This is a genomic window from Levilactobacillus wangkuiensis, assembly GCF_016861605.1.
Taxonomy (GTDB): Bacteria; Bacillota; Bacilli; order Lactobacillales; family Lactobacillaceae; genus Levilactobacillus; species Levilactobacillus wangkuiensis.
This window is the reverse complement of sequence record NZ_BOLM01000003.1, coordinates 173,014-230,684: the sequence shown is the minus strand read 5'-3', so window position 1 is coordinate 230,684 and position 57,671 is coordinate 173,014. Positions and strand designations below refer to the sequence as shown.

Sequence of the window (57,671 nt, the reverse complement as noted above, 5' to 3'; positions counted from 1 at the left end):
CTTGCTAAAACAACCATTTAGCTATAGCTAAGCCGGCTGTTTCGGGGATAGCGTTTAACAATCTATACATATACGGAGGAGATTTATGATGAAGTTCGGTAAGCAAGTTCTCGGCGTCTTAGCAGTTACGGTAGGGGCCGTTGCCATGGTTGGTGGCACCACGACCGCCCAAGCTAAGAAGAAGACGACCACGAAGCCCGTTACCATCTACTTGACCCGTCACGGGGAAACGACTGGGAACGTGATGGGCCGGGTTCAAGGTTGGAGCGACTTTCCACTGACCAAGAACGGGACCAAGGTGGCTAACGACCTCGGCCGTGGCTTGAAGGGCAAGACTTTCAAGGCTGCCTACGCTGGGAACCTGACGCGGCAACAAGTTACCGCTAAGCACGTTCTGAGTTACTCCGGCAACAAGAAGGTCAAAGTCAACGTTTCTAAGTACCTGCGTGAAGGCGGCTACGGTAGCTTTGAAGGCGACAGCATTGCGACTGACAACGCCTTGATTGCCGGTGTTTACGGCTTCAAGAACGGTGACGAAATGATGGCTAAGCAAGGTAAGAACTACTGGACGAAACTCCAAGACGCTTACTTCAAACTGGACAAAAAGAACAGTCAGAAGACTAAATTGGTTAAGTCTGACCGTGCTGAAAGTTCTAAGCAAGTTGAAAAGCGGATGGCCAAGGAAATGTTGACGATCGCCAAGAACACCAAGAAACGTGGCGGTGGGAACGTGTTGGTCGTTAGTTCTGGGATGTCCATCAACGAATACCTTTCAACCATGACCAAGAAGTACAAGGGAACGCCATTGAAGAACGTTTCCGTTACCAAATTAGTTTACAAGAACGGTAAGCTCAGTGTATCTGGGAATATCGGTTCCATGTACTACGCTAACAAGGGCGCTAAGCTCGCTAAATAGTTTTTTGAAGGCAGGTGCGGAGAAATCCGACCTGTTTTTTGTTTGGCAAGTGGTGGGAATAATGGGGAGTTGCGGTGGGGTGCTGGCCGCTAAAACGGGTATAATCAAGGTATTCTAACCACGGAGGTGAGCCAGCATGCCAGTCTTTTACCACTTAGTTACGCGCCAAGCCGTCCATGAGCGCCAAGTCTTTGATTTTTCACAGGGCCAGACCAATTGGCAAGCCAAATTTTTCCTGGAACACGGCGAACAGCTGCCCTTGGACCGCCTGTTGAAGACGCCACGGCTGACGTTAACACCGACCCAGACCACCCAGTTGCGGCGGGACCGTGATCGACAGGCTCACGCACTACGGGAAAGCCTGTTGGAACTGGTCCGCTTGCGAGATCACCCGACGTATCCGTCACGACTCCGTTGCTTATTTGTCGCCAGTAGCTACCAGCAGGCGTTGACCTGGCGCGACCTCTTTGAAAAGGAGGGGCGTCAGGTGCTGCAGCTGGTGCAGGTCACGACCGACGGACCAACCTTCGCGGGGGATGCGACGCTGTTGCCAGCCACGGACGGTGCGGCCATTAGTACAAAACTAACGGCTGCGGCCAGGTACTGGAACACCCCAGCGACGGGGGAACGGTTGGGTGAGGTCTTGCTGGGTGGTCGCATCGTGGTGACCCGGATCGTTCGAACATTTTGAGTGTTATTAGGAAGTCAGTAGAAGTTAAGGCTGACTTTTGTTTTATTTTATAACCAATTTATTGCGGATTTATTATAAACATTATTGAGGGCAATGCTTTGCAAACGCCTTTTCAGTTCTTTAGAATGGGAGGAGTTAAGAGCTAACTGCTTCGCCAAAAACTAGCAGACAGGGGAATTGGAGATATGAAAAGAAGCTGGCAACAAGTGAGACGATTCATTTTAGTGGGCCTCGTCGCCCTCTTTGTCGGAAATGTTGTGATGGCAACAATCGTACAGGCATCAACCTGGCACAAGGGGACGCCAAAAGTCCTTCGAGGATTGTACCAGTCAACGGCACCCAGACAAAATTCAGCCTCCGGATTTCCACCAGTCATTGAGCTGGATGGCAAGACATTTTCACTGGGCGTGTCGAATAATCCTGTGCAGTTGGTAAAAAGAGTCAAGTACTATAAAGCCCATGGGGTTTACTATTTCAAAGGCCATATGGAACATCAAGGATGGGTCAAGGCCCGAAATGTCCGGTTTGCCTTGAAGAAAACGGGGAAGCAGATTCACTTTGTCTCGGGGAAACACTTCTTCTACCAGTATTCCGGTGAGAAGTTCAAGCAGACCACGCATGTGACGGGTTACCGCAATTAATCGGGAGAAGAGCGGTATACTGGAAGCAATTAAACTTCTGGAGGAAAATACCCATGACACTGACCATCACCCCTGCACAACCGCAGGACTTATCGCAAATCATGCCCATTGAAAACGCCGGCTTCTCACCGGCCGAGGCGGCCACCGAAGCCAGCATGGCCGAACGAATTCGGCTGATTGCTGACACCTTCTTGGTTGCCAGAGAGGGCCCAGACGTCCTTGGCTACGTGGTTGGTCCGGCCTTTGATCAGCGCTATTTGACCGACGAACTCTTTGAGAAATCAACGCCCAACAATACCACTGATGCTTACCAGACCGTGCTAAGCTTGGCCGTCAGTCCAGCCCATCAAAAAGAGGGCCTCGGTAGCCAATTACTGACTGCCTTAGCCCAAGTGGCTCGCCAACAGCATCGACAGGCGATTACGCTGACCTGTCTGGAACGGTTGGTGCCCTTCTATGAACGCAATGGTTACGTGAACGAAGGCGTCTCGGCCTCAGCCCATGCCGGGGAAACCTGGTACAACCTCGTGTTGCCCTTAACTGATTAATTTCAAGCCCATGGTAGCGGCTAGAATGACCGTTACCCAGAGAAGTTTGCGCCAGTCCTTGGATTCGTGGAAGAATAGCATCCCGGTAATTACGCCGCCGGCTGCTCCGATACCAGTCCACACGGCATAGGCGGTGCCCATCGGCAGGGTCTTTAAGGCCAATTCGAGGCCACCAAAACTGAGGGTGAACGCTAGAATCATGAGCGCCCAAAGTCCCCATCTTTTGGCGTGTAAGGCCCAGTTCATGAAGGTCACGCCCAGCATTTCGCTGAGACCCGCAAAGATTAAATAGAGCCAAGCCATAATTATTTCGCTCCTTTCGTGGTGACTTGTAGGCCACCGATACCAATTAACAAGAGAATGATTAGGCCAACTTTGGCTGGACTGACGGCTTCACCAAACGCTAAGATGCCGATGCTGGTCGTTCCCAGCGTGCCCAGACCGACAAAGACCGCGTAGGCGGTACCAGCGGGGATGTGCCGACTCGCTCGAATCAAGAAATAAAAGCTCAGATAGACGGCAATGCCGGTTACTAGCCATTCCCAGGGGGTCGTGGCGTGTTTAAACCCGACGACCCAACTGACTTCAAAAATTGCGCCTAAAACGACGGTTAACCAATGTTTCCACATAAATATGTCCTCCTTCTACAGAAAAAGCCTGCGAAACCTTGTCAGTTTTGGCAAGATCTCCCAGGCTTTTTCCCTTCCGTGTCTGTGGTAGTTACCACAGGTTCTCTCTCGGACCAGACCCAACGGATTGGCGGAACCCTAGAGAACAAAAGTATTCAGTTTTGCTTGGCGCGGTTAAACGGGTTGTCTTGCGCCTCCGGGTCGGCAAAAATTGCGTCGCAACGCGGTGACGTTCGTTCCCGGCGGCGGACTCAAGGTGCCCTGCTATGGGGCCGGTTCCAGCCTGTGAGGCGGGCTGGGACCTCGACTTTGAGCCAAAGAGCGGTCTCAAAGGTCGTCCCGTGATCTAAGCAGAGAAAGTCACTCAGCTAAGATCACCGACACAGCTGGGCACCTTGGCCCGCCTCTGGTCACTGAGACTGACCGGGTTAACGCATTTCGCCAACCCGGCGGTCGACACTGGTTTAACCTGCAAGCAACGCTTTATCTTTTGGTTTTTATCACCAGCAGATTGTTGCGAGCACCAAGCTGATTCGATAGCGCCAGTTTAGCACGGATGGCTGACGGGGGTCAACTACTTAGAGACTGTGACGGGTTAAAAGAAAAATCGAATGTTTCTTACGAAATATAAAACTATTTCTAACGAAACTATTGCAATAAAGCGTTTCCATTTGTATACTATAGTTGTTGTGAAAATAATCACACATAGGTGGTCACGATTCCGCTTTTTATTTGGGGACAGTGACTTGGCACTAGAATGGATACAGTTAGGAGCGATTTTTGATGACACAAATGTTTGGGAGTCCCGCTTCATATGTACAAGGCAAGGATGTTTTGTTCGACAGTGTTCAGTACTTAGAAAAATTAGGCCGCAAGCCAATTTTGATGGCCGATACCGCAGTTTATAAAATTGTGGGTGACCAGTTCAAAGACTACTTAAGTGATAATAAATTTGACGTTCACAAGGTTATTTTCCATGGTGAAGCTTCACCGGAAGAAATCGACCGGATTACCGGAATCGCATCTGAATTCGGCGCCGATGTCATCATTGGTTTAGGTGGCGGGAAGACCTTGGATTCAGCCAAGGCCATCGCTGACAACCTCAAAGTGCCAGTGGCTATCTTACCTTCACTGGCCTCAACCGATGCACCTTGCTCACGGTTGTCCGTTATTTACAACGAAGATGGTTCCTTCAAGGCTTACCGGTTCTATGACAAGAACCCCGACCTGGTCTTGATTGATACGCGTTTGGTTGCCGGCGCACCAGCTCGTCTGTTAGCTTCTGGGATCGCCGATGCGTTAGCGACTAACGTTGAAGCCCAAGCGGTTGCCAAGGGTGACAACGACACCATGTTGGGTGCTAAGCAGACCTTGGTCGGCAACGCAATTGCCCAAAAATGTGAAGACACGCTGTTCAAGTACGGCCGGTTGGCGTTAGCCGCTGTGAAGCAACACGCCGTAACCAGCGCTCTGAACAAAATTGTGGAAGCCAACACCTTGATGAGTGGGGTCGGTTTTGAAAGTGGTGGGTTGTCCGCTGCACACGCCATTCATGACGGGTTGACCGCGTTAGACGGCCCAATCCACGACCTGACCCACGGGGAAAAGGTTGCGTACGGCACCTTGACCCAGCTCTTCTTGGAAGGTCGGAGCGAAGAAGAATTCGACCGTTACCTGGACTTTGATCTATCCTTGGGTCTCCCAACGACCTTAGCAGACCTGAAGATTCCAGACGCCACCGACGAAGATCTACTTAAGGTCGGTGAACAAGCAACGGCCCCAGCAGACACCATGAGCCGCATGCCGTTTGAAGTAACGCCAGACGACGTCGCCCAAGCGATGCGCGGGGTGGATGCTTATAGTCGTGCTTACCAGGAAAGAAAGAGTGCGGAGTAAGAGTGCTACGAAGGGCGGTTAACTGGTGAGCATTAACGGCGCTAAGTGAATAACCCTGGTCTTGGGTTGCTTGCTTAGGGGTGTTAAGCGGAACCAGTTGCCCGATAGTGGCACGTTTCAAAAGCCGTTTAGGTTCTGAGCATTAGGGAGGAAAGGGCTTCTGTTTGGCCAAGCCAAGCAGGAGTCTTTTCCTGTCTAAGCGCAGGGACCTGGCTTACGGAGCACGTTTCGGCGGTCGCCAGGACCAGGATATGTCCGCGAAGAACTAGTCCAACGGGTTTAATCAAAGTCGATTCAAAGAGAATCCCCGGTTCTGGGTTGTTAAGCGGAACCAGCTACGTGGCAGTCTCTATAGAAGAAAAGCAAATCAGTCTAACCGAAGCGTCTCCCAGTCCCTGACCTCAAAAGTCAGGGACTTTTAGGCATGAAATAAAATGTAAGCGCCTCCAGAAAACGAACGATTCACCGATATTTTGTGCATAAGTGACAAATTTCACGAAAAATGAAATCGATTGTATTTCCGTCAGACCGTGATTTATTCGAATTTTCTGAAAATTTTAGTTGTGAAAAAGCCTTAAAATTGGTCGATGTGGTTGCTATACTGAAAACGATTTAAAAATGACTGTATCAGTCATCATAACTTAGTTAATACGGTGCCGCGGGTCACGGCCCCCGGCGATAATATGGAGGTAGCAAATATGCAACTCGGAAGTATTGAAGCAGGGGGAACCAAGTTTGTTTGTGCAATCGGTAACGAGGATTACCAAACGAAAGACAAGGTGCGGATCCCAACCACCACCCCGGAAGAAACCTTAAGCAAAACCATCGCTTACTTTAAGCAGTTTCCGGATTTGAAGGCCATTGCCGTTTCATCATTTGGCCCAATCGAACTGCGTCACAATTCACCTAAGTATGGTTATATCACCAACACGCCAAAGCCTGGCTGGGCCAACACCGATTTCATCGGCCGACTCAAGCAGGACTTGGATGTGCCCATGTACTGGACGACTGACGTCAACGGCTCCGCTTACGGCGAATACGTGATGTCCACGCTCTTCAATGAGAACGTGAACTCGTTGGTTTACTTCACGATTGGGACTGGTGTGGGCGCCGGTGCCATCATCAATGGCAACTTTGTCGGTAGCTTAGGCCACCCAGAAATGGGTCACGTTCGGCTGAAGCGCCACCCCGACGATTTGAATTTCGCCGGCATCTGCCCATTCCATGGCGATTGCTTGGAAGGCTTGGTCAGCGGGCCAACGTTCGACGCGCGGCTGGGGAAACCCGGTAAGGACGTGCCGTTGACTGACCACGTTTGGGACATCATGGCTTACTACGTTGCGCAAGCAGCCTTGCAGGTCACGTTGATGATGCGGCCTGACAAAATCGTCTTTGGTGGCGGGGTTGTCAGTGAAGCCTTCCTGGATAAGGTTCGCAACGAATTTGCTAAGTTATTGAATGACTACGTTGAAGTCGGCAAGCTCACGGATTACATCGTGATGCCCGTCGTCAAAAACAATGGTTCAGCCACGCTCGGCGATTTTGCGTTAGCACTCAACGAGTACAACAAGTAACACATAAGAGAGGGAGAAATTATTTATGAAAGCCTTAGTTTTAACTGGAACCAAAAAGATGGAGATCCAAGATTTACCCAAGCCAGAAGTTAAGCCCAACGAAGTCTTAGTTAACACTGCCTACGCAGGTATCTGTGGGACCGACCGCGCCCTGTACGCTGGTCTTCCAGGTTCAGCCGACGCCGTTCCCCCAATCGTGTTAGGTCACGAAAACTCCGGGATTGTTGCCGCTATCGGTAGTGACGTCACCAACGTTAAGGTTGGCGACCGTGTCACTGTTGACCCTAACATCTACTGTGGCCAATGTGAGTACTGCCGGACTGACCGTCCAGAACTGTGTGACAACCTGTCCGCCGTTGGGGTTACCCGCTATGGTGGTTTGGAAGAATCCTTCACGGCACCTTCATCCGTCGTTTACCCAATTCCTGACAACGTGTCCTTAAAGGCCGCTGCTACGACTGAACCCATTTCATGTGCCGTTCACGGGATGACTTTATTAGACGTTAAGCCATACCAAAAGGCATTGGTTATCGGCGATGGTTTCATGGGGCAATTATTCGTGCAATTATTACAAGCTTACGGCGTTCACCAAGTCGACTTTGCTGGGATCGTTGACGAAAAATTAGCTTTCAACAAGGAAAAATTTGGTGTGACCAACACCTTCAACACGACGCGTGACAGCATTCCCGCTGACTACGACGTGGTTATCGAAGCCGTTGGGTTACCACAAACGCAGGAACAAGCTGTTGAAGCAACTAAAAAGGGTGCGCAAGTCCTGATGTTTGGTGTGGGTAAGCCTAACCAGACCTTCTCGATGAACACTTACGAAGTTTACCAAAAGCAACTGAAGATCCAAGGGGCCTTCATCAACCCATACGCCTTCGAAGACGGGATCGCACTGTTATCCAGCGGCCAATTGGACGTTGAATCATTGATCAGCCACGAAGTTAGCTTGGAACAAGTTGAAGACGTCTTGAACGGTAAGGTTGCTGGTGTCAGCAAGGCTGTCGTTAAAGTTAGTGACTAGTAAAGGTAAGGGATTATTGTGAAAGTAGAAGAAGCAAGCGATTTGAATACGGGTGCCGACGTGACGGTAAGTAGCCAGCGGACGATTTCCATGTCCAAGGCCATCGCCTTCTTTGCACTGTCGCTGGTCATCAACTCGGCTGGTAACGTGTTAACGTTGGTCACGAGCGCCAAGATTCACCCGTCCTTCTTGGGGGCGGCCTATTGGTCCGCAGCCGAAGCCAACTTGGGAACGGCTTTTCACTGGAATCTGTTCTGGGCATTCCTCATCATGGGCTTCTTAACGGCCGTGTTGAATGCCATCCTGATTCATCATTGGGATTGGAAACGGATTGCCGGGAACATGATCTTCATGGTGCCATTCTCAGCGTTGATTCAAGTGTTTGAGGACTTCTTTGACGGCAAATATCCAGCGCTGTTCGCGGGGCTTCCTGATGCCCGGAGCACGGGGATGATTGTGTTGTACATCGCCCTGAACTTCTTAGGGGTGGCGTTCATTGCCGTTGCGATTTCCATTTACCAACGGGTCAACTTAGTGTTACATCCCGCCGATGACTTGATGCAGATTTTGCGGTTCCGCTATTTCAAAGGGAATGCCGCAAAGGCGATGTGGGCTTCCTACATTCCACCGACCATTATGGCCATCGTGGCATTGATCATTACGCGGCAGTTTACCAACTTTGGTCTGGGAACCATCTTTGCCTTCTTGGCACAGGGTGGGATTACCGGGATCGCTGATAAAGTGGTCTTCCCTAAGCTGAAACACCAGGCCGTTGACGTCGGACAAAAGATTGAATAGGAGCTAATTAAAAATGGCAGTTCAAGATTTTATTACTGGAATTCAACACGTGGGGATTCCCACGGCAGATTTAGACAAGACGATGGCTTTCTACGAATCATTAGGTTTCGAACGGGCCGGGTTATTTCCAAATGGGGAAAACCGGTGTGCCTTCATGCGGTTCGGCAACCTGACGATTGAAACGTGGGAAGGCGACCCAACCAACCCAGAAGCTGGCGCCATCAACCATATTTCCCTAAACACCACCGACGTCGACAAGGCTTTTGCCGCCGCCAAGGAACAGGGCTTAGACATGGTCAACGACGAAGTTCAATCCATCCCATCCTTCTGGGACAAGGGGATTCGGTTCTTTAACATTTTGGGGCCTAACCACGAGACAATTGAATTTTGTGAGATTTTGAAGTAGAGTGCGGAGAGAGGCGTTTAACTGGCGAGCATTAACGGCATTAAGTGAAGGCCCCCGGGTCTTGGGGACATTTGCTTAATGGTGTTAAGCGGAACCAGTTGCCTCTCGTAGCACGTTTCAGAGGCCGCCAGTTTCTGAAACAGGCAAGTGCAGAGCCGGTCAAAAGCATTGACGAAACATAGCCAGAGGGGCGTCACCCCAGGTTCAAAAGCATGAGGCACGCCCCAGACTAATCGCCAAGCACCGACTACCCCACCAAGTCTCTTTCAAAACAAGCAACTCTAAGAAATAAATTAATACAGAATTAGTCAAACTAACCAATTAAATCAATCCACAATCCGCAACTACCACAGGTGGTGACATACGCAGGATTGTTGGCGTTGGTAATTGAATCGGTTTAGCCGTCACAGCAGGGGAGAAACAACTAGGAGACCGCCTTTGGCTCCTAGCATGCCACCTGTCCCGGTGAGACGGATTCGCCTGCCAGGTCCCAGATGGAACGGACCAGAGCAAGTCCCTAGCACCAGATATCTCCTGGCAGAGTGCATCAAACAGTTAGCAATGCTCGCTGAAACTATTCGTGAACCAACTCAGAGCACCTCATCAAACTTGCGAAAATTCCCGGCCCGGCGCGTCAGCAAAGGGCCGCTAAGGTTCACGAATAATCAGCAAAAGCGGATGACCCCAGTCAGGGTGATCCGCTTTTTTCGTGGAAACTATTTTGGAAAATCTGAAATCCGGTATACTAGAGAAAAATCAACTAGGAGCTGACCAGTATGAATGACCCTAAAATTCCAGCAATCCTCGAATCACAACACTTCATGGCCGTGACTCGCGCGGAGGATAATTTACTCGCCCAGGTGAAGCTACAACAGGAAACGATTACCGACCAAAGTCTCGAACGGGTAATATTTGATCAGGCCACGTTGACCGGGATGACGCTAATGGCGGATACCATCAGTCGCCTAGAGCTGACTGACGTGGTCCTGAAAAATTGTGCGCTGGTAAACTGTGACTTGGCGGGTGCTAGCTTTTTTCGGACCACGTTTCAGAACTGTAAGCTGGTGGGCACGACCCTTGACCGGAGCATCCTAAAAGAGGTCACCTTTACCGACTGTGACCTCTCTCTGACGAACTTTAATGATACAAAATTAACGGATGTCGTCTGCCAACACAGCAAAATGACCGAGCTGAATTGTCTGGATAGCACCCTGAAAAAGGTCCAGATTCTAGACTGTGACCTGAACGAAACGGACTTCTCGGACACCAGCCTGAACAAGGTGGACCTGAGCACCTGTCAGTTCGACACGCTACGGGCAACCGAATTTGACCTGCATGGCTGTCGGCTCAACGAGACCCAGGCCGCTTACTTTGCCAGCCAGTTTCTGGGGATTCGCCTAGCGTGAAATAGTGGTGGCGGACAGCCGAATCTCTTTGGGTAAGAGGTCGGGGTCCTCAATCTTGGCGAGGAGCCGGTCGATAGCGGTCTGTCCCAGTTCGGCGATGGGTTGCTTGGCCGTGACGATGGGCTGTGGCAGAAAGTCAAACCAGTCCTGGTCATCGAAGCCCCCCAATTGGAGATGGGGCAGATTCAGGTCTGGGAGCTTGCGAAGTACCTCTTCCATGATGGTGTTGTCGCCAACGAATAAGCCGTCACATTTTTGATTAATTAATAATTGGCGGGTCATCTGTTGCACATTACTATTATCTTCGCGAGCGGTGGCCTCAATGGCGGCATCGGGTTCTTGACCGGCCGCGGTGAGGGCCCTTTGATAACCGGTCAACCGTTCACTAGCCGTGAAGGAGACCGCGCTATTAATAATGCCCACGCGTTGGGCGCCTTGTTGAATCAGCCGGGTCACGATGGCTTGGGTGCCCTGAACGTTGTCGACCAACACCCGGTCGTACGGGGTATCTTGGACGTTAGGTGGCATCCGGTCGACAAATACGGCGGGGGTACTGCCGAGAATGGCGGCGTAGTCGGTGGGACCACCGGCACTGGTAATGATAATTCCGTCGACCTGTTTCTCCAGGAGGAGATTCAGGGCACTGGCCTCCTTGGCGAGGCTTTCATCGGTGTTGACCAGCACCACGTCATAGCCGGACCGGGAAGCCGCGTCTTCGATTGCGCGGCTTAGGTGGGTGAAGAAGGGGTTTAAGATGTCGGGGATGATAACGCCTAACGTGTGCGTTTGCTGGACCCGAATGCTGCGGGCCAGACCGTTAGGATGATAGCCTAGATTGCTGGCGATGTTCTGAACCTTTTGGCGCGTATCGCGCTTGACTCGGGGATTGTGGCTCAGTGCCCGAGAAACGGTGGCTTCGGAAACACCGGCCGCTTTGGCCACATCCTTAATGGTGACTTTTCCTGTCAAATGTGTTCACCTCTTGTAATTAATAATTGATTATTAATATTAAGAATAGAAATAGTAATTCGATGGTGGCTAGTTTTTGGGGGACTTGCAGCAACGACTTATTGTAGAATAATGCACAAGTAGAACTAGTAGTGGGTGCTAATTTATTCTAAAGAAAGTCGTCTTTTTTACGACCAATTAAGCCAACCAAACATAGTGTCTACGGTAATGTTAGCGGTTTACTGGTAAGGACGCAACTATTCATCCGACAAAAAATTCAAAAAAGGGGTTGCGCTACCCCCCTACTTAATGATAAAATTTATTTCTGTTGGGTCAGTGATGACTTAATTCTTGGGCTATAGCCAAGTGGTAAGGCAACAGGTTTTGATCCTGTCATGCGCTGGTTCGAACCCAGCTAGCCCAATTAGAAGTATGTGGATTCTCGTCGATTGCGTAGGCAATGGCGAGAATTTTTTTGTCGTTGGTAGAAAGCGCTACCATTTTCGTTTAGAATGAGAGTAACGATGAGGATGGGAGTTTTACAAATGACGAAGATTATTTTAGACTGCGACCCCGGCCACGACGATGCGCTGGCCATGATGCTGGCGATTGCCAACCCAGAGATCGACCTACTAGCCGTGACCACGTCCGCCGGCAACCAGACACCGGAGAAGACGCTAAACAATGCGATGCGGCTGTTAACGCTGATGCACCACCAGGAGATCCCAGTGGCTGGTGGCAATCGGACACCGCTGCTAAAGCCGCTGGAAACGGCCGGTAATGTCCATGGCAAGAGTGGGCTGGACGGGGCTGAGCTGCCAGACCCCGATTTTGCGGTGCAGGACATGACGGCGATTGAACTGATGGCCCAGACCTTGCGGGCAAGCACCACGCCTGTCACGATGGTGGTGACCGGGCCGATGACCAATATGGCGCTGTTCCTGCGCGTCTATCCCGAGCTGAAGGCTAAAATCGACCGCATCGTCTTCATGGGTGGGGCGATGGGCCTGGGCAACTGGACGCCATCGGTTGAATTCAACATTTACGTGGATCCCGAAGCGGCCAAGATTGTCTTGAATGCGGGGATTCCACTGACGATGGCGCCACTGAATGTGACCCATCAGGCCCAGATTCTCAAACCGGAAATCGAAGCCGTTGGCAAGATTGATAATCCCGTGGCCCATGCCTTTTACGGCCTCCTGAATTTCTTTGAGCTGTACCACGAGAATCCTAAATGGGGGTTCAAGGGCGCGCCACTCCATGATCCCTGCACGATTGCTTGGTTGCTGCACCCCGACATGTTTGAGAGCGAATTGATGAACGTGGATGTGGAAACGCAGGGCGAACTGGTTCGTGGCGAAACGGTTTGCGATTACTATGAATTGACAGGTAAGCCGAAGAATACCGACGTCCTGTTACAGATTGACCGTGACGCCTTTATCCGGTTGATCATGACGTCTTTAGAAACATTTAACTAGCCGGAAAATCCCTTGTCCCACTTGACCTGAACGCTTAAGGTCGGTGGGGCTTTTGAGCGTCCTTGGAAAATCTTAAACAATTTCACCTATACTGAAAAGACGAAATTTTTCGGAGAGGTGACAACTTTGAGACAGACTGGTTTTCCAGCTCATGAGGAGCTGTTATTGGGGAGCGGCTTGACGGCCGTTGTCGGCGCGTTAGACGCCTATACCTACCTGGAACACGGGGCGGTCTTTGCGGGCTTTCAAACCGGGAATTTATTGTTGTTGGGGCTAAACTTTGGCCACCTCCAACTAGCTGAGATGGGCCGCTATTTAACCGCGTTACTGGCCTTTGGCATCGGGATCGGCCTGGTTCAAGGCCTGCAGCACCTGTTGGCCAAGCGACAGTGGGATAGTCAAAATGTGGCCCTGTGGCTGGAGTTTGGTGTGCTAATCGTGGTTCTGGCAACGACCGACGTGGTGCCTAACTGGGTGGCGACAGCCCTGCTGTCATTGGCCGCGGCCGTAGAACTCGAGGGGTTCCGGGAGCTTTTGCCCAGTAGAAATCCGCGGGACATGGCGACAACGCTACTGGCGGCGAGCCGTTTTCGGGACCGTGATGCGCGACAACACGCTAAGAACAGCTTGGCGGTGATGGGGAGCTTTGCCCTGGGTGCGGTTCTGGTGGCGGCTTTTAGCAAGATATTGGCGGGTTACACGGTCTTAGTTCCAATCCTATTGCTCGCTGGTTTGATTTTCTGGCAGTATCAGCAAAATCATCGTCGCAAGTGGAAACACTAAAGCAGCCTTGAAATTATTAGATTAAAAAAACTGCGAATTGTCCAAGTCGTCTGACTGGTCAATCACAGTTTTTGTTGTTTTAGGAGATAGACCGGCCGGCTAAAGTAGTTGATACTGCAGCCGAACTAGGTTGGAGGATCCCTTGCTGGTGAAGGATTCGTCCAGGTTCATTTGCCACAGCTGGTCGTCAATTTTTAGCTGATTTTTTTGAATGTAGTTAGCTAAGATGGTCAACGCCAGACAGATGTGCTTGGTATCATTCGTGGTGTCGATGCCGACGTATTGTCCCGCGGGCTTCTTAAGGAGTGGCAGGTCCTGGGTGTTGGTGCGGGCGGCCACGGCCTTGAGAATACAGAATGAGGCGGTCGGGTAGCCGTTGGCATCGCTACCGGGGAGCTGCGTTAGGAAACCTGAATCCTGGCGATTGACCAGCTTGAGCTTGCCCAGTTGCTGGTAAAAGTCGGCGTAGATTTCGGCGATTTCCTTTTCTGTGCAGGCGACGGATTGGCGGGACCGGCAGAATAAAGTGGCGGTCTCCGTGGCCGTGAATGGCCGGTTTTGCGGGAGCGCGTCCGCGGGTGCTGGTTGGTCAAAACGCGTCGTCAGGGTCTCCCTAAGCAGTGTCAGGTTATCGATTTGCTGGTTGATCTGGCCCAGCACGGACTTCAGGTTCGTGTTTAGCGACGCCGATGAATGGCTGGCGTTCAGGGACTTGATTTCTGAAATGGAGAGGCCGAGTTGGCGTAATCCTAAAATGAACGTGACCGTGTACAGTTGGTCGTAATCATAGAACCGGTAGCCATTTTCCGCGACCTTTTTTGGGTGAAACAGGTCCTTTTGGTCGTAGAAAATGAGCGTTCGCCGCGTCGTTCCGGCCAGTTCTGCAAATTTTTGAATGGTTAACATGAATTCACCCCAATTAATTTCTTGACTGTAACGTTACGTCACACTCTATACTAAGCGTGTTGATTAAGCAAATCAAAAATGAATGGAGATTTTAATTATGCGCGCAATTGTGATTGATAAACCCGGCGACGTTACCGCCATGAACTTAGTTGAACGGCCAATTCCAGAGGTTACGGCGGACCACTCCGTCATGCGAATTCACGCATTTGGCGTGCACCGCTACGAAGCACTGACTCGGGCTGGCGGCTCGCCGTCGGTTAAATTTCCACGGGTCATCGGGGTAGAGGCCGTCGGTGAGATTGCTGTGCCGGCTAAAAACAGTGGATTTAAGGTCGGTCAGAAGGTTGTGACCATGATGGGTGGCCTGGGCCGCGAAGTCGATGGTAGCTACCAAGAATACGCTCTGGTCGACGATGCCCACCTGTTCCCAGTTGAGTTTGACGGGGACTGGGTCACCTTGGCCGAGTATCCGGAAAACTTCTACACGGCTTTTGGGGCTTTGAAGACGTTGTCCCTTCACACCGGCCAAACGCTATTGGTTCGTGGGGGCACGACCGCCGTTGGTTTGGCAGTTGTTCAACTTGCGAAGACCCTGGGGTTGACGGTCACGGCTACTAGCAGACGGCCAGAAATGTTGGCCGCTTTGAAGGAGAATGGCGCAGACTTTGCCGTTCTTGACACCAATAACCAGTTAGATTCTGACCAACAATTTGATGGCATCATCGACATGGTCGGGACGGTCACGTTGACGAACTCCATCAGCCACCTGAAGCAGGGTGGCGTGGTCACGGTCATCGGTTTGTTGTCTGGCGAATGGATTGTGGAAAACTTCAACCCCTTCATGCTGGCTGGCAAGTTCTTGACGGTCTTCGACTCGACTGAGGTGGACCCGGCGATGGTAACGGAAATGTTCAAACTGATCAATGATAATCACTTGTCGATTCCAATTGCTAAGGTCTTCAAGCTGGCGGATATCCGCGCGGCCCATGAATACGTGATGGCTAGCCGCGAGTTAGGCCAAGTCATCGTCGACAACGACTAAATTGTCTTTGTCTGCGCCTCCGGGCTGGTGAAAACTGGGCCGGAACGCGGTGGGGTCCGTTCCCGGCGGCGGGTTCAAAACGCCCTGCTATGGGGCCGGTTCCAGCCTGAGGGGCGGTCTTCCACCTCAACTTTGCGCCTGAAGACCGGTCGCAAAGGTTGTCCCGTGGGCTAGGCTGAGAAAGAACCCCAGCCAAGGCCACCAACACAGCTGGGCATTTTGCCCCGCCTCTGGTCACTGACATCCACTAGTGTGGCCCATTTTCACCAGCCCTGCGGCTGACACGGATTTAACCCGTGGTTACGCTAAGTGGTTTAGGTTTTGGTGCGAGCTATATAAAAATTGAAACGAAAAAACACCCGTAAGAACTGCCAAATCGGCTGTTCTTACGGGTGTTTTGCGTAATATTTAAAGTGAAGTACAAGTTCGACCTCAGCTAATGTTGCCAGCGCGTAGCCGGAGGCGGTCAGGGGAGTCGTGCTGTGACAGTGGCGTTAGACCGGTGATTTTCCGGCCTTACGCCACGGGTCGTGTTGGACGACTCACGGTTTGAGTGAGGCGTCTAACCGCCACTAGAGACCGAATTTTGGCTCTAGTGGGTTGCCCCACAGCTCGGCGGACCTGACCGCTGCAGGCGAAGTGCCTACAATCAATTAGCGTGTAGCGTCGAACTGGTAGCTGGAGCTGTAGAATGGGACGCGGTAGGCCCGGTAAGCATAAGCCTTAGCCGCCGCACTCTTCATCGTCACGTTGAAGACCTGCTTGCCGTCCTTGGTCACTTCGATCACGTTACTTGCGGCCCCGTTGTTCTTGAACCCGAAGTCAATCAGCGTGTTGCCGTTGGCTTGGCGTTCGGCGTAACCGATCACGTAGGTGAAGTTGGCCTTACCCAGGGATTTACCCCATGACCAGGTTGACTTGATGGTCATGTTCTTGGCGTCCACGTGGTATTGAACGGCCTGCGAGTATTTCCCGGAAGTCTGCTTATTCCCGTTGGTAACGTTGATGTTGTTGTCGTACAGCAGGAAGTCTTCGCTGTTGGCCGTGTTCTTGCCGCCGTTGTTCAGCAGGTAGATACCGTGTTGGCCACCGGTGATGATGGTGCCCTTCTTTGGCGTCAACAGGTACTTGCGGTAAGCCTTGGGCCACGTGGATTTCTTCTTACCGGAGTAGATCCATTTGATATGGCTGGTCTTGTAATCCATCTTCATGATGAGATCTTGGTTCCGACTAGAAATAACGATGGACTTGTCATTCTTGTCGTAGTCCACGGCGTTTTGGTGCAGCCAGTCGACCTTACCATCGGCACCCTTGGCAAATTTGGTGTACATGGCCTTAGGCATCAATTTCTTCATATCGATGACCTTAACGATCTTCCCAGTCTTGTGGGAAACCTCGATCATGGTGTCTTCCTTGTACTTAGATCCGTCGGAAACGGTGGCCAGGAAGTTGTGATTTGGCAGCTCAACCAGGTCATGGTGAATGACCGTAGTTTCAGTGTTGGCCTTGGCCGCAGCCTTGCTGACGCTGGCACTGTCGGAACTACTGGTGTTGTTGGCGAAACTGTATTCCTTGTAGACCCGGCCCAAGTAGTCGGTTTCAATTAAATCGTTGTAAACGTCTGAGTTGACGTCCTTCTTGGACAGCATCATGATGTGACCGCCCGTCCACTGTTCAATCGTGTGTTGGGAGTAGTCAGTACTGTACCACCGCACGGCAGCGTCCGCGTCAATCGCAAAGGGTTGCTTGGTGGTCCGGTTCATGATGGTCAACTTGTTCTTGCCAATTTCCATCTTAGACTTGTCGACGTTTTTCGTGGTCAACGTTGCGTCTTCGATATATTTTGGCAGGGCACTCGTTTGCATCTTTAAAGTTTTAGTCTTGGTTTTACCGTCCTTGTTGGTAGCGGTAATCTTAACGGTGTTGTTATAATCGGCGTACAGCCCAACCACGGGAACCTGGTGGGTCTTGGTGTAGCCGCCGTTAACGGTGTTGGTGATGGACGTCTTGTCCGTCTTACCCACGACCGTGTAGCTGACCTTTTCGGCGTCGCTGGTGGTAAATGTCACCAGGGCGGACAGTGGGGACGTCTCGTACGGGTTAACCTTCACGTAGGGACTGTCCAGAGTGTACTTGCTGTTTTGCGCTGCTGCTTTATAGGTTGCGGTCAAACTCTTCTGACTGTCTTGACGTGTCGTGATGATCTTCGTGTCCAAATTCTTCTTGATTTGGGCGGTCGTCAACACGGCCTTGTTGTTCTTGATCTTGTAACTCGCTGCTGATGAGGTCGAGTTCTTGGTAGTAGAACAACCGGCTAGGCCGACCGTCAGAATTGCCAGGGAAGCAACGGCGAGCGTTACCATCCGGGGGTGTTTGAATTGCAAATGAGCCATCTCCTTCTAAAATTGTCGAAAAAAGGGGGGACTGGTCACTAAGACCAATCTCCCCCAAATTATCTATGTAACACTTACAATATACGCCTGATATAAACTAGGCATGTTAATAAATTCTGAAAATTGTGTGAACATCCTGTGAATTTTATAAATCCTACCATAACCGACTGCTAATAAAGCGTGACCTATTTTTTTTGATAATCGATTGTTAAAGGACTATCTAAGAAATTCACAGTTTACCTTTAAGAAAGAATCAGGACGTTATGGCGGGGCCAATGCTATAACTAAAGACATCTTAATTATTCTGGAAAGGAACGGATGCTCATGTCAAAATTGACGCTCAACTTAACCACCCAATTAAAAGCAAACGCTAACGAAAAAATACTCAGGGATGGCCCTCGCAACCGGTGGTATACCGGTGCGAAACTGGCGGCCGATGTTGACCAGCTTGATGACCAACTGCGCGGTCTGAACGTGGGTCACGGCGACGTGGTTTACGTGTGTCTCCCTAACTCGGGGTTAATGCCCATTTTGGCGCAGGCCATCTGGAGGATTGGGGCGGTGATGAACCCAGTTTCCGCCAATACATCAGTCACTGAAATGCTCGCCGACTTGGAAGCGCACGACTATGCCGCCGTGATTGTAGGGGAGGAGTTCGTCGCCGCGGTCCTGGAAAATCGGCAAACACAACGAGCCGACCTAACGTTAAACACCACAGAGCGGCTGACGGTCATCCGGGATACGGCGGTGTCAGGTCACGTGGCCGCAACGCCCACCGAAGAAGACTTGGCACTGATCCTCCAAACGGGTGAATCCCAACGAATCAGTCTGACACACGATTCGATTCGTCGTAGGGTTCAAGGCCGGCAGTCTCCCACTGCGGTATACTGGGGGTATCTATTTGAGGAGTGTCGATGATGACTAAAATTATTATCGCCGCGGATTCCTTTAAGGGAAGCGCGACGTCATTGGAAGTGGCTGATTATTTAGCCGAAGGAATTCAGGCCGCCGATGCCCAGGCGGAAGTGGTTAAGGTGCCCGTTGCCGATGGTGGCGAGGGCACGGTTGCTAGTATTTTGACGGCGGTTGGTGGCCAACACATGACCGCCGACGTGACCGGGCCATCCGGACAGCTACTGCAGGCCCACTGGGGACTGTTGGCGAATCACGTCGCCGTTTTAGAAGTCGCTGAGGGTGCGGGGATTACGCAGGTGGCTGGTCAGCTTGATCCGTTGAAAACGACCAGCTATGGCGTTGGTCAGGTTATCGAGGCGGCCCTGGATGCCGGGGCACAAACCATCTACGTCGGACTCGGCGGCAGTGCCACGACCGATGGTGGCGTCGGACTAGCCCAGGCCTTAGGCGCCCATTTTTACGATGCCCAGGGTGCCGAAGTGGTGCACCAGGGCGCCGGTGTCGGGCAGATTGTCCGGCTGGATTGCCAGCAAATTGATCCACGACTGGCCCAGACCAAAATCATTGGACTGACGGATGTTAAGAATCCGCTGACAGGGTCTGAAGGCGCCGCCGCTATCTTTGGACCGCAGAAGGGTGCAACACCAGCTGTCGTTCAGCAATTAGATACTGGGTTACAACGCCTGAACACCCTAGTTTTGCGGCAAACGGGAATGGATTTCAGTCAACAACCGGGTGCCGGTGCGGCCGGTGGGATTGGATTTGGCTTATTGGCCTTCTTAGGCGGCCAACTCCAACCTGGAATCCAGGAGATCTTGCGATTGACTCAGCTATCAGACAAGCTCGCAACGGCGGACTTGGTCATCAGTGGTGAAGGCCAAATCGATGGTCAATCCCTGATGGGTAAAGCGCCAATCGGCATCACGAAATTAGCCAAGGCTCAGGGGAAACCAGTCATCCTGATTGCCGGGAGCCTGGGCGCAGATTTAGCAGCCGTGTATGAAGCGGGTGCGGACCTGGTCTTATCGTCGACGGTGTCACCCATGTCGGTGGCGGAGGCAATTTCCCAGACACCTAAGTTGTTGAAACAAGCTGGAATGACTGCCATGCGGGCGTTCTTACTGGGACATAACCCGGGGAATAATAGCACAAGAACTGAATCCTAAAAATATAACCCGGGACATATCGTGTTGAATTGATATGTCCCGGGTTATTTCTGTATAATTGAGAAAAAAGAATTGCTTGTTACGCGGCGTCATCCGCTATAACTAGACTCAGGAGGTGAGATCCATGTCAATCACATACACGACGGGCGAATTGGCTCGATTAGCAGGCATTTCGGTGCGGACGCTGCAGTATTATGACCAGAAGAACGTGCTCAAACCCACAGAAATTTCTGACGGTGGCCGGCGTATCTATACGACTGACGACTATGAACAATTGAAGCTGATTTTACTTTTGAAGAGCCTTGGCCTGAAGCTGGCCGCTATCCAGGAGATTCGGACCAGTGATAATGCGCAGGAAGTCTTGTCCCTACTGCTGGCGGAACAGACCAAGCGGCTGACGCACGACCGCGACGAGGCGGCAAGTCAGCTCAAAACGGTGGTTGCCGTGCAAAAGAGTCTAGCTGACACGGCCAACGTGCCTCTCAAATCCATTCAGGACATGGATCAGCTAATGAATAATCATCAGTCTTTGAAACAGGTGCGCATCAGGTTACTTGCGGGTGGGCTCGCGATGGACGCCATTGAGGTGGCTGGACTGGTTTACTCTTGGCAATCGGGTAATTGGTGGGTCTTCGGCGGCACGATGGCCCTGGCCGTTGTTGTGGCAACGGTGTTGATGCGGTGGTATATGCGGTCGGTGGCGTACGTTTGTCCGCGTTGCCAAACGACCTTTCAACCGCGGTTCTGGGCTGCCTTCTGGGCGGGACACAATCCGCGAGCCCGGAAACTAGTTTGCCCGCACTGTGGGCGTAAATCGTATTGCGTGGAGGTATTTGCTAATCCGACCGAAGTGAAATAGACTAGGGATAGTTAGTCATTTCACAAATGGAAGGGTGGGCGTTTTTCATGGAAAAGAAGCGAACGATTCGGTTGGTTTTGCCGCAGTGGCCGGGGGCTAGTGCGGCCGATAATCGGCTGAGTGGGCAGTTGTTGTCGTTGATTTTGCCGCCAGACGCTGGTGCAGAGACAATTCAGGTGCCACTGGCTGAGGGAATTGCGGCCGGTGGAGAGAATCAGCCGGTTATCCTGCAACAGATTGCGGAGACGCAAGCAATTTTAGCTGCCAAGCACCCCGACCGCGTGATTACGGCCGGTGGTGGGAGCGTTATTTCCGCGGCGCCGGTGGATTACTTGAGCGGCAAGTACGGCGAGCATCTCGGCCTGCTGTGGTTAGGTGTGCACCCAGACATCGCTGACTCAAGCACGTCATCGCACTTATCTGAAATGGTGGCGGGCAACTTGCTGGGTCAGGGCGATCCAGCGTTGACCGTGAAGCAACCACTCCTGCCACGTCAGTTGATGTACGCGGGACTAAACGAGCCGTTGCGTCCCATGGACCAGGCCGTCACGTCGCTAGGCATTCGGCACGCCACTTCGGAGGACATTGCCAGTGACAGCCAATCGGTGATGGATTGGTTAGCGGCGGAACACCTGACCCAGGTGGCGGTTCACTTTGACTTGGATGTCCTGACACCCGCGGACTTCCGGTCGATTTTACCGGCCCAATCTTACACGGAACCGGCTGATGCGGATACGGGGAAATTGGCGTTGCGGCAGGTCGTGCGGTTGATGCAAGATATCAGCGCACAAGCTGATTTAGTTGGTTTCAGCATTGCCGCGCCATTGCCTCAGGATGCGCTTAATCTGCGCCAGGCGTTGCGTGATATTTCAATTTTCAACTAAAGTAAAGGTAACAGCGTGTTACCAACTGATACTAAAATCGACGACTACTTGATTCTGTAGTCGTCGATTTTGTGTGGCTATTTGTGACAATGTGGCGGGGACTGATGAGCCTAATCAATGGCTAAATTAAGCTTACTAAAGAGCTTATCGGCGTTGACGTCATTTTTAGGAGCTCGAGAACGAATCAATGACCGATGTTGCCGGATGAGATTCCGTAAGTCATTTGGCTGAGTCAGAAGACGGAGCTTAATTTCCTGGTCAAAAGATTGCAGAAGAAGACTATTTTCAATGTTGGAGAGAGTCGCGAAACTCATAGCAAGAATCAAGGCGGCTTCACGTAAAGTTAGGCCTAACTGTTCGCGAGCGGCTTTGATTTCTGCTGGAAAGAGAAAACCGTATGTTTCACGATAGAGCTGATAGTCAGAAGTGAAATTAGTGTTAGCAGCATCTAAGGGCTCTAGGTAGGTCTCCGAATCGTGAATATCGCTTCCGGCAGGCACCCAGTATCGGTGCGTATTTTTCAGAGGGTCGCCTCCAATTTGATCTGTTTCCGTGAGTTCAATGACCGTATAGGCTAGATTGTTTCCCATAGCATCGGCGGCGGTTACGTGATCAATGATTTTCATACTATCGCCTACTTTCAATGACGTTGTTCTTTAGGATAATGCGTTTGACGACAGCAGGCGGGTGAGGTCACTGAGATCTACCTGGTAGCGTGTCGCTTGGCGTTCAATTGTTTTCTGGTAACGAGTGACGCTTGTCCGTAATTCTTGAGGGTTCTTCAGTAGGCGTAGCTTTGCGTCTTGCTTGCGTGTTTGTAAAAGGTCGTCATCTTCAATGGCAGCAAATTGTGTCTCGGAAAGTTTTAGGAGTAACGCTGTTGTCGCGCGGGATAGCCCAAGTGCCTCTCGTGCCTGACGAATTTCTTGTGGCATTAACAGATTGAATTGTTGCCGGTACAGTTGGTAGTCTGCATCCAAGTTCTCCTCAGGATTGGTGAGGGGCTCGACGTAATTTTCAGCGTTAGCGAGGTTGTCGCCGGCTGGAACCCAGTAGCGATGGGTATTCTTAATTTTTTCACCGTTAATGAGGACCACTTCTTGTAGTTCAATAATTGTGAAAGTAACGGTTTGGTTAGGGAATGAATAGATTGTTTGACCAATGATTTTAGGTGCCATCTCTTTTGCCTCCAATGTCAGTATCGCGTCCAAGTGTTATTCAACGGCTTTTCACGCGGGTGGATGGATTCTAGTTGGCTTGTTGTGTGTGATAGATCAAATTTAACGTACATATCACCGTTTAAATCACCGTCTAAAATATTTTCGATAAATTCGTAAACGGTAAATTCTGTCAGCCAGTGATGCAGAGACGGCCCCCGGTAATCATGACTGTTGGGGAGTTGGCGGACAGTAAGTCTAAGAACGGTTCTGGCACGCAGACCGCGTGAGCGCAAAAAATCAGTGGATTTCTTGTGGAGGTAAAGCGAAAGGTGTTGTTGCGCGTAATCATGTTCGATGCGCTGAATGATTTTGGTAATTGGTGGGTCGGGGTTCACGGAAATCACCTCAGAATTCAAATTAGTCGTTCTAAGGGTTAACTCCGTAAAAGGAGGCCAAATATTTTTACATATCGGCAATTAACTGTACTCGAACCTTACCATGCACTCACCCCAATAGCAACGAAACGCCACAACAAAAGCGACTAACCCCCAATCGGATTAGTCGCTTAACTGTCGTGCGTTAAATTCAATTTTTAGTGGAAGACCCGAGCAATTCCGGCAACGTATGAGCGTTGACCGTTCTTGATAGGTTGGACCATGATCCGTGGTGGCCAGCTTTCGATGACTTTGCCCTTACCCAAGTAAATGGCCACGTGCCAGATGACGTGGGTACCGGGTTCGTAGTAGAAGACCAGGTCGAGCTTTTTTGAATAGCTTGTCTGTGTTGAAGGAAGTCACTAGACCAAGGACTGCTAGTCTGTAAACTTATCTCAAAGACGACGAAACGCGACTAACCTCAGAATCAGGTTAGCCGTGTTTGATCGAACTGTGTAATCTTACTAAGATTCACTATCATTTCTATCCAGATTCAAAATAGAATTATACCGAATAGAGTTAATAGATTGTCATAGCGTGTTTGCCGTATTCCTTCTTGAAGTGTGAAATTGATTCCCAACTAATAGCACCGTGATCATACTTCATATTTTTGCCACCGGTACCGGCCTTAGCGGTTGAACTGTAGTATAAGGGATCATTGACTTTGAATTTACCATTCTTGTAGCCGACGATAACCTTGCAATGATTACGGTTCTTGTCATTGTTCTTTTGATAGGATGAGTAACCATAAAACAGGACAGGATATCCACCTTGAACGTACATCTTGATATCATTGGCGCTAGCCTTGGAGATATTTGCAGTCCGCTTAGTCCAATGATGAGAGTACTTGGTTAGTGCAGCAGCAGTGATGACGTGGCCGAAGCCGACACCTGTGTAAACATTACCTTTTTGACCGCCTTTAGTTGGTACCATTGGCAGATGATTTTGGGCATAACGTAAATTAACTTTTACACCACGGTAACGGAGCAACATGCTCATTGCAGCTGAGGCACAGCCCCAAGGAGCAAACACGGGTTTGTATTGACTGACGTAAGGAACCTTCAGAACTTTACTTGCTGTATTGGTAGCCACAGCCTTTGCGTTAACATAACCTAAGTAGGTTTTCTTCGAATTATAAAGACGGTAGTAGGTTCTACCATTACTCAACTTATACTTACCATTTGCTTTATAACCCTTGTGGAAAAGCTTATTTGAAGATGAGACCGCGTGCCAGTTGTCTTGATAAACTTTGTAGTCCTTTTTTACAAAGTGGACTTTGTGGCTGAAAGATTTCCAGGACTTACTGTCCTTAGCCGGTACCGCTTTCATTGCGGCGTTAGCAGTGAGTGGTTCTGGTGTCACTGATGGGATGCTGATACTGCTACCAACTGTGATGATAGCGAGTAAGGCTGCCCCATTGCGGAGTAGTCGTTTGCTCAGACTAGCTTTAACCATGATGGTTCCTCCTATATATGTATGTTTGTCACAGAGGTAATTATACATCAAAAATATTTGCGCGACAATATTAAATGTGTATTGGACTAACTAAGTATGTGAAATTTTGATTGTTATTTAAGTTGTTGCCAAATCTGCACGTGGCGTGTAATAATGCTGAATTCAACGAATAATTCCATATGGAATGAATTTGATTGTTTAAAGACAAACCCGTGAAAAGTGGAATAGAGCTTGATGCCATATGCTGTTAACTGGAGTTTAAATTGGAAAATTATAAGAAACGCATCAGACAAAGTATCTTACTGTATGGTCGTCTAAATTGTGCTTTGTACGGTAAACTAATAGCTATATAGGGACATAGTTTTTCTTTATGGCTAGCAGTTGAGCGAATGTTAGAAATATTAAAAGTAACGAAAGAGGGCTGCGACATTCATTATTTCAGAGAGTCGTAGCCCGTTTCATAACGCTAACGTGATTAATTCAAATAATTTCCGCACCCAAGCACGTTTTAAAATGGTTCAACGCCCAGGCATGGCCAGCAGGATCGAAGCTAGCCACCGCATCGGCGGGGATGATGAGGTGGTAGCCGAGGTTGTAAGCATCCACGGCAGTATGCAGGACGCAGATATCGGTACAAACGCCCGTAAGAATCAGGGTATCCACGTGGCGTTCGCGCAAACGCAGGTCGAGATCCGTGCCAGCAAATGAACTGTAGCGGGTCTTATCGAATTGCCACACGTTTTCCGCGGCTTGATTTTGTTCAAACCACGTCTGCACGTCGCCAAATAACTCACGGCCCCAACTGTCGCGAACGTTGTGGGGTGGGAAGAGCTTGGTTTCGGGATGGTAGGGGTCGTTCGGCGTATGGACGTCGGTTGGTAGGAGTACCCAACCGCCAGCCTGGTGCGTTTCATCGGCGAGTTTGGTGATGGCCGGTGCCAAGAGCTGTCCCGGTTGGCCACAAGTCAGTGTCCCGGTGTCCGCCACAAAATCATTGGTGTAATCGATGATCAACAAAGCTTGATTTGTCATGAAAAATCCCCCGTTTTCAATCGTTTTCACCAGTATGTCGAAGCCCACGAGGGAAGTCAAAGGATTACGCTATTTATTTTGTTATATCAACGAACGTGATGTGGAGTGATTGGGGAAGACTACGGTGTAGCTAACGGTAATTCCGTAAGTGATAACGCATTACCCTCTACCTTGTTGTGAGTTTAGTATGATTAATAGGACGAAGAGTTCCGGATGAGACTATATTGAGTTAGTTGTACATAGATGGAGGAAGCGTTGTGAAAAATATGAAACGGATTTTAATGGCCAGTTTGGCCGTTTTAGGATTAAGCATTGGCTTAGTGGGGATGACCCAGGTCGTCGGAACCAAGACGGCATCTGCCAGCGTGAAGAAACTGAGCTTGAAGCAGGCAGTGAAGTTAACGAATCACTACAACTTATTTAAAGTTGTCAGAATGGATAAGCTGAAAATTGCCAAGGATAAGCATTTTGCCGCTGGTGCGACGCGTTATAAGAAAGGCTGGAAGCTCAGTTATGCTGGCCTAGGCGGTGGTTATCGGGCTAATTTGACGTTAGTGCCTAAGGGAAGCAAACAGGTTTCTGTAACCAGAACGTACAGCGAATCATACGAACTTGGGACGACGACCAAGCACCGGACCATTGCGCGTAAACTGCCCAAGAAGGTCTGGCACAAAGGCTTCCCCAAGTTCTTACGGCATAAAGTAGCGCAAACGGCTATCACCGGAAAAAAGGGGTATCGCGGCTATTGTTTCTTCAAGTTTGGCAAGACGTATTTGTCTGAAGGCCATACGAGTGCTGGAGATAGTGGGTTACTTCATGTTTCTTACAAAAAGAGTGGTAAAAATTACTATCTAAGAGGGAAACTAGACCTTCCGACAGGTGGCAAATATACTTACAAAATTCATAAAAAGTCGAGTAAGTCCTTTACTGCAAAGAACTATTTTGATAAAAAGACGCGTACGTATCGTATGGTAAAAAAACTGACTCCTAATTATTAGGAAAAACTGGTCAGCGTTTATCAGGACGTTTCAATCCTCGTGCCCCAAAAACGACCTCAGCCCAACGCCGAGGTCGTTTTTACATCCACTCATTTCCCACCAAACTCTTGACAACTCCTAACGACTATCGTATATTATTAGTGAATTGATATTATATGTCATATAGTATTGCAAGGGAGGCAGTCACATGGCGATTCAAGTACCCACAGAGTTGTTGGACGGCAGTGTGCTGGGCCTACTCACACGCGAGGATCATTACGGTTACACGTTGACGCAGGAGGTCCGAGCGCTGATTCCCATTTCAGAATCGACCCTGTACCCAGTCCTCCGGCGGCTGAAGAAAAATGGCTGGCTGGAAACCTACGACGAACCCTTTCAGGGGCGCAATCGCCGCTACTATCGGCTAACGACGAGTGGTCGGCAGCGGCTGACCGAGATTCAGGCCGAGTGGCAGGATTTCAATCAAGCAATCACAAAGTTATTAGGGGGCAACCAAGATGAATGAGTACATTCAGACCGTGCAAAAGCTACTCGGCCAGTTAACAACGGCGGAGCAGCAGGAGGTCGTGGAATATTATCGTGAATACTTATTGGATGCCGGCATTGAGACCTACCAGCAGGCCGTGGACGAATTGGGGTCACCCCGGTCGTTGGCACGCAAAGTTCTCGCCGATTATTCCATTAAAATGACGGAACAGGCCGGCGACCACGCACAGTCACGCTCGACCGTTCAGGCGACGAAGAACAACGTGCGGACGGTCTGGCTAATTATTTTGGCCCTACTGTCAACGCCCGTGACCATTCCCATCTTAATTGTGATTGGCGGGCTTTTTCTGGCGTTTGCCGCAGTCGTCTTTAGCCTGTTTGTGGCCGCACTAGCCGTCTACCTCAGCATCATTGCGGTGGGCGTCATGGGGCTGGTCATGGGCGTTAGCACCATTTTCCAAGCGCCTTGGACCGGAATTTTCTATCTAGGAATCGGGTTCTTTGCGTTGGGGGCAAGCTGGATTGGCTGGCTAATTTTGAAATGGATCGGGAGTAAGGTTGCTTGGGCTCTGTCGTGGACGGCACAGAAGATTTATCATCGCTTCATTCCACGGAGTCGGGCAGAACGGGGGCGGAAACTATGAAACGCACAACAAAAATTGCGCTAGTTTTAGTGGTCTTGGGGGCCATTTTAATCGGCATTGGCTGGTGGAATCATGGTGACAAAGGGGTCGTGTGGTCCCACGATTCGCGGAGCTTTCAGGTCATTCGGCGTAGCAAGCTGTCTTATCAGCCCGGCGCTTACGATAAAATTGTGGTGGACGCCCAGGCGCCGGTGACCATCAAGGCCGGCAATACCGACCGGGTAACCGCCAGCTACCTGGATAATACCCAGGGGCGGCCAACGGCAACGGTTTCCAAGGGGACCCTGACTGTTCGGGGAGGACGCACCACGAAGCAAAAGAGTCAGACAATCGTTGGGTTCAGCGATGATGACTACAGTAATGGCGGTGTGTTGATCACGGTGCCACGGAATAAGCATCTGACTAGTATCGACGTCAAACGGGAGAACAGCGGCGTTTCACTACGAGACTTGACCGTCAAACAGGTGAACGTGAAGAGTTCAGATGACATCAGTCTCATGAATTTGACCGTCCAAAAGGACGTGATGGTAGCGTCCAGCGATGGGGATGTTTGGGCGAGTCAAGTCAAAGCCAATCGGCTACAGGTTACGGCGGATGACGGGGACATCGGCATCAGTGATAGTCGCTTAGCCGCAACGAACAACCAGCTGACAGCCACGGATGGGGACGTCCGGGTTTCGGAAACGAAGCTGGGTGGCGGCCATTTAGCCACGGCGGATGGCGATGTGCATTTACAAAACAATCGGCTGACTAAGACGTTAACGGCGTCGACGGATGATGGGGACATCACCGCCCATATTGCCAAGACGGCCGGTGCCAAGGTCGTGGTCAAAGACGCTGATATGGGGGATATCAAGGTCAAGGGTCACGCGCGGCACAGTGGTTATTGGTTACATCCGAATGCCACGAGTCAGTATAAACTGACCACGTCAGATGGCGATGTGACTGTCGGGACCGATTAAAAACAGGGTTGTCCATTGTGGGCAACTCTTTTTTGCTAGCTTTCACCGCTAAACGTGGTAAAATGTATGGACTGCACTAAACCGGACTAAACATCAAATTTACTTACATTAAGGAGACTTTATCGTGTCTGATTCATCTTACTGGCAAACTATTGCGGACCGCGCCAAGGCCGAAAACCGGCCGTTCTTTAGCTTGGCACCCATGGAAGCCGTGACCAACGCCATCTTCCGGCGGGTCGTGGCTAAGGCCGCTGCGCCCGACGTATTCTTCACGGAATTCACCAACGCTATCAGTGTGACCCATCCCAAGGCCAAATTTACCGTTCAGGGTCGGCTCTACGTGGCGCCAGAAGAGGCCCACATGCCGGTTGCCCAACTTTGGGGCAATGAGCCGGAGGCCTTTGAACGGGCCGCCACTGACGTTAAGGAGCGCGGCTATGAGGCCATTGACCTGAACATGGGTTGTCCGGACGCAACCGTGATCAAGAACCACGGTGGGAGTGATCTGATCCGCAACTTTGAGACCGCGGGCGCTGTGATTGCGGCAACCAAGACGGCGGGCTTGCCCGTTAGTGTGAAGACGCGGTTGGGCTACAGTCGTCTGGATGAATGGCGTGACTGGTTGACCTTCCTGCTCCAACAGGACATTCCGTTGTTAACGATTCACCTGCGGACCAAGAAGGAAATGAGCCGCGTGCCGGCACACTTCGAGCTGATCGACGACATCGTGAAGCTGCGCGATGAAGTCGCTCCCGACACCCTGTTACAACTCAACGGGGACATCGAAACCTACCAACAAGGCTGCCAGATTGCCCAGGAACATCCCGGCGTCGATGGTATCATGATTGGACGGGGCATCTTTGCCAGTCCATTCGCCTTTGAAAAGGAACCCAAGGAACACGACATCAAGGAGCTGTTGGGCCTGTTGAACTATCAACTCGACCTGTACGACGACTTCGAAAAACGCTTCGATACGTCGCGGTTCCCCTCACTCAAGCGGTTCTTCAAGATTTACGTCCGTAACCAGCGCAACGCCGCTAGCCTGCGGAATGCCATGATGGAGACCCACTCCACGGATGAGGTTCGCCAGTTGTTGGCGGATTCGGAATTTACCGATTAGATTTTAAAAATGAAGACACCACTCACCATCAGCCAGTTATGCGGTTTGATGATGGGCGGTGTCTTTTTAAATTAAATCTAATTGCGTTAGGCCGGTTTGGATGGCAGCAGCCTGCAAGGGCCCCTGCGCGACAATCCGACCAGCGTCGACAATCACGATTTCATCGGCGAAGGCAAATAATTGCGCGTCATACTGGTGGGTGATAGTGACCCACGCGGCGGTGGCTGGTCGTGTCAGTAAACCGACCATGTCGTGGGCCGTGCGGGGATCCAGACCGGTCAGCGGTTCATCGAAGAAGGTGAGTCCGTGGGGATGCAGGAGGAGGCGTGCCATGGCCAACCGCTTCTTTTCGCCACCGGACAGCGTGTTGCCCTGCGCACTGACGACCTGTTGTTGGCCAGTGGTTGTGGCATAAGCGTCCAGACCCACCGCTGTCAGTACCCGGTTCACCTGGTTGTCGGTAATTTGCGGGTCGTAGAGCGTGAGATTCTGGTGGATGGTATCGTTAAAAATGTAGCTGTTTTGTTCCAACAGGCCAACCTGAGCGGAGACGGTTGCCGGCGCCAGCGTGGTGAGGTCCTGACCGTTGAGCCACAACGTCCCGGTAAAGGTCGTTTGCGGACTGAGCGGCAGGTTGAGCAAGGTTGATTTGCCACTGCCGCTCTTGCCCACGACCAACACGTGTTGATCCGCCGCGAAGGTTAGCGAGACATTTTGCAAGATGGGCTGGTCGGCCAAGTGTAGGGAGACATCCTGGTAGGCTAAGGTCCGAAAGGCTGATGGTGCTTTCGACGGCGCTGCTATCGTTTGTTCAGTCAATGCTGGAGCCAACGTCTTCGCAGCTTCGCGACCACCAACGATATCGGCCAGCAAACCCGAAGCGGATTGAATCGGTTCCGCGATGAAAATCATCAATTGGGAAAAGGCGACTAACTGGCCCAGGGTCACGGCCTTGTGCATGACGAAATAGATGCCGACAATCCAGGTGCCCAGGTACAGCACATTATCCAATAACTGACTGAGACCACCGACTTGTTTACGCTTGAGCTGGTCACGGTTTTGCGCTGCCAGTAGTTGTTGGTTCTTGGTTTGAAACCGGCGAAGCAATCGGCGTTCCAGGTGGAAGAGTTGCGCGGTCCGGAGCCCGTTGAGCAGGTCCTGGAGTTGGTGCGTGTATTGTTCGCCGGCCGCTAAGATATGTTGCTTGTTGGTTGCCAGGAGACGCTTTTGGAGAAAGGGCAGGGCCAACGCGGGAAGGCACAGCAACACGATGATCAGACTCAAAACCGGTTGAATCAGGACGGATAATGTCAGGGCAATCACAAGCTGACAAATTTGCTTGTAGGCGTTCACGCTGCCCTGCAGGTAATCGCTATGGAGTACGTCAACGGTGGTCGTGAACGTATTATTGTAATGGGTCGTCAGCTGTTGGCGGTCGTGACTGACCCCGGTATTTTGGTGCAAAAATTGTTGCATGAGGCGATTACGAACACCGAAAATGATGCGGTTCAAGACGACCTGTTCCGTGTAGGCTTCAACGAAGTAGGTCAGCGAATCTACCAGAATGTAGCTAACGACAATGGCAAATAACATACCATAGGCCAAGCTGCCGTGGCCCGTCACGGAATCCGTAATCAGTTGGAGCAAGTAGGAGACGGCAATTTCAATGGCGGAGGCGCAGGGGATGAGTAACAACAGGACCAGGGTAAGTTTGCCAGCTAGTCGGAAGTATTTGGATAAGAGCATTGGATGAACCTCCACAACGAATCAATTTAAAAATTAGTTATTTTCTAATTATACACTAATCGTAATCTAATGTGACAACTAATTGGTCAAGCGGGTGAAATTAATAAGCGGTAAGACAAATTCCTACCGGCACCGTCCCTAGAAGTGGTACTTTATAGGTAAATACTCGGGAGGGTGACGACGGCATGGCACAGATGACGCTCACAGAAAAAATTGCAGGTAACGTTGCGCGTTCGGTAAATCCTTTAGGGCTGCAACAAATGATGGCCCAACAGATTGCGACGGTTACGAAACAGGGGACGTACGCGGGGGCCAAACACGCGTTGATTTTGGGTGGCTCCTCCAGCTATGGGCTAGCCAGTCGGCTCACGGCGGCGTTTGGCATGGGCGCGGCGACACTGTCCGTCGGGTACGAACGCCCACCACGGTCGGACTTTTTGGGAACGGCCGGTTGGTGGAATCAGATTTTCTTCAAGCAGATAGCGGAAAAAGCAGGCTTGTTGGCAGAAAATTTGAACGCCGACGTCTTCTTACCGGAAACCAAGCGCGCAGTCATTCAGGCCATCAAGGCCGATTTCGGTGGCAAAATTGATCTCCTGGTCTACTCGATTGCTGCGCCCAAACGAAAAAATCCGGTGAATCCTGATGAGGCTTGGCGCTCCGTCATCAAGCCGTTGGGCGCGCCACTCACGGATTACACGTTGGACCTGGAACACGAAAAACTTGTCGAAACCACGTTGGCACCCGCGACGGCAGCGGAAGTCGCCGCGACCAACCACGTGATGGGCGGTGAGGACTGGGAACTCTGGGTCCACGCGCTACAGGCGGCCGGGGTCCTGGCCGACAATTTCAAAACGATTCTCTATTCCTACGAGGGTCCCCGGGTCACAGCGCCCATCTATCACGATGGCACGTTGGGCCAGGCCAAGCGGGCAGCTGAAGCCAGCGGGCGGCGTTTACAGGCCGAGTTGGCAGCGCTGGGCGGGGAAGCGCTGGTCAGCGTCAACCGTTCCGTGACGACCAAGGCGTCCGTGGTGATTCCGGGATTTTCCCGCTACTGCATGGCGCTCTACCGGGTCGAACAGGACCGTGGCGGCCATGAACAACCCATCGACCACATTGACCGGTTATTTCGGGACATGGTCTACGGCACCCACCGTGAAGTGGATAGCCGCGGGCGTTTGCGCCCGGATGCACGGGAATTGTCACCAGCAATCCAGGACGTGGTCGAGGCGGTTTTGCCGCAAATCACGCCGGCCAATTTCACCCCGGACTTTCCTGGCTACCAACAATTTCGGCAGGAGTTTCGTCAGCTAAACGGATTCGGTGTCGCTGGGGTGCCGAACGTGATGGATCCGGATGAATTTACAAAATTATCGTTTTAATAAGAGATTGATGAGAACGACACGGCTAGTGGTGTCGTTTTTCTGTGTGGTGCGAGAGCGGTTTAACCTGTGAAATACCGGGATTAGTCGGGGGCTTAGCGTCAAATTAGCGTCATCAGGCCCAGAAAAAAGTTCACGCGAACGATTGCTTTTTGCTAGGGAATTGGGGCAAAAAGGTCTATAATACTTAGCAGTTTCTAGTGGCGTTAAAGGGCTTTAGGACGCGGCTAGTTGAAATCGATTGAGGAGAAAATTTAACTTATGACACCATCAATTCAGATTATATTTGCCAGTCAATCTGGTCGCAACCGGGCCATTGCTGGCCACGTGCAAGCGCAACTGGCGTCCCGGGCACAGACCGTGATTACTGAGATTTCACAGGCCAACGCCTTTGATTTAGCGGCGAACGATGCCATTATTGTGATTAGCTATACCTTCCACGACGGCGACTTACCGGACGAGGCCCAGGACTTCTTTGAGGATTTAAAAGAAGTTGATTTGGCACGAACCAAGTTTGCCGTCCTGGGTTCCAGTTCGAAGAAGCACATCCACTTTGGCCGGGCCGTCGACTACCTCACTATCCAGCTGAATTCCAGCAACGGTGAACAGGTCGCCGACTCAGTCAAGATTGACCAGGATCCAGACGATTCAGACTGGACTCGCGTCGACGCACTAGCCGCCCAAGTGTTAGCTAGCCTGCAGGTTTAGATTGTATTAAAGGTGCCACCTGCGGCCTCCAGGCACTCCGGCTCTTGATTGTGGGGTTACTCCCACGTTAGCCGTGAGAGCAGCGGAAATTCGAGAAATACTGTGCTTGGATGCGTAACACCAGTGCCAGTTCCGAGGCAGTGAAAATGAAGGGTCAATGTTAGTGACCAGAGGCAGGCCAAGGTGTTCAGCTGTGTCGGTGGTCTTAGTTGAGTGGATTTCTCAACTTAGAGCACGGGACGTCCTTGGAAACTCACGGTTTTGGTGAGGTTTCAAGGCGAGGTGAAGGACCGTTTCTCAGGCCGGAACCGGGCCCCACAGCAGGGCACCATGAGCCCGCCGGCGGGAACGAATTTGACCACAATCTCATTTTCACCGTCCCGGAGGCGCTGACAAAGACTGGTTTACCCACCCGCACAAAGCACCAACCAATGTAAGATAAAATTTAAGATGAGGTGAGACCACCATGTATTTACGGAAAGCAAAGATTGAAGAATTAGACCTAGTTTGTGACATTATCGAAGACGGCAAGAAGCAACTCGCTGACGCCGGGATCGACCAATGGCAAAACGAATACCCTAACCGCAACGTGATCAAGGGGGATATTGAAGACGGCCGAGCAGTGATTTACAACAGTGATGACCACGAAACGTTGGGCGTTGCCGCTGTGATTGAAGCGCCAGACCACGCCTACGACACCTTGCAGGGTGAATGGCAAAAGGATACCGATAAGTACGTGACAGTCCACCGGGTAGCTATCTTCTCCCATCACCAAGGAAAAGGGTATGCCTCACAATTGTTCCGCGACTTATTCGACTACATCGCAAAGAATCATCCAGATGCTGAAACGATTCGGATCGACACGCACCGGGACAATGCCAAGATGCAACATTTAATTGAAAAATTTGGGTTCGTCAAGGCCGGGCAAATCGTTGGCGTTTACCATCCAGACGACGTTTGCTTTGTTTACGAGAAGGTTTTGTAAAAAGTTTCGTGAAGACCGTTACCGGCACACCGCCGCTAACGGCCTTTTTTGTATACAGGTCAGATTGAAACAACACTAATTTTGCGGCATACTTGAAAATAGAATTAACAAACATACGGATTTTTTGCATAAAAAAAGATTGCGAAAAGACCCTAAATCAGGTAACCTTTTCTCATGAAGTTTTAATCATACATGTTTGTGTTCGTTAACTAGTGCCAAACTTATTTATAAGTTGGCAGATAGCAACGAGATTATTGTTCATTAAATGAAACGCTTATGTACGGGTTAAACCAGTGTGAGCCGCAGGGAGGGTGAAAATGAGCTTAGCCGTGGGAATTGCCTTAGTGGCGTAAGCCGCTTAGGCAATTGATATCTTTGAGACTCGCTTTTCAGAGGCTCAAAGTAAGTCTGGAGACCGCTCTTTGGCTCCAGACGTTCGCCCACAGCGGACCGGTCTCATTTTCACCCTCCCGGAGGCGTAAACAGAACCAGTTTAACCCGAACCAAGCGTGATCATATGTACAGAAAGAAGGAATTAGATTGCAGAGAAAACTAAGTGCCCGTCAAATGCAGATGATTGCGTTGGGCGGTACAATCGGCGTTGGATTATTTATGGGGTCTGGTTCCACAATCAAGTGGACGGGACCTTCCGTCCTTATCGCGTATATTATTTCAGGAGTTTTCTTATACTTAATTATGCGGGCGTTGGGCGAAATGCTTTACGTTCACCCCACAACCGGCTCGTTCGCAACGTTTGCGTCTGAATACATGCACCCCGTCTTTGGGTTCCTGACCGCCTGGAGTAACATCTTCCAGTTCATCGTGGTCGGCATGAGTGAAATGATTGCGCTGGGCGGGTATTTCCGCTTCTGGTGGCCCAACCTACCGGACTGGATCCCCGGCCTGGTCGCCATCACGTTCCTCTGTATCGCCAACCTGATCTCCGTGAAAATGTTCGGGGAACTGGAATTCTGGTTTGCCCTGATTAAAGTGGTCACGATTATTTTAATGATCATTGCCGGCTTGGGGGTCATCCTGTTTGGCTTTGGGAATGGCGGTCACGCGGTTGGTATCAGTAACTTGTGGAGTCACGGTGGCTTCTTCACCGGTGGGGCCAAGGGCTTCATTTACGCGTTGGCCATCGTGTTGGCGTCGTATCAAGGTATCGAGTTGATTGGGGTCACGGCCGGTGAAGCCGAGAACCCGCAACACACCTTGGTCGCCGCGATTCGTTCGACGGTTGCCCGGATTTTAATTTTCTACGTGGGCGCAATCTTTGTGATTGTGGCCATCTATCCGTGGAACCAATTGAACCAAATTGGCTCACCATTCGTTCAAACGTTTGCTAAGATTGGGATTACGGCAGCGGCTTCCATCATCAACTTCGTGGTTGTGACGGCCGCGCTGTCCGGGTCTAACTCCGGCATCTACAGTGCCAGCCGGATGGCCTTTACCTTGGCGGACAAGGGTCAGCTGCCCCGAAAGGTCACGCTGCTTAACCGTCATGGGGTGCCATTTTACTCCGTCATCGCGATTTCCTTGGGGATTGCGATTGGGGTGGTCTTAAACGTGGTGCTACCGATGTTCTTCAAGGATGCGAGCCAAATCTTCGTCATGGTTTACAGTTCCAGTGTCCTGCCCGGCATGGTGCCATGGTTCGTGATTTTGATCAGTGAAATCGAGTTCCGCAAGCAAAATCCGAAGGAAATGGCCAACCATCCATTTAAGATGCCGTTTGCGCCATGGTCGAACTACATCACGCTGGTCTTCTTGGCCATTACACTGATCTTCATGTTCCTGAACCCAGAAACGCGGGTATCCATCTTGGTTGGGGTGGTCTTCTTGGCCATCATGACCATCATCTACTTCCGCAAGTACCAGCCACGGGAAAAGGCTGCGGCTAAGAAATAACTGGGTTTAACGCCTCCGTCAGCCAGGCACGCCGCCTGCTATGGGGAACGACTAACGCCACCGACACAGCTGGCTCTGTGCCTGGCTGACTCCGGCGATGACAATCTGTGTGTCGTTAGCAGCGACAGTTTCACTGTAAGTTTAATAAAATTAAATGTGTATTGGGGCCCAGTTCAGTAGTTATGGACTGGGCCTTTCTATGTGCTTAGATGGCTGATTAACCTTTTAATTCACCGCAAGGTTGCGGTATGATACAGTAACTGAGGAAAAAAGGTCAGCACGATTCCGCACTACCAACAACGAGTTAGGGCAACCGAATCACAATAAGAATGTTGACCATCTATACCGCCACCAGCGACGAATATGACCAGCGCCTGCTTTGGGTTTTCCAAACCAGAGTAGACATAACGCCCAATCAGAGCCGGAGGAAGCCAGGACGGAGCCAGCTGTGTCGAGGGTGTTAGTCGGCGTTTCTGAGCCGGCTTACAGCCTGGGACGACTTTGGAAACTCGCGAATTTCAGCGAGGTTTCAAAGCGAGGTGGAGGACCGCCCCTCAGGCCGGAACCGGGCCCCACAGCAGGCGTAGTCCTGGAAGCCGCAGGCGGCCAATTACACACGCACTTGACCTTAAGCACTAACACAACAAAAAAGGAAAACCCCAAAGAAGGAGCAAAAGAATATGAGTCGACCAGGGAATTACGGCAAATCGAGTCGTCTAAAACAATTACGCCAGCTAAAGCGCCGCAAACAGCGCCAGGCCGGCAACGTCATCGACTGGCAACAGGTAGAGGACTTTCTCCTCGGCCGTTACCATTTGACCCAGGGCAGCAAGCGCTCACCCTTAGTGGACGCCACCGTTCAGCGCTTTTTCAGTGAATGGCTGACCACTGTACTGGCGCAAGGTGAGTCACAGGTGCAGTGGGACATTGCGTCCACCACGGCCACCACGTTGAAGCGGATTGGCAATCAGGTGCCGTGGCAATTTTACGGCGTCCTGCTGGGACAGGTGATGAACTGGCAAAAGTTCCTGTTGCGAGAGGGACCAGCCGTGCCACTGACCACGCGCCGACAAATCGTGAAGCCCCTGACGGCGACGGCGTATGCGGCCCTGGTGGCCGACCAACTGGCCGTGAACTTACTAACTGTCATGGCAACGCCCATCACGCCCGAACAACCGGAGCGGCTGACGCAGAGTTTCTTCCACGATGGCCAGGTACAATGGCCCGCAGTCGACGCCCTGTTTAGTCCCTTGGGGTATCAGATTCAGGGAACCCCGGATGACACCACTCGTGAATGGTTAAACGGGTTGTTGGCCTTAACCGTGGCCGACTTCCATCATTAAACGACTAGGTACGAAAGGCCGGCTTAAAGCTGGTCTTTTTATTTGGAACCGGTTATCATCATTAGTGAATCAAGCAATTGGCTACTAAAGGAATTATTTAGTAAGACCGTCGGCGGACCAAGTGGCCGACACGGAACAAGTTAGGTAATCAACTTACGGGTGGCTCAGCCATTACCGGGGCTATTCGTTTACTCTAAAACTGGTAATCATGAGACTATGATTGATGGGTAATGGGTTTAAAGCCAGTTTGTCAGCAGGTCCCCCTCAATGATAGCAACAGTCGGTGAGGGGCACGGCAACAGGCCTAACTGATTAACGGGACGGCAACTCATCTATCCCAAACGTATGCGCGGAGTAGTTAGAAAATAACTGCAAATGTTAGCGACCAGAGGCGGGCCAAACCGCTCAGTTGTGTCGCTGGTCTAAGCTGAGGTTTTTCACTCAGCTTAGAGCAGGGGATGACCCTTGAGACCGTTCTTCAGGCTCAAAGTCAAGGTGGAAGCCCGTCCCACAGGCTGGAACCGGCCCCACAATAGGGCGGTTTGAGCCCGCCGCCGGGAACGAACCATTTGCTAATCGTTATTTTCAAAGCAGCCCGGAGATCGTAGGACTAACTTTTAGAGGAGTGAGTATGATGACTCGCAGATTAAAGGTTTCGCTGCTGAGTAGCCTAGCGATTCTAGGCCTCGGGATTGGCTTTGCCGGTGCGCTTCCAGCTGCAGCGGCAACTACCGATACCAGCAGTAGCAGCGACAGTAGTAGCAGTTCATCTGCCACTACCATGGAAAACACGACAACGTCTGCAGACTTTACCATGGATCCAAACGCAGCTGTTTCACTGGATAGTGCCCCAAACATTAGCTTTGGGAGCAACCCAGCACCTAACGGCAAGGTCAACGGGAATTACTTCTCAACGACCGTCGACAATCCGCTTGAGGTTTCTAATCCTGGGGTAGCCACTGGGTGGAGCGTTCAGTTAAAGAACACGCCATTCACGGATACCGCGGGCGATACCTTGAACGGTGCTGTTCTGAGTTTAGGTGACGCGAGCGTAGATGCAGCCAACGAGGGCAACCCTTCGGCCACACCAATTGCGACGATTTCGCCGCTCGAGGGTGGCAGCATCAATCAGTTAGTCTTCGCCGCTGAAGCCAAGGGTGGCTTAGGTGTGTGGGACGCGACCTATGCCCCAGCCAAAGTTAACTTGACGGTTCCCGCTGGGCAACTTCCTGGGGACTACACCTCAACGCTGACGTGGCAGCTGAGTGAGACGCCACAATGATGATGGCTGACCGGTAGTTAATTTGGTGACTGAGGGGGAGTCAGTGATGAATCGGGGACTAAAAATTTTGTTTGCCATTGGACTGGCCATGTTGACGTTAGCCGGTCACGTACCGACGGCTGCCGCGGATTCCGTAGGCTATACCGTTAAAGCGTCGTTACCCAGTAATCAGTTGAACAAGCAGGCCGGCTACTTTGACCTACTGACACAACCCCGGGCGCAACAACACCTGACGATTTATATTACGAACACCAGTAACCGCCAGCAATCATTCAATGTCAGTGTGACCCAAGCCATCACCAACGATAACGGGGTGATCGACTACAGTCAGCTCAAGCCACAGTTGGATCAATCGCTGAAGGTCGGCATCAAAGACATTTTCAGTCGGGCGTCCAACCAGAAGGTCACGGTCCCAGCTAATGCCCGGAAACAAGTGACGCTCACCTATACGATGCCCGCCAAACGGCTCCGGGGAATGATTCTCGGTGGCGTGTATGTGGAACAGGTTCCCGACAAAACGAAAAAGCCAACGGCTCACTTTACCATCCAAAATGCCTTTGCCTATGCAATCGGCATCGAGTTGCAAGAGAGTCGCCAGCCAGTAGCGCCGAACCTGTTACTACATCAGATTCAAGCGACACAGATCAACCGCCGCAATTTTGTGACGGCCAATCTGCAAAACCCTGAGCCAGGCATTATGCAAAAACTGAAGATCAATGCGCGAGTTACCAAGGTCGGCGCGACCCAGACCCTCATCCGGCAACAGCAGAGTGGGCTGGGGATGGCGCCCAACAGTAACTTTAACTTTGGGATTCCGTGGGGGACCCAGAACTTACCGGCGGGGCAGTACACCCTGCATCTAACGGCCCAAGCTGGCAAACGAGATTGGCAGTTTACCCGTAACTTCACCATTGCGAACCGCACCGTCAAGCGGATGAACAAGACCGTCTTGACGCCAACGCAGCAGCCTAACTACTGGTTGTATGCTTTATTAGGCCTGTTGATTGCTTTATTGTTAGCAATCATTGGCTACCTGTGGTATCGCAATCGGCACCAAAAATCAGCGAAATAGGAGGGATTGGCGTTGTTGAAATGGTGGCTGAGCGCTAGCTTGATTCTACTAGTCGTTTGCCTTGGCAGCGTGGTTGCGCACGCCGATGCGGATTACACGAGGGCACTCCAAAAAGTACCGCAGGGCATTCGCCTAAATCGGCCAGATCCGTTTGTCACGACGAAAACGACTGATAAGAGCTCGGCAACCGTCGTTGAGGGCACCAATCCACAGTCTCCCGGCACCGAAGCGGCCAAGTTGACCACGGGTCCCAACCAATTTGGGGCGTTGTGGTCAACGACCGTGGGGGCGCTGAACCTGACGCAGAACCAAACGCTACGGATGTGGCTGTACCTGGGTGATCAGGACGCCCAAGCCGGTGATGGCTTAGCGTTTGTCTTGCAAAATGATCCGGCCGCATTGGCCGCCATGCCAGGTGGTAAAGTTAGTGGTCAGATTCCCGGTGAAACGCTGGGCGTCTGGGCCAAAGATACCGACGCCACCGAGGCTTCAGCGGTCAACCTGGCAAAGTCCGCCATTCAGAACAGCTGGGCGCTGGAGTTCGACACGCACTTCAACGACCAGCCGGACAATCGGCCGGCAGGCAAGGCAAATGCCTTTGATACCAACTATCCGGCGGTACACATCGCATCCAATTATCCCGCCCAACCTACGACTTACGTGCAACATTTTTTACCGGCAACCAACTTCTTCGGGGCGTTTCTCGGACAGAAAGATTATTTTTATAGCATGACGCACAATGGCCTGATTGCCAATGTTAATGAGCCCGATTTCTTGTCGAATGGTCAGTGGCACCACCTCACCTTGAAGTGGGCGGCTAAGGCCGAAACCATGACTTATACCTTTGACGACCGGGATCCGCTGACCAATGAACGGCAACCAGGCGTCAGCCAATCGGCGCGGATCATGCCGTCTAAAATTGATCCGAACAAGACCGGAAAAGTCCGCTGGGGATTGACGTCTGCGAGCAGTCGGTATTTTGAAAATAACCTCGTTGTTTTGGAAAATGTTCCCAGTCTAATCGATGCGACGAGCCAGGCAACGTTAACTGATTTAACGCGGCGGCGGACGATTCAAACCGGGGATCAGGTCCTCAGCAACGACCGGTTATTGCTGGAGTACCAGCTGACCTACCACGGTGGCAACCAACCATGGTCAGATGTTCGCACCGATTTAAAAATCCCCGAGAATTTTGACGTGACGGATGGTCAACTGATTTATGCCGACGGAACGGCCCAGTCGCTAGATGTAGCGGCTATTCAGGAGGGCCGGTTACCGGTTCAACTGGCAAAACAGCTGAACGTGGCAAACCCGACGGCGACAATCAGGTTGACTGGGCACGCAGCCAATGCCACCCAAACCCACAAAGTTCCGGCAACGACCAGTACGTTTACCTCTCCGGATCTGGTTAGTGCCGCGGATGCACCGGACTTTATCATCAATCCGAGAACCGATCTTGAGCTACGCGTGACGAGCGACAATCCCGTCGCTCTGAAGGTCGGTCAGGATACCACGGTCAGGGGACACGTGGGTATTCTGACGTCAGAGGCCCAGCAGCCTGGGGTGGTCGTCACCCCGGTGCTCAACGGGCAGACGCTCAAAGAACAAGTTGTCGGCCAAGATGGCACGTTTCAGGTACCGTTAACTGCCGCGCAACTCCAAGGCGGAACCAACCGTCTGAAGTTGGTGGCACGCACGGAACAAGGCGATGCTTCACGCCCAGTCACCCTCGTTTTAACGGTGGCGGGTAACTTAACATTTGCGAGTATTTCCCCGAGTGAGAGCTTCCAAGCCGCCCGATTAACTGGACGGGCACAGCGGGTCAAACGCGCCGGAGAATGGCGCTTAGCGATTCGCGATACCCGGGGGACGAGCGAACGCTGGACGCTATCAGCGCAGGCCTCAGCGTTTACCGCCCAGGATGGTCGGGTCATGGCCGGTTATCCAGTGTACGTGACGCCCTACCAAACGATACCGATTGGTCCAACGCCGACACCCGTTCTGTCACACGTGACGGACGACAGCGTCAACGATGGGCTGGTCGATGTGGCCGGTAGCTGGACACCGCAAACGGGTGTGTTCTTGCACATCCAGAGCAGCTCCAGCCAAGGTCGCTACCAGGGAACGCTCACGTGGTCACTGGCCAATGCACCAGGCTAGAGGAACCGGATGCCACGTTAAAACCAAACAGTCAACACGGAATGTCGCGGGTACGCTTTGACCCCGTAAAGGCAGCCACAGACGACTACCGGTTAACTACTCAGTAAGCAGCTAACTGCCAACGTGACCGGGTGCCCGTCTGGAAGTGGCAAGTCCAATAGTTTATGTCCCCAAAAGCAGTCGTCCGTAAAAGGGCGGCTGTTTTTGGTGTTCGGGATAAAAAAACAAGTCGGAGACTGTCATCGTGGAGATGAACAGTCTTCGGCTTGTTTTGGGTTAAATGGTTAATTTTGAGGAATCATTGTGACGAAAGAGTGGTTAATACATGATTGGACTTTCTTACCAATTGGTTAATCTGCTCGAACTATAGTTGGTCGCAGAGATTCCAATCAGAAATAGGTTAAACAAACATGAGTTGAAGGGTCTCGGTGGCCAAACATTCAGAGTTGAATGGACTGAATACCGATTGATGATAGCAGAGAGCCCGACCCAAAATAGGTTAAACAAGTGTGAGCCGCAGGGCTGGGAAAATGGGCTAGTCGTGGGAGTGACCAGAGTCGCGCCAAGGTGCCCGGCTGTGTCGATGGTCTTGGCTGGAGATCTTTTCCAGCCTAGTCCATGGGGCAACCTTTGAGACCGATTCTTGGCTCAAAGTTGAGGTGGAAGCCCGTCCTTTGGCTGGAACCGACCCCACAGCAGGGCGCCTTGAGCTCACCGGCGGGAACGGACGCGACGAAGCCCATTTTCACCAGCCCGGAGGCGCAGTTCAACGACCAGTTTAACCCATTAACCTATTTCAGCAAGGAAGTGATTAGGCGTTCGTAAATGGTGATAAACCGGTGGTACATGTCCAGATCCACGTACTCGTTAACCTGGTGCGCGGTAATGTTACCGGGTCCAAAGACAATCACGTCGATGTCCGGATTGAACGCCAGGAAGGAAGAGGCGTCGGTGCCACCGGGAACGCCAATCAATGGCAATTTCTGTTGCAGCACGTCTTCAGCAATTTGCTTGGCCGTGGTGACGAGTTCAGTGTCTTCCATGGTGTGCATTGGCCGTAAGTCACTGAGAATGTCCAAACTGAGGTCGGCGCCTTGCGCGTTGATGTCAGCGATGATTTGCTTGATAGCGGCAGTGATGTCGGCGTTTGGCAGTTCGGGGATGGTCCGGATCTTCACGGATAAGTCGGCACTGGCCGGTACCGTGTTGATCTGCTCGCCACCCTTGATGACCGTTACAACCGGCGTGATGGCGCCCAGAACGGGGTTACGGTAATTCTTGATGCTGTCAAAGTAAGCTTCTTCCTTTTGGTAGAAGGTCATCAGTGGCGTGATGGCGTTCTTGCCGATTTCAGGCATAGAGCTGTGGGCAGCGACCCCCTTAGAATGAACGGTGTAGGTCAGTGAGCCCTTGTGCGCCAGTTCAATGAAGTGTTGTTCATTGGTCTGGTTGGCGGCTAACAGCGCCTTGGCACCGGCCTCGTCGCTTTGCAGCATGTGTTGAATCTGCTTTTGAAGTAGGAGTTGTTTGTGAGCCCCGCTAGGTTCGCCGACAATCAACGTGTCGAGGTCATTGGCGTAGCCGGCCTCACCGAGTTGTTGGGCACCGTATTGGCCGTATTCTTCACCGACCGTGGCCATGAAACGCAACGTACCGTGTAATGGCACATTTTGTTCTTTCAAATTGATCATGGCAAAGACGCCGGCCATCAAGCCAGACTTCATGTCGGAGGTTCCTCGGCCAATCATGTTGTTGTCTTTGATGGTCGCGGAAAGGGCTTCTACTTGCCATTTAGCAGCGTCACCGAGAGCAACGATGTCTTCATGACCATCAAAACCAACAACGGGACCGTTGCCGTCACCGATTTCGGCAACCAGGCTGACCCGGTCAGGTTCGTAGGCAATCAATTTACTGTCGATCCCGTGCTTCTTCAGCAGATCGGCTAGGTAGTCAGCAACCAGTTTTTCGTGGCCGTTGACCGTGTTTAATTTAATAACGTCGCTTAGTGCTTGGACGACTTCATCCATAATATATTCCACCTTAGATTTTGTTTTTTGAGTTAGATTCGGCATTGTCGGCCGCTTCCGGGCTGGTAAAATGGTGTGCGCATTGTCGCTCCCGGCGGCGGGCTCAAGGTGCCCTGCTATGGGGTCGGTTTCAGCCTAAGGTGCGGGCTTCCACCTCAACTTTGAGCCAAAGGGCGGTCTCAAAGCTTGTCCCGTGCTCTAACCTGAGAAGGACACTCAGCTAAGAGCACCGACACAGCTGGGCACCTTGGCCCGCCTCTGGTCACTAACATTAGCGGTCAATTTTACCAATTCTGCGACTGACGTGAATCTAACTCGTTAATGTTCGATTTATCTATTGAAAATAGTTCTACTTAACAGCATGTCCTTATTTTCCAGTTGAAAGGGTTGCCCCTGATTAATTTAGGGGCAACTTGAAAGCAATAGTTGGCAGCTAATCAGGAGATAGTCTCCCAGTGGAAGTGGTCATATTTTCAGGTGCAACCCAATTGACCACCCCAAGCATCAGATACTATGACTGATTAAGGAAAAGAACTATTGTACTCAACTTGATTACAGCACTTTTTGGGGGAGGGGTCAAGAATGTCCGCAGTTAAATATCGTCGATCACGTCAATGACCTCGTACGTGGCGAATTTCCCGAGCTCGAGGAGAAAATCGGTGAGCATGTGGCGGGTAGGAAAGGCGCCTTCCAGGAGGTAGTCAAACTTGCCCGTCGTCCGGTAATGGTGGCGAAAAGTGTTGTGGTGCCGCTTAACAAACGCCAAATAAGCCGCTTGTTGCGGGGCTTGCACGGCCACCTGAATGAAGACCTGTCGCGGTAATCCCAGTTTATCCAAATCGACCTCAATCGTGTATTTAGAAATGATCTTGGCGTCTTCCAGCCGTTGAATCCGCGCGGCAACGGCGGGAGCGGTGAGGTGGACGATTTGCGCCAGATGGCTGACCTTGACGCGACTGTCCCGGTTGAGAGCTTTAATAATGGCAATATCAATTTCGTCTGGCATGGTGAACACCTTGTTTTCTAAGTTTTTCGGGCTAAAAGCCTTTTGTTTCAATATTAACAGTCGTCGCTTTAACGTGTAAAGTAGACGTTATCGCTTTTGGAAATTTGTAAGCCGTTTGCTTCGGTAATCCCAGAAACATTAGTATAATTGGATTTACGTTAGTCCGCCTTACCGGGCAATGAAAATGGATTGGAACGCGGTGGGGAGGACGCCAGAAGCCTGAGGAGCGGTCTTCTGACTTGCTTTGAGCCGAAGTACGCGTCTCAAAGACACCATTTACTGCGCTGCGCTTCGTAAATCCCACGGCTGAATCCATTTTCATTGCCCTCACGGCTACGCAGTAAGTCCCATTAAACTAATTATGGGACTGTGATTGCTGGTTGGTAATTGACTGTCGAGGTAGTCGGAGTATTTGTTAAGTAAAAGGAGCTGCAGGTAATTAGACTACATGGCAGTGATTTTAGCTAATTAACAGATGCAAGATTAAACGGTAATGAATGAGACGATTGCTAGTGAGCATGAGTGATCAACGTCAGTGACCAGAGGCGGGCCAAAGTGTCCAGCTGTGTCGGTGGTCTTGGCTGGGGTATTTGCCCAGCCTAGTCCACGGGACAACCTTTGCGACCGGTTTTCAGGCGCGAAGTTGAGGCGGAAGCCCGTTCTTTGGCTGAAACCGACCCCACAGCAGGGCGCTTTGAGCCCGCCGGCGGGAACGGCAAATTGATCAGTCACCGAATGACATGAGATGAGTAGAAGAGGTTGGAGGGGTACTATTGATTGAATTTAAGAACGTTACCAAGCGTTACGCCAAGAACCAAGCCCTAGACGACTTGAACTTGACCATACCGACGGGCGATTTTTTTGTACTCGTGGGTCCCAGCGGGAGTGGGAAGACCACGACGCTGAAGATGTTGAACCGGTTGATTGAACCGACCGGCGGCGACATCTACTTTAATGATAAACGGATTATTGATTATGACATCAAACAGTTACGTCAACAAATGGGCTATGTGTTGCAAAATATTGCGCTCTTCCCCAATTTAAACATTCAAGAAAACATTGCGATTCAGGCGGAGTCGTTGGGCTGGCCACGGAAGGAACGAATCGAACGAGCACGGGCGCTACTGAAGCAGGTCGACCTGGACCCCGACAAGTACGCCACGCGGATGCCTAGCGAGCTTTCCGGTGGGGAACAACAGCGGGTCGGTATCATCCGGGCGCTGGCCATCAAACCCAAGGTCGTCTTGATGGACGAACCGTTTAGCGCGCTGGACCCCATTTCTCGTAAACAGCTGCAGGACCTGGTCTTACAGCTACATCAAGAGCTTAACATGACCTTCGTCTTCGTCACCCACGACATGCACGAGGCTCTCAGATTGGGTCAACACATTGCGGTGATGCGACTGGGTCACATTCAACAGATTGGGACGGGCGAAGCTATCATGCAGCATCCGGCCAATGATTTTGTGCGCGGCTTTTTTGAAAATGAACACACACCACGGCCGGCCACGATTCAGGATTTGGTGGTCAAGGGGTATGGTCAAGCGACCACTGCGGCAGCCACGCTAAAGAGCACGGCACCGGTCAGTGAACTGGCGGCGGCTCTCCAGGCGGCGGCCACGGTCGTCGTGGCGACGGACCAGGGTGCCCGTCAGCTGACGACCGCTGATGTCATCGATTATTTAGCCACGAAGGAGGCGGACTAGTTGGCCCAAATTATGCATATTTTACAAACGCAGGGTGGCGACATTCTTCACGCGATTGGCCAACACATTGGTCTGTCACTGATTTCACTGCTGATTGCGGCCTTAATTGCGATTCCGCTGGCCATCGTCTTGATGCACCACGAACGGTGGGCCAAGGTGATGCTCCAGATTACCAGTGTGCTCCAGACGATTCCCAGCCTGGCGCTGCTGGGGATTCTGATTCCTATCGTGGGGATTGGGACGGTGCCGTCCATCATTGCCTTAGTCATTTACGCGGTGATGCCGATCTTCCAAAACACTTACTCCGGTCTGACCACCATCGACCCCAACTTGGAAGAGGCGGCAACGGCGTTTGGTTTGTCGCGGCGGATGAAACTCTTTCGGATTGAGCTGCCCTTAGCGTTGCCGATGATTATTTCCGGGATTCGCATTGCCACGGTCATGATCATTGGGACCGCCACGCTGGCCGCCTTGATTGGCGCCGGTGGGTTGGGGACCTACATTCTGTTGGGAATTGAAACCAACAACAACGCGCTCCTGATTATCGGGGCCGTGCTGTCGGCGGCGTTGGCACTGATTTTTGGCGCCGGCATCGACTGGCTGGGCAAGCTGTCGTTTAAAAAGGCAGGAATTGTCCTGTTGACGCTGGTCGTCCTGATTGGCGGCTTTGCGGGTTACCGGAAGCTAGCCAATCCCCAAACGCAAATCACGATTGCCGGGAAAATGGGCAGTGAACCAGAAATTTTAATCAATATGTATAAGGATTTAATTGAACACGACCATCCCAACATGCAGGTGTCCACGAAGGCCAACTTTGGGGGGACCTCCTTCCTGTTTAAGGCGCTGAAGTCGGGGTCCATCGACATTTACCCCGAGTTTACCGGGACCGTTCTGGAGTCGCTGATCAAGGGCGACAAGCTGGCGAGTCACAATCCAGCCAAGACCTATCAGGTGGCGAAGAACGGCTTGAAATCGCAGTACCAGATGGCCTATCTCAAGCCGATGAGCTATCAAAATGGCTATGACCTAGCTGTGACGAAGCAGTTTGCCAAGAAGTACAATCTGAAGACGGTGTCTGATTTAGTCGCCGTTGAGGGCAAAATCCACGCGGGTTTTGACCCCGATTTCTATCAACTCAAGGATGGTTATCCAGGGTTACGCAAGGCTTACGGGTTGAACTTCGCCAGTGCGAAGACCATGGAGCCGTCGATTCGCTACAAGGCCATCGCCAATGGTAAGGTCAACCTGGTCGACGGCTATACCACCGACCCCGAGATTCGCGAATATCACCTGGTCGTGTTAAAGGATAACAAGCGCTTCTTCCCACCATATCAAGGCGCGCCGCTGATGACGGAAAAGTTATTGACGGCACATCCCGAGCTACGGACCACACTGAATAAACTGGCGGGGAAAGTTTCCACGACAGACATGCAGCAGATGAACTACAAGGTGACGGTCAAGCACGAAAAGGCCGCCACGGTGGCGCGAGATTATTTGCGGAGCCATGGGTTGTTGGACTAATAGAGAGACTGAAAGCGATTCTCCCTTGACAGAAATGCGCCCTAGCCGTAAGATTATCATTAATTTCTAATATGTCTGTCATAAATAAAGCTAGGAGAAGAGTAGTGGCGTTGTCGTTGTGCAGTGAGCCCGAGTCAGTGCAAACGGGTCTGCGACCAACCATGAAGATGAGCTCCCAATAGCTATCAAGCGGTTCACGCTGCTTGGTCGGTAGGAACCGTTAACTTTCCGGGTATCAATCGGTACCGGTGAGGCAAAGTCTGCGAGGGCCTTGTGAATTAGGGTGGTAAAACGACGCGATCGTCCCTTGAACTAAGGAATTAGTTTGGGGGATGAGCGCGTTTTTTGTTACCGTGACGGATGTTAGAAAATTGGTGAGGACTAACTTGCTGGACTGGCAATGGGCGTAAAGTCACGGGGCCAGTCGAACTAGTTAGTCGGTGATTTAATCTAGGAGGAAAACCTTTATGACGACAACGACTAAAACGAACTTTCCGTACCGCTACGATGTTGTAGGCAGCCTGTTACGGCCAGCCAAGTTGAAACAAGCACGGGCTGAATTTGCCCAAGGGGCCATTGATGCAGAACAATTGCAGACGATTCGACACGCGGAGACCAAGCGGGTCGTGCAAAAGCAGATTGATCTGGGGTTGAAGGCCGTGACCGATGGCGAATTTAACCGTAGTTGGTGGCACCTGGACTTTCTCTGGGGACTGACGGGGGTCGGCCACTACGATTACAAACAAAGTTATAAATTTCATGGCAGTAAGACCCGGACCGACAACGCCGATTTGGTTGGCAAGATTGCCTTTAATCCGGATCACCCCTTCTTCGAGAGTTTTCAGTACTTACAAAGCCTGGTGCCAGCTGATGTGCTGGTTAAGCAGACTATCCCGTCCCCAACCATGTTGTTCCGGGATAACCGCAGTGACAACTGGCATGAATTCTATGCAACCTGGGATGCCTACCTGGATGACCTGGCCAAGGCGTACCATGAAACGATTTTGCATTTCTATGAACTCGGTTGCCGGTACATTCAACTCGATGACACGACGTGGGCTTTTCTGATCAGCAAGCTCAACGCGACGGCCGACGACGTGACGGCGCACCAGACCTACGTGAACCTGGCCCAGGATGCCGTTCACGTCATCAACACGTTACTGGAAGGCTTACCAGCCGATTTGACGGTGACGACCCACATTTGCCGGGGGAATTTCAAATCAACGTATCTCTTCTCGGGTAGCTACGACGACGTGGCCGATTACCTGGCTCAGCTGCACTACGACGGCTTGTTCCTGGAATACGACAGCGAACGGGCAGGAAGTTTTACGCCGTTAGCAAAGATTTGGAACCACGATGCCAACAAGCGCCTGGTCCTTGGCCTGATCACGTCCAAGTTCCCCGAACTAGAGGATAAGGCGGCGGTCAAGGCCCGTATCGCAGACGCTGCCAAACAGGTGCCATTAGACAACCTGGCCATCTCCACACAATGTGGGTTTGCCTCCACGGAAGAGGGCAATGCGTTAACGGAAGACCAACAATGGGCCAAGCTCAACTTGGTTAAGGAAATCGCCGAGGACGTCTGGCCGGAAGCGTAAATTCGATAGGTTAATTGATTAAGTGAGCGAAGAAATTAATGATTTCTCGCTCCTTTTTTACGCAGAAAATTATGGAAACGTGAGCAATTTTGAGGGTTAAGTCGTTGCAGTTGGGAGGTAAGAAAGGCAACAGAGAATTAGTAAATCTGAGTAAACTCGGTCTCCGATACGGCTGCCATAACGTTCAATCTTAGCCGGAGGAAGCCAGGACGGAGCCAGCTGTGTCGAGGGTGTTGGCCGGCGTCCTTGGCCGGCTTACAGCCTGGGGCAACCTTTTAGACTTGTGGGCTTCAAGACTAAAAGTTGAGGTGGGAGCCTGAACTTTGGCGGAAACCGACCCCACAGCAGGCGCAGTCCTGGAAGCCGCAGGCGGAATAGTATAACTATCGTAATGGCAACCCCGGGGGACTTTACACAGGATTTACAGGGTCAACATCTTACCGTTACATAGGCCGCGTACACTAAGTCCAGACTCAAAAAGGGGAGTGGCAAAATGTCAATTGAGTTAAAAGCATTAGGGAAAGAGTATACGGCCGGTAATTGGGTGCTAGAGGATGTGAGTGCCCACATTGAAAGCGGCGAGTTTTTTGCCATCGTCGGGCCTTCTGGCTGTGGTAAAAGCACGCTGCTGCGGATGATTGCGGGCTTGATTCCGATTTCTGCTGGTGAATTACAAATTGACGACCAGGTCGCAACCAACCTGCCGCCCAAGGACCGCAAGCTCACCATGGTTTTTCAAAGCTATGCGTTGTTCCCATTTTTATCGGTCACCGACAATGTGGCCTTTGGATTGAAGGCTCGGAAATTTCCGGCCGATGAGATTAAGAAACGGGTCGACAAGGCCATTGACTTGGTCAACTTAAACGAGTTTAAAGACCGTAAGCCGCGTGACCTGTCTGGTGGGCAACGCCAGCGGGTCGCATTGGCCCGAGCCATTGCCAGCGACGTCAAGATTTGTTTAATGGACGAACCCCTGTCCAACTTGGACGCCCAACTGCGAATCAAGATGCGCACGGAACTGCGGAACCTCCAGCGGGAGTTGGGGTTGACCGTCATCTACGTCACCCACGATCAGGTGGAGGCGATGACCATGGCCGACCACATCATGGTGTTACACAACCACGAGATTCAACAGATTGGCACGCCCCTCGACATTTACAATCAGCCAGCCAACACCTTTGTGGCCAGCTTCTTTGGGACGCCGCGGATGAACCTCTTGCCCGCTCGCGTCGAAGCCGATAAGGAACTTTTGTTAGCCAACACCTTGAAATTAAGTGTTCCCGAACCTTTACCCGTGGCGGATTATGTGGTCGGTATCCGGCCCAACGCCTTGCGCCTCTTACCACAAGGTGCCGGCGAACCCAACGCGCAGGTGAAGACCGTGGAGTACCTGGGATCCGAAATCATTTTGGAAGCCGAACTCGCGGATGGAACGCCACTGGAGCTGGTCGCTGCGGCCAAGGACCAGTACAACGTCGGTGATTGGCTAAGTGTCGCAATTGCTGGTCAGGCCTACGTTTTCGACCATGACGGCCAAGCCCAATTCATGGTGGAAGGGGGAACGCGTCATGCAACAGGAAATCACGCCAGCGTCCAAGCCTAGCCTAAAACCGAAAACGCTGAATCAAGCGAATGTGAAGGGGTTTAACCTCCACGTCAACGATAAATGGTATGCGCTAGCCTTTCTAGGACCATCTGTCTTGATTTTGGGTGTCTTCGTTTTCTATCCGATGTTGCGAACGCTTTATCTTAGCCTCTTTCTGACCAATAACGTTGGGCGACCAACTGTGTTTATCGGCCTGAAAAATTACGTGAACCTATTGACCTCGAGCGCTTATCAGGCCAGCCTGCAAGCCACCGCCGTCTATGTGATTGGCGTCGTGGCCTTTACCCTGATTCTCGGGTTACTACTGGCCCAAATGGCCGTCCGCAAGCTGGCGGGTATCCAGTGGTTCCGGACGATTTTCTCCGCCACCATGGGGGTCTCCGTCTCCGTCGCTGCCATTTTCTGGTTGTTCATTTTCAGCCCGTCGATTGGCCTATTTGACCAGATTGGGACCTTGTTGCATTTGCCACTGGTTCAGTGGTTGACGACGCCCGGTCCAGCTATGATTGCCGTTATCATCTCGACCGTCTGGATGAACCTGGGCTTCACCTTTCTGATTCTCTTCGGCGCCCTGCAAATGGTGCCACAACCGCTATATGAGGCGGCGGCCATCGAGGGCGCTTCGCCAAGTTATCAGTTCTTCCACGTGACCCTGCCCATGATTTCACCCACGCTCTTCTTTACGTCAACGGTCACGCTGATTGGGGCGTTCAAGAGCTTCGGGTTGATTGACCTGATGACGGCTGGAGGACCTAACAACGCGACCAACCTGATGGTCTATCAAGTCTACCGCGATGCCTTTTTAAACGGGAACTACGGCCTCGCCAGCGCTGAATCGGTCATCCTAGCCGTGATCATTGCGCTGTTTACCTTACTGCAATTCAAATTCTTAGAGAAACGGGTGACCTACTAATGATTCAGACGAAAACCCGTAAACCATTACGTTATTTGGTGCTGATTCTCTTGGCCGTCATCATCCTGGGGCCCTTTATCCTCGGCTTTTGGACCAGCTTGTTGCCAACGGCGGATATTGCCAAAGGGGCGCTGTGGAGTACCCATATTTCCTTTGCCAACTACGCCGAGGCCGTTAAGCAAACGGCCATCTTACGCTATTTACTCAATAGTTTTGTTATTTCCACGTTGACCATGGCGGCCCAGCTCCTGTTTTGTTCACTGGGCGCCTATGCCTTTGTTTTCCTGAAATTTAAGGGCCGCGACCTGTTGTTCTACCTGATTTTGGCGACGATGATGTTGCCATTTGAAGCAGAAGTCATTCCCAACTTCGCCACGGTCCGGCAGCTGAACTTGCTGAACCATTACGCCGTTATGGTGATTCCGTTTCTGACCTCAGCGTTTGGGATCTTTATGTTGCGGCAGGCCTTCCGGCAGATTCCGCCCGAATTAAAGGAAGCCGCGGACGTCGAGGGCCTGAACCACTGGCAATTCTACTGGCGGGTCACCTTACCATACGCGCGCATCAGCCTATTTACGCTGGCCGCTTACAGCTTCTTGGAGAGTTGGAACCAATACCTCTGGCCAATGTTGACCACGTTTAGCGACAAATTCCGACCCGTGCAAGACGGCCTGCGACAACTGCAGTCGCAGGAAACGTTTAACAACTGGGGTATGATTCAAGCCAGTGCCGTGATCGTCGTTGTGCCCACGCTGATTGTGCTATTCGTCGGGCAACACTACTTCAAGAATGGGCTCAATGAGGGGGCCACGAAATGACAACCAAAAATGGATCACAGCAACGCTTGTTGATTCTGGGGGCGATTCTGGTCGCCGTAATTGCTGCCTTTGCCGGGTGGTCGGTCATGAGTAAACCCGCCGCGCAGGCGCAGGGCGCTAAACGGACCAAGGTGGTCTTCTGGAACGAAATGACCGGACCTGCCCAGCAACAGTTGAATACCTTTGTGAAGGATTTCAACCAGTCACAGAGCAAGTATGAAGTGGTGTCAGAGTTTGAAGGCAACTACAACGAGGCCGTGCAAAAGATTATCAACACACATGGCACCGATGCCTCACCAGCGGTCTTTCAGTCGATGGACATTTCGACCAGTCAGATTCACCATACGGGCTACACCACGCCCGTTCAGAAGTTTATTGACGAGGACCATTACGACGTGAACCAGATTGCCGCCGGGGCGCGAGCGTTTTACGCCAACAAGGGGACCCAACTCTCCATGCCGTTCAACACCTCACAACCCGTGCTGTACTACAACGCGACGTTGCTTAAGAAATATAAGATCACGCCACCCCCAGTTAATCCGTCATACAGTGACATTACTCGGGTAGCCACGCAATTGACGGACCGGTCCCACAAGAAGGTTCAAGGCATGACGGTCGAAATTTACGGCTGGCTGTTTGAACAGTTCATGGCTAACGCCGGCGTCTCTTTGGCCAACCAGCAAGATGGTCACGCGGGGACCCCAACCGCCGTTAACTTCACCAACGCCGCCACCGTCAAGACCATGAAGTGGATTCAGGATAACCTGAAGAAAGGTGACTTTGTGAACTACGGCGCGGGTGCCAACGCGCAGAACAACGAAACGGCCAGCTTCCTGTCCGGTCGTTTGGGCATGTTTATGCAAAGTTCCGCCTCAATCGGACAATTGACCACTGGTAATCAGGATCAGTTGGGTATTACCTACTACCCACATCCGGATGGCCAGAAGAGTAACGGGGTCGCCATTGGGGGCGCGTCACTCTGGATTTCAAACGATAAGCCTAGCAACGTGCAACGGGGCGCCTGGGAGTTCATCAAGTATCTGATGACGGCGAAGAGCCAAGCCCAGTGGCAGGTTGCGACCGGCTACCTGGCCTTGAACAAAGACTCACAGAAGGAAGCCGTCTTGCAGAATCTGTACAAGAAGTTGCCCGCGACGAAGGTTCCCGGCGAACAATTACGGGCCGCCACGCCCAACGCCACCAATTCCGGTATTTTCTTACAAGGGCTGATTCAGGAACGAAACTTAACCCAAACGGCGATGGAACAGATTTATAATGGGAGTGATATTCAGAGATCATTGGCCACGGCTCAGAAGTCGATGAACGCGTACATTCAAGGCAATAACCGTGCGAATGGCTACTGAGTTAAGCAAAAATAAAATGGCAATAGGGAGCGGTAAAATGACAGTTAAAACGTTAGTATTTGGGCACCGGGGCTACCCGGCTAAGTTTCCAGAAAATAGTCTGGCAGGATTCGCCTACGGCCTGGATCACGGCATCGAGGGCTTGGAATTTGACGTGCATCTGACCAAGGATCAGGTGCCAGTGATCATGCACGACGAGCGCCTCGACCGGACCAGCGATGGGACCGGGTACATCCACGACTACACGTTGGCAGAGCTCCGCCAATTTCATTTGGCTGAAAATGAACCGATTCCCACGTTGGCTGAATTCTTAACGCTGGTCGGAACCCACGATGTGCAATTAAACCTGGAGTTCAAGACCGACAAGATTCAGTACCCCAACATTGAAAAAATTGTGATGGGCATGGTCCACGCGACGCCGTTAAAGCATCCGGTGATCTACTCCTCGTTTCATTTACCCACGTTAAAGACTTGTCAAAAACTAGCGCCTAACGAGGCTTACTGCTGGTTGACGGGCAAGCCGGTCGTGAATGCCGGGGCCTTCGTGGCCAACGAGCATCTGGCCGGACTGCACTTGAGCCATTACCAAGACGATGTGTCCGGGGATGAGCGGATTTGGACCGTGGATGATCCGAAGGAAGCGGCGGCACTGTTTCGGAAGGGTGTGGCGGGCATCTTCACCGACGATTTCGTTACCATGACCGCCCTTCGCGACGAGCTTACGGTGAATTGACGTTTTTCTTCGCTGCGCCTGCGGCTGACAGACACGGCCTCACTGTGGGGACCGCTGGAAGCCTGTGGAGCGGTCTTCCAGCTCGACTTTGAGCCTCGAAGTACACGAGTCTCAAAGCTCGTCCCGTGGTGTAAGGCCGAGAACGATCGGTCTAACACCACCGACACAGTGGGGCCGTGTCTGTCCTCCTCCGGCTCCACTGACGTCGCGTTAGTGCACCGGTGCTGGTGACTTTTGCGATTAATCTTTGCTATAAATCAAAATCTATGCCAAACGAAAACGCGCAGGATGTTCCTACGCGTTTTTTGCTTGGAATGGATTTGGCAGATCATTGGCGATCTTTTCTGCTTGGGCGACGGCTAGTTCTTGATTGACCAGCGTTTCTGCCTCTGGGGAGGTGTAGATATTGAGTTTAAATTCAATCTCCTGGAGATTCTTTTGAATGGCGGCCTGCTTGGCCAGAATTGCTTGCTGGTGTGCCTGCAAAAGTGTCCTGCGTTCAGGAATGGAGCTGGGGCCCTGCATGACGTAGGTGATGTATTGGCGAATGTCACTAATTTTCATACCCGTATCTTTTAGACAGCAAATGGTTTTGAGTAACTGAAGGTCGCCCGTGGTGAACGCCCGGTAGCCGGATGAATTGCGGCTCACGAAGGGGAGAAGCCCCTGCTTGTCGTAGAATCTGAGGGTGTAAATGGAGAGTCCGGTTTTTTCGGCCACTTCTTTGATGGTGTAGGTCAACTTTTTTCCTCCAATCGGTTGCCCTAGAGTATGGTCTAGGGTTTAGACTCATTGTAAATCAAATCATGTAGAACTGACAAGCGAGGAGAAAAGTATGCGCAAACAAATTTTAGTCACCGGGGGCAACGGCTTCCTAGCCTTACACATCATCCAAAAATTATTGGCGGCCGATTATCAGGTGCGCGCCACACTCCGGTCGTTGACGAAGGCCGCCGGTGTCCGGCAGACGTTGATTGCGGCCGGCACTGATCACGTGGAACGCTTGGAATTCATCGTGGCTGATCTGACACAGGATGCAGGTTGGAACGAGGCTATGCAAGGCATCGATGCCGTGATGAGTGTCGCCGCCCCTGTCTTTGTGAACGATAAACGGGTTACCGAGACTGTGACAACGGCCGCTACGGTGGGGACACAGCGCATTTTGCAGGCGGCATTGGCGGCCGGGGTTCAACGGGTCGTGATGACGGCGAATCTGGGGGCCGTGAGCTTTAGCAGTTTTGACCCGCAGCACGTCATCACAGAGACCGACTGGACCGCTAAGAACCAGCGCGGGCTGTCTGCCTACGAAAAATCGAAGCTGATTGCCGAGCACACGGCTTGGGACTTTGTCGCCGCTCATCCGGCGCTCGAACTAGTGACGGTCAATGCCGGTGCCATGTTGGGACCAGCGTTGGGCCAGCATGTGACCAGCAGTTTTGGCCTGGTTGAGCGCCTACTGACGGGACGACCAACGCCAAATTTAACAGTCAACGTGGTGGATGTTCGTGACGTGGCAGACATTCATGTGCGGGCGCTGGCCACACCGGCGGCAGCCAATCACCGCGTGTTGGCAGTCGAGGACGGGGCCAT

The 57,671-nt window shown here is 51.6% G+C and carries 52 protein-coding genes, 1 tRNA gene, 1 pseudogene and 1 riboswitch (1 of these 55 running past the window's edge); of the genes and pseudogenes, 40 read left to right on the top strand and 14 right to left on the bottom strand.

What is annotated here, in order from left to right:
* The first annotated feature begins 85 nt into the window (after positions 1 to 85).
* From JUF13_RS03375 to JUF13_RS03360, 4 genes are all read left to right on the top strand, one after another.
* The gene (locus JUF13_RS03375) at positions 86 to 916 is read left to right on the top strand and encodes a histidine phosphatase family protein (RefSeq protein ID WP_225893641.1); all 831 of its coding nucleotides are present in this window, start codon (positions 86 to 88) and stop codon (positions 914 to 916) included.
* Positions 917 to 1,052: 136 nt separating this feature from the next.
* Positions 1,053 to 1,607 carry a DUF2441 domain-containing protein gene (locus tag JUF13_RS03370; protein WP_203637710.1) on the top strand — a complete coding sequence of 185 codons (555 nt, stop codon included), beginning with the start codon at positions 1,053 to 1,055 and terminating at the stop codon, positions 1,605 to 1,607.
* Between the two features lie 185 nt (positions 1,608 to 1,792).
* Complete coding sequence (locus JUF13_RS03365) at positions 1,793 to 2,248, top strand: hypothetical protein (protein WP_203637709.1); 456 nt, start codon at positions 1,793 to 1,795, stop codon at positions 2,246 to 2,248.
* A 53-nt stretch (positions 2,249 to 2,301) separates the two neighbouring features.
* A complete protein-coding gene (locus tag JUF13_RS03360; protein ID WP_203637708.1) occupies positions 2,302 to 2,796 on the top strand; it encodes a GNAT family N-acetyltransferase in 495 nt (164 codons plus the stop codon).
* Here JUF13_RS03360 and JUF13_RS03355 read toward each other — a convergent pair.
* Both JUF13_RS03355 and JUF13_RS03350 read right to left on the bottom strand, forming a co-directional pair.
* The gene (locus JUF13_RS03355; RefSeq protein WP_203637707.1) at positions 2,785 to 3,099 is read right to left on the bottom strand and encodes a DMT family transporter; all 315 of its coding nucleotides are present in this window, start codon (positions 3,097 to 3,099) and stop codon (positions 2,785 to 2,787) included. The genes JUF13_RS03360 and JUF13_RS03355 overlap by 12 nt on opposite strands.
* A gap of 2 nt (positions 3,100 to 3,101) precedes the next feature.
* Positions 3,102 to 3,425 (bottom strand): DMT family transporter, encoded by a 324-nt coding sequence (locus tag JUF13_RS03350; protein WP_203637706.1) that lies wholly within the window; start codon positions 3,423 to 3,425, stop codon positions 3,102 to 3,104.
* A 55-nt stretch (positions 3,426 to 3,480) separates the two neighbouring features.
* Positions 3,481 to 3,578: riboswitch (guanidine-I (ykkC/yxkD leader) on the bottom strand.
* Between the two features lie 630 nt (positions 3,579 to 4,208).
* On the opposite strand from JUF13_RS03350, the gene JUF13_RS03345 reads away from it, so the two are divergent.
* The 6 genes from JUF13_RS03345 to JUF13_RS03320 all read left to right on the top strand — a co-directional run bounded on the left by JUF13_RS03345 (position 4,209) and on the right by JUF13_RS03320 (position 10,532).
* On the top strand, positions 4,209 to 5,321 hold the full coding sequence (locus JUF13_RS03345) for a glycerol dehydrogenase (RefSeq protein WP_203637705.1): 1,113 nt from the start codon (positions 4,209 to 4,211) through the stop codon (positions 5,319 to 5,321).
* A 698-nt stretch (positions 5,322 to 6,019) separates the two neighbouring features.
* On the top strand, positions 6,020 to 6,895 hold the full coding sequence (scrK, locus tag JUF13_RS03340) for a fructokinase ScrK (RefSeq protein ID WP_203637704.1): 876 nt from the start codon (positions 6,020 to 6,022) through the stop codon (positions 6,893 to 6,895).
* A gap of 25 nt (positions 6,896 to 6,920) precedes the next feature.
* Entirely contained in the window at positions 6,921 to 7,922 is a 1,002-nt protein-coding gene (locus JUF13_RS03335; protein ID WP_203637703.1) for a zinc-dependent alcohol dehydrogenase family protein, read from the top strand.
* 90 nt (positions 7,923 to 8,012) lie between these two features.
* Complete coding sequence (locus JUF13_RS03330; RefSeq protein ID WP_225893650.1) at positions 8,013 to 8,720, top strand: DUF6198 family protein; 708 nt, start codon at positions 8,013 to 8,015, stop codon at positions 8,718 to 8,720.
* A gap of 13 nt (positions 8,721 to 8,733) precedes the next feature.
* A complete protein-coding gene (locus tag JUF13_RS03325; RefSeq protein WP_125764212.1) occupies positions 8,734 to 9,126 on the top strand; it encodes a VOC family protein in 393 nt (130 codons plus the stop codon).
* A gap of 776 nt (positions 9,127 to 9,902) precedes the next feature.
* Positions 9,903 to 10,532 (top strand): pentapeptide repeat-containing protein, encoded by a 630-nt coding sequence (locus JUF13_RS03320; RefSeq protein WP_203637701.1) that lies wholly within the window; start codon positions 9,903 to 9,905, stop codon positions 10,530 to 10,532.
* Here the strand turns inward: JUF13_RS03320 and JUF13_RS03315 are convergent.
* Positions 10,524 to 11,501, bottom strand: a complete 978-nt coding sequence (locus JUF13_RS03315; RefSeq protein ID WP_125764216.1) for a LacI family DNA-binding transcriptional regulator — start codon at positions 11,499 to 11,501, stop codon at positions 10,524 to 10,526. The genes JUF13_RS03320 and JUF13_RS03315 overlap by 9 nt on opposite strands.
* A 331-nt stretch (positions 11,502 to 11,832) precedes the next feature.
* On the opposite strand from JUF13_RS03315, the gene JUF13_RS03310 reads away from it, so the two are divergent.
* From JUF13_RS03310 to JUF13_RS03300, 3 genes are all read left to right on the top strand, one after another.
* A tRNA-Gln gene (locus tag JUF13_RS03310) sits at positions 11,833 to 11,904 on the top strand.
* 121 nt (positions 11,905 to 12,025) lie between these two features.
* Complete coding sequence (gene rihA, locus JUF13_RS03305; RefSeq protein WP_203637700.1) at positions 12,026 to 12,958, top strand: pyrimidine-specific ribonucleoside hydrolase RihA; 933 nt, start codon at positions 12,026 to 12,028, stop codon at positions 12,956 to 12,958.
* Between the two features lie 126 nt (positions 12,959 to 13,084).
* On the top strand, positions 13,085 to 13,741 hold the full coding sequence (locus JUF13_RS03300) for a DUF1275 family protein (protein ID WP_203637699.1): 657 nt from the start codon (positions 13,085 to 13,087) through the stop codon (positions 13,739 to 13,741).
* Between the two features lie 99 nt (positions 13,742 to 13,840).
* On the opposite strand, the gene JUF13_RS03295 is transcribed toward JUF13_RS03300, so the two are convergent.
* Positions 13,841 to 14,647, bottom strand: coding sequence for a MerR family transcriptional regulator (locus JUF13_RS03295; protein ID WP_203637698.1), 807 nt, complete (start codon positions 14,645 to 14,647; stop codon positions 13,841 to 13,843).
* A 97-nt stretch (positions 14,648 to 14,744) separates the two neighbouring features.
* Between JUF13_RS03295 and JUF13_RS03290 the strand changes: the two genes are divergently transcribed.
* Positions 14,745 to 15,689, top strand: coding sequence for a zinc-binding dehydrogenase (locus JUF13_RS03290; RefSeq protein ID WP_203637697.1), 945 nt, complete (start codon positions 14,745 to 14,747; stop codon positions 15,687 to 15,689).
* A gap of 653 nt (positions 15,690 to 16,342) precedes the next feature.
* On the opposite strand, the gene JUF13_RS03285 is transcribed toward JUF13_RS03290, so the two are convergent.
* On the bottom strand, positions 16,343 to 18,082 hold the full coding sequence (locus tag JUF13_RS03285) for an aryl-sulfate sulfotransferase (protein WP_203637696.1): 1,740 nt from the start codon (positions 18,080 to 18,082) through the stop codon (positions 16,343 to 16,345).
* 324 nt (positions 18,083 to 18,406) lie between these two features.
* Here JUF13_RS03285 and JUF13_RS03280 point away from each other — a divergent pair, with 324 nt between their 5' ends.
* The 4 genes from JUF13_RS03280 (at position 18,407) to JUF13_RS03265 (ending at position 21,906) form a co-directional block, all read left to right on the top strand.
* Positions 18,407 to 19,000, top strand: a complete 594-nt coding sequence (locus JUF13_RS03280) for an AMP-binding protein (protein ID WP_203637695.1) — start codon at positions 18,407 to 18,409, stop codon at positions 18,998 to 19,000.
* Positions 19,000 to 20,163 carry a glycerate kinase gene (locus JUF13_RS03275; protein ID WP_203637694.1) on the top strand — a complete coding sequence of 388 codons (1,164 nt, stop codon included), beginning with the start codon at positions 19,000 to 19,002 and terminating at the stop codon, positions 20,161 to 20,163. Before JUF13_RS03280 ends, JUF13_RS03275 begins: the two co-directional genes overlap by 1 nt.
* Before the next feature lie 124 nt (positions 20,164 to 20,287).
* On the top strand, positions 20,288 to 21,022 hold the full coding sequence (locus tag JUF13_RS03270) for a MerR family transcriptional regulator (protein ID WP_203637693.1): 735 nt from the start codon (positions 20,288 to 20,290) through the stop codon (positions 21,020 to 21,022).
* 47 nt (positions 21,023 to 21,069) lie between these two features.
* Positions 21,070 to 21,906, top strand: a complete 837-nt coding sequence (locus JUF13_RS03265; protein ID WP_203637692.1) for an arginase family protein — start codon at positions 21,070 to 21,072, stop codon at positions 21,904 to 21,906.
* Between the two features lie 110 nt (positions 21,907 to 22,016).
* Here JUF13_RS03265 and JUF13_RS03260 read toward each other — a convergent pair whose 3' ends face one another.
* The 5 genes and pseudogenes from JUF13_RS03260 to JUF13_RS03240 all read right to left on the bottom strand — a co-directional run bounded on the left by JUF13_RS03260 (position 22,017) and on the right by JUF13_RS03240 (position 25,987).
* On the bottom strand, positions 22,017 to 22,532 hold the full coding sequence (locus tag JUF13_RS03260; protein WP_203637691.1) for a helix-turn-helix domain-containing protein: 516 nt from the start codon (positions 22,530 to 22,532) through the stop codon (positions 22,017 to 22,019).
* 30 nt (positions 22,533 to 22,562) lie between these two features.
* The gene (locus JUF13_RS03255) at positions 22,563 to 23,084 is read right to left on the bottom strand and encodes a hypothetical protein (protein ID WP_203637690.1); all 522 of its coding nucleotides are present in this window, start codon (positions 23,082 to 23,084) and stop codon (positions 22,563 to 22,565) included.
* Positions 23,085 to 23,658: 574 nt separating this feature from the next.
* A pseudogene (locus JUF13_RS03250) lies at positions 23,659 to 23,826 on the bottom strand (peptidoglycan endopeptidase); the annotation flags it as partial.
* Between the two features lie 193 nt (positions 23,827 to 24,019).
* Complete coding sequence (locus JUF13_RS03245; protein ID WP_225893643.1) at positions 24,020 to 24,955, bottom strand: C39 family peptidase; 936 nt, start codon at positions 24,953 to 24,955, stop codon at positions 24,020 to 24,022.
* A 480-nt stretch (positions 24,956 to 25,435) separates the two neighbouring features.
* Positions 25,436 to 25,987: a cysteine hydrolase family protein gene (locus JUF13_RS03240; protein WP_203637689.1), complete on the bottom strand. Its 552-nt coding sequence runs from the start codon at positions 25,985 to 25,987 to the stop codon at positions 25,436 to 25,438.
* A gap of 257 nt (positions 25,988 to 26,244) precedes the next feature.
* Here JUF13_RS03240 and JUF13_RS03235 point away from each other — a divergent pair, with 257 nt between their 5' ends.
* The 5 genes from JUF13_RS03235 to JUF13_RS03215 all read left to right on the top strand — a co-directional run bounded on the left by JUF13_RS03235 (position 26,245) and on the right by JUF13_RS03215 (position 30,197).
* Complete coding sequence (locus JUF13_RS03235; protein ID WP_203637688.1) at positions 26,245 to 26,985, top strand: hypothetical protein; 741 nt, start codon at positions 26,245 to 26,247, stop codon at positions 26,983 to 26,985.
* A gap of 187 nt (positions 26,986 to 27,172) precedes the next feature.
* A complete protein-coding gene (locus tag JUF13_RS03230) occupies positions 27,173 to 27,490 on the top strand; it encodes a PadR family transcriptional regulator (protein ID WP_203637687.1) in 318 nt (105 codons plus the stop codon).
* Complete coding sequence (locus tag JUF13_RS03225) at positions 27,483 to 28,115, top strand: DUF1700 domain-containing protein (RefSeq protein WP_203637686.1); 633 nt, start codon at positions 27,483 to 27,485, stop codon at positions 28,113 to 28,115. Before JUF13_RS03230 ends, JUF13_RS03225 begins: the two co-directional genes overlap by 8 nt.
* Positions 28,112 to 29,077 (top strand): DUF4097 family beta strand repeat-containing protein, encoded by a 966-nt coding sequence (locus JUF13_RS03220; RefSeq protein WP_203637685.1) that lies wholly within the window; start codon positions 28,112 to 28,114, stop codon positions 29,075 to 29,077. The genes JUF13_RS03225 and JUF13_RS03220 overlap by 4 nt, the downstream gene beginning before the upstream one ends.
* A 124-nt stretch (positions 29,078 to 29,201) precedes the next feature.
* Complete coding sequence (locus JUF13_RS03215) at positions 29,202 to 30,197, top strand: tRNA dihydrouridine synthase (RefSeq protein ID WP_203637684.1); 996 nt, start codon at positions 29,202 to 29,204, stop codon at positions 30,195 to 30,197.
* Positions 30,198 to 30,263: 66 nt separating this feature from the next.
* Here the strand turns inward: JUF13_RS03215 and JUF13_RS03210 are convergent, their stop codons facing one another.
* A complete protein-coding gene (locus JUF13_RS03210; RefSeq protein ID WP_203637683.1) occupies positions 30,264 to 31,943 on the bottom strand; it encodes an ATP-binding cassette domain-containing protein in 1,680 nt (559 codons plus the stop codon).
* A gap of 185 nt (positions 31,944 to 32,128) precedes the next feature.
* Here JUF13_RS03210 and JUF13_RS03205 point away from each other — a divergent pair, with 185 nt between their 5' ends.
* The 8 genes from JUF13_RS03205 to JUF13_RS03170 all read left to right on the top strand — a co-directional run bounded on the left by JUF13_RS03205 (position 32,129) and on the right by JUF13_RS03170 (position 42,789).
* Positions 32,129 to 33,328 (top strand): trans-2-enoyl-CoA reductase family protein, encoded by a 1,200-nt coding sequence (locus tag JUF13_RS03205; protein WP_225893644.1) that lies wholly within the window; start codon positions 32,129 to 32,131, stop codon positions 33,326 to 33,328.
* Positions 33,329 to 33,589: 261 nt separating this feature from the next.
* Positions 33,590 to 34,036 (top strand): flavodoxin domain-containing protein, encoded by a 447-nt coding sequence (locus JUF13_RS03200; protein WP_203637682.1) that lies wholly within the window; start codon positions 33,590 to 33,592, stop codon positions 34,034 to 34,036.
* A gap of 466 nt (positions 34,037 to 34,502) precedes the next feature.
* Complete coding sequence (locus JUF13_RS03195) at positions 34,503 to 35,021, top strand: GNAT family N-acetyltransferase (protein WP_203637681.1); 519 nt, start codon at positions 34,503 to 34,505, stop codon at positions 35,019 to 35,021.
* Positions 35,022 to 35,561: 540 nt separating this feature from the next.
* A complete protein-coding gene (locus tag JUF13_RS03190) occupies positions 35,562 to 36,932 on the top strand; it encodes an amino acid permease (protein WP_203637680.1) in 1,371 nt (456 codons plus the stop codon).
* A 680-nt stretch (positions 36,933 to 37,612) separates the two neighbouring features.
* A complete protein-coding gene (locus JUF13_RS03185; RefSeq protein WP_203637679.1) occupies positions 37,613 to 38,275 on the top strand; it encodes a hypothetical protein in 663 nt (220 codons plus the stop codon).
* A gap of 634 nt (positions 38,276 to 38,909) precedes the next feature.
* Positions 38,910 to 39,557, top strand: coding sequence for a WxL domain-containing protein (locus JUF13_RS03180; RefSeq protein ID WP_203637678.1), 648 nt, complete (start codon positions 38,910 to 38,912; stop codon positions 39,555 to 39,557).
* Positions 39,558 to 39,603: 46 nt separating this feature from the next.
* Complete coding sequence (locus JUF13_RS03175; protein WP_236002662.1) at positions 39,604 to 40,629, top strand: WxLIP family cell surface protein; 1,026 nt, start codon at positions 39,604 to 39,606, stop codon at positions 40,627 to 40,629.
* Between the two features lie 12 nt (positions 40,630 to 40,641).
* Positions 40,642 to 42,789, top strand: coding sequence for a WxL domain-containing protein (locus JUF13_RS03170; protein ID WP_203637677.1), 2,148 nt, complete (start codon positions 40,642 to 40,644; stop codon positions 42,787 to 42,789).
* A 791-nt stretch (positions 42,790 to 43,580) separates the two neighbouring features.
* On the opposite strand, the gene JUF13_RS03165 is transcribed toward JUF13_RS03170, so the two are convergent.
* Positions 43,581 to 44,816, bottom strand: coding sequence for an ArgE/DapE family deacylase (locus tag JUF13_RS03165; protein ID WP_203637676.1), 1,236 nt, complete (start codon positions 44,814 to 44,816; stop codon positions 43,581 to 43,583).
* 592 nt (positions 44,817 to 45,408) lie between these two features.
* Positions 45,409 to 45,822 (bottom strand): Lrp/AsnC family transcriptional regulator, encoded by a 414-nt coding sequence (locus JUF13_RS03160; protein ID WP_203637675.1) that lies wholly within the window; start codon positions 45,820 to 45,822, stop codon positions 45,409 to 45,411.
* Positions 45,823 to 46,595: 773 nt separating this feature from the next.
* On the opposite strand from JUF13_RS03160, the gene JUF13_RS03155 reads away from it, so the two are divergent.
* The 8 genes from JUF13_RS03155 to JUF13_RS03120 all read left to right on the top strand — a co-directional run bounded on the left by JUF13_RS03155 (position 46,596) and on the right by JUF13_RS03120 (position 56,081).
* Positions 46,596 to 47,528, top strand: coding sequence for an ABC transporter ATP-binding protein (locus tag JUF13_RS03155; protein ID WP_203637674.1), 933 nt, complete (start codon positions 46,596 to 46,598; stop codon positions 47,526 to 47,528).
* On the top strand, positions 47,529 to 49,049 hold the full coding sequence (locus tag JUF13_RS03150) for an ABC transporter permease/substrate-binding protein (RefSeq protein WP_308439865.1): 1,521 nt from the start codon (positions 47,529 to 47,531) through the stop codon (positions 49,047 to 49,049).
* A 467-nt stretch (positions 49,050 to 49,516) separates the two neighbouring features.
* Positions 49,517 to 50,647 (top strand): vitamin B12 independent methionine synthase, encoded by a 1,131-nt coding sequence (locus tag JUF13_RS03145; RefSeq protein ID WP_203637673.1) that lies wholly within the window; start codon positions 49,517 to 49,519, stop codon positions 50,645 to 50,647.
* A gap of 493 nt (positions 50,648 to 51,140) precedes the next feature.
* Entirely contained in the window at positions 51,141 to 52,250 is a 1,110-nt protein-coding gene (locus tag JUF13_RS03140; RefSeq protein ID WP_203637672.1) for an ABC transporter ATP-binding protein, read from the top strand.
* On the top strand, positions 52,216 to 53,166 hold the full coding sequence (locus JUF13_RS03135; RefSeq protein WP_203637671.1) for a carbohydrate ABC transporter permease: 951 nt from the start codon (positions 52,216 to 52,218) through the stop codon (positions 53,164 to 53,166). The genes JUF13_RS03140 and JUF13_RS03135 overlap by 35 nt, the downstream gene beginning before the upstream one ends.
* Positions 53,166 to 53,984 carry a carbohydrate ABC transporter permease gene (locus tag JUF13_RS03130; RefSeq protein WP_203637670.1) on the top strand — a complete coding sequence of 273 codons (819 nt, stop codon included), beginning with the start codon at positions 53,166 to 53,168 and terminating at the stop codon, positions 53,982 to 53,984. Before JUF13_RS03135 ends, JUF13_RS03130 begins: the two co-directional genes overlap by 1 nt.
* Positions 53,981 to 55,348, top strand: coding sequence for an ABC transporter substrate-binding protein (locus JUF13_RS03125; protein ID WP_203637669.1), 1,368 nt, complete (start codon positions 53,981 to 53,983; stop codon positions 55,346 to 55,348). Before JUF13_RS03130 ends, JUF13_RS03125 begins: the two co-directional genes overlap by 4 nt.
* A 37-nt stretch (positions 55,349 to 55,385) precedes the next feature.
* A complete protein-coding gene (locus JUF13_RS03120; RefSeq protein WP_203637668.1) occupies positions 55,386 to 56,081 on the top strand; it encodes a glycerophosphodiester phosphodiesterase in 696 nt (231 codons plus the stop codon).
* Positions 56,082 to 56,375: 294 nt separating this feature from the next.
* Here the strand turns inward: JUF13_RS03120 and JUF13_RS03115 are convergent, their stop codons facing one another.
* Positions 56,376 to 56,822 (bottom strand): MerR family transcriptional regulator, encoded by a 447-nt coding sequence (locus JUF13_RS03115; protein WP_203637667.1) that lies wholly within the window; start codon positions 56,820 to 56,822, stop codon positions 56,376 to 56,378.
* Between the two features lie 94 nt (positions 56,823 to 56,916).
* Between JUF13_RS03115 and JUF13_RS03110 the strand changes: the two genes are divergently transcribed.
* On the top strand, positions 56,917 to 57,671 hold the 5' portion of the coding sequence (locus JUF13_RS03110; protein WP_203637666.1) for an NAD-dependent epimerase/dehydratase family protein. Its footprint extends 265 nt past the window's final position; 755 of the gene's 1,020 nt are visible here — the first part of the coding sequence; the start codon lies at positions 56,917 to 56,919; the stop codon falls past the right edge of the window.

Excerpts from the sequence above, each read along its gene's own strand:
- rihA (WP_203637700.1), top strand. The coding sequence starts at position 12,026 with ATGACGAAGATTATTTTAGACTGCGACCCCGGCCACGACGATGCGCTG.
- JUF13_RS03290 (WP_203637697.1), top strand. The coding sequence starts at position 14,745 with ATGCGCGCAATTGTGATTGATAAACCCGGCGACGTTACCGCCATGAAC.
- JUF13_RS03125 (WP_203637669.1), top strand. The coding sequence starts at position 53,981 with ATGACAACCAAAAATGGATCACAGCAACGCTTGTTGATTCTGGGGGCG.
- JUF13_RS03270 (WP_203637693.1), top strand. The coding sequence starts at position 20,288 with ATGTCAATCACATACACGACGGGCGAATTGGCTCGATTAGCAGGCATT.
- JUF13_RS03245 (WP_225893643.1), bottom strand. The coding sequence starts at position 24,955 with ATGGTTAAAGCTAGTCTGAGCAAACGACTACTCCGCAATGGGGCAGCC.
- JUF13_RS03145 (WP_203637673.1), top strand. The coding sequence starts at position 49,517 with ATGACGACAACGACTAAAACGAACTTTCCGTACCGCTACGATGTTGTA.
- JUF13_RS03200 (WP_203637682.1), top strand. The coding sequence starts at position 33,590 with ATGACACCATCAATTCAGATTATATTTGCCAGTCAATCTGGTCGCAAC.
- JUF13_RS03375 (WP_225893641.1), top strand. The coding sequence starts at position 86 with ATGATGAAGTTCGGTAAGCAAGTTCTCGGCGTCTTAGCAGTTACGGTA.
- JUF13_RS03195 (WP_203637681.1), top strand. The coding sequence starts at position 34,503 with ATGTATTTACGGAAAGCAAAGATTGAAGAATTAGACCTAGTTTGTGAC.
- JUF13_RS03255 (WP_203637690.1), bottom strand. The coding sequence starts at position 23,084 with ATGGCACCTAAAATCATTGGTCAAACAATCTATTCATTCCCTAACCAA.
- JUF13_RS03265 (WP_203637692.1), top strand. The coding sequence starts at position 21,070 with ATGGAAAAGAAGCGAACGATTCGGTTGGTTTTGCCGCAGTGGCCGGGG.
- JUF13_RS03275 (WP_203637694.1), top strand. The coding sequence starts at position 19,000 with ATGACTAAAATTATTATCGCCGCGGATTCCTTTAAGGGAAGCGCGACG.
- JUF13_RS03140 (WP_203637672.1), top strand. The coding sequence starts at position 51,141 with ATGTCAATTGAGTTAAAAGCATTAGGGAAAGAGTATACGGCCGGTAAT.
- JUF13_RS03240 (WP_203637689.1), bottom strand. The coding sequence starts at position 25,987 with ATGACAAATCAAGCTTTGTTGATCATCGATTACACCAATGATTTTGTG.
- JUF13_RS03285 (WP_203637696.1), bottom strand. The coding sequence starts at position 18,082 with ATGGCTCATTTGCAATTCAAACACCCCCGGATGGTAACGCTCGCCGTT.
- JUF13_RS03325 (WP_125764212.1), top strand. The coding sequence starts at position 8,734 with ATGGCAGTTCAAGATTTTATTACTGGAATTCAACACGTGGGGATTCCC.
- JUF13_RS03175 (WP_236002662.1), top strand. The coding sequence starts at position 39,604 with ATGAATCGGGGACTAAAAATTTTGTTTGCCATTGGACTGGCCATGTTG.
- JUF13_RS03260 (WP_203637691.1), bottom strand. The coding sequence starts at position 22,532 with ATGAAAATCATTGATCACGTAACCGCCGCCGATGCTATGGGAAACAAT.
- JUF13_RS03370 (WP_203637710.1), top strand. The coding sequence starts at position 1,053 with ATGCCAGTCTTTTACCACTTAGTTACGCGCCAAGCCGTCCATGAGCGC.
- JUF13_RS03320 (WP_203637701.1), top strand. The coding sequence starts at position 9,903 with ATGAATGACCCTAAAATTCCAGCAATCCTCGAATCACAACACTTCATG.
- JUF13_RS03210 (WP_203637683.1), bottom strand. The coding sequence starts at position 31,943 with ATGCTCTTATCCAAATACTTCCGACTAGCTGGCAAACTTACCCTGGTC.
- JUF13_RS03360 (WP_203637708.1), top strand. The coding sequence starts at position 2,302 with ATGACACTGACCATCACCCCTGCACAACCGCAGGACTTATCGCAAATC.
- JUF13_RS03185 (WP_203637679.1), top strand. The coding sequence starts at position 37,613 with ATGAGTCGACCAGGGAATTACGGCAAATCGAGTCGTCTAAAACAATTA.
- JUF13_RS03280 (WP_203637695.1), top strand. The coding sequence starts at position 18,407 with ATGTCAAAATTGACGCTCAACTTAACCACCCAATTAAAAGCAAACGCT.
- JUF13_RS03230 (WP_203637687.1), top strand. The coding sequence starts at position 27,173 with ATGGCGATTCAAGTACCCACAGAGTTGTTGGACGGCAGTGTGCTGGGC.
- JUF13_RS03295 (WP_203637698.1), bottom strand. The coding sequence starts at position 14,647 with ATGTTAACCATTCAAAAATTTGCAGAACTGGCCGGAACGACGCGGCGA.
- JUF13_RS03345 (WP_203637705.1), top strand. The coding sequence starts at position 4,209 with ATGACACAAATGTTTGGGAGTCCCGCTTCATATGTACAAGGCAAGGAT.
- JUF13_RS03330 (WP_225893650.1), top strand. The coding sequence starts at position 8,013 with ATGTCCAAGGCCATCGCCTTCTTTGCACTGTCGCTGGTCATCAACTCG.
- JUF13_RS03130 (WP_203637670.1), top strand. The coding sequence starts at position 53,166 with ATGATTCAGACGAAAACCCGTAAACCATTACGTTATTTGGTGCTGATT.
- JUF13_RS03135 (WP_203637671.1), top strand. The coding sequence starts at position 52,216 with ATGCAACAGGAAATCACGCCAGCGTCCAAGCCTAGCCTAAAACCGAAA.
- JUF13_RS03335 (WP_203637703.1), top strand. The coding sequence starts at position 6,921 with ATGAAAGCCTTAGTTTTAACTGGAACCAAAAAGATGGAGATCCAAGAT.
- JUF13_RS03120 (WP_203637668.1), top strand. The coding sequence starts at position 55,386 with ATGACAGTTAAAACGTTAGTATTTGGGCACCGGGGCTACCCGGCTAAG.
- JUF13_RS03225 (WP_203637686.1), top strand. The coding sequence starts at position 27,483 with ATGAATGAGTACATTCAGACCGTGCAAAAGCTACTCGGCCAGTTAACA.
- JUF13_RS03350 (WP_203637706.1), bottom strand. The coding sequence starts at position 3,425 with ATGTGGAAACATTGGTTAACCGTCGTTTTAGGCGCAATTTTTGAAGTC.
- JUF13_RS03365 (WP_203637709.1), top strand. The coding sequence starts at position 1,793 with ATGAAAAGAAGCTGGCAACAAGTGAGACGATTCATTTTAGTGGGCCTC.
- scrK (WP_203637704.1), top strand. The coding sequence starts at position 6,020 with ATGCAACTCGGAAGTATTGAAGCAGGGGGAACCAAGTTTGTTTGTGCA.
- JUF13_RS03205 (WP_225893644.1), top strand. The coding sequence starts at position 32,129 with ATGGCACAGATGACGCTCACAGAAAAAATTGCAGGTAACGTTGCGCGT.
- JUF13_RS03220 (WP_203637685.1), top strand. The coding sequence starts at position 28,112 with ATGAAACGCACAACAAAAATTGCGCTAGTTTTAGTGGTCTTGGGGGCC.
- JUF13_RS03160 (WP_203637675.1), bottom strand. The coding sequence starts at position 45,822 with ATGCCAGACGAAATTGATATTGCCATTATTAAAGCTCTCAACCGGGAC.
- JUF13_RS03165 (WP_203637676.1), bottom strand. The coding sequence starts at position 44,816 with ATGGATGAAGTCGTCCAAGCACTAAGCGACGTTATTAAATTAAACACG.
- JUF13_RS03355 (WP_203637707.1), bottom strand. The coding sequence starts at position 3,099 with ATGGCTTGGCTCTATTTAATCTTTGCGGGTCTCAGCGAAATGCTGGGC.
- JUF13_RS03180 (WP_203637678.1), top strand. The coding sequence starts at position 38,910 with ATGACTCGCAGATTAAAGGTTTCGCTGCTGAGTAGCCTAGCGATTCTA.